Below are 53,955 nucleotides of genomic sequence, written 5' to 3' on the forward strand. Positions count from 1 at the left end.
ACTTGAAAATAGCAGACAGAGTTGCTTATTGGCAGGTGTAGCGATTTTATTAAAAAGATTTTAAACAGGTTCTAAGAAATTACTAATTTAAAAATACCAATCAATCATCGTTTTTTTGTCACAAATGACAGCTTCAACATTCATTGATTGAACAATATATTCTATATTTTCTTCTTTAGCTAATAATAAGGTTGTAAAGGAATCGTATATACTCATAAACGCATACTCATTGTCTTCTCCAGTAATAATTAACTCATTATTGCTAATGTCCCAAATATCTAATGGAGTAGTATTATTTACCTGTAATAATCCGTTTGTATCAAGAAGTGGTTCAGAGAAATATAGATTTTTTGCACCTTTAGAACCGAGGAGTTTAAGTAATTTGTGTAATAAAAATATAGACGTATAATCTTCTGTTGGATAATAAAGATTTTTTTTAAAGTTTGAATGTAGCTTTTCAGCTAAATCCTCTCTTTTATATTCTTCTGAAAAGGCACTAATGGAAGTCAAAATGGCCATTGCTAGGTCTGCGTATGAATGTAATCCACTACAAGACATCATTTCCTTCCAAGAAACGGATTTCCCATTGTGAATGATTTCTTCAGCGCTAGGATAGATGTGCTCATATGGTCTTTTTCTCACAGACTTTTCCCATCCTAAAGGCATTTGGACAAATGGATGTAGCAATATAGCTGCAGATTTAAAATTACTTGGTAGTTGTTCTAAAATTGGTGATTTGTCATCTAGCCAAATGTAATCCAACAAAATATAACCTCCTCTTAGACTTTGAAATGTACGGATTCCCGTATTATGTTTTTTTGTATTGATTGTATCAAATATAAAGCGAAGTATGAAATATGTCCCAACATAAAAGTAAGAATAAATAAAATGAAGTTTTCATAAATAGTAAAAGGGTGCTTATGTCATCAGTATAGCTAAAAAATGTTGTTACATATGAGAAGAGCGTGTTAATAAAATATGAGGTGGTTAAATGGGAAATGAGCAAGTGAAGTCTGTAAAGGAAGAAAAAAAGTTATGTCTTTGTATGATTGTCAAAAATGAGTCTAGAATTATGGAAAGATGTTTAAATGCAACAAAATCAATTGTAGATTATGTTTCTATTTGTGATACTGGATCGACGGATAATACGCCTGAAATTATTGAAAATTGGTGTAAGGAAAATGAGATACCTGGGACGGTTCATCATGAGCCGTTTAAAAACTTTGGTTATAACAGAAGTTTAGCTGTTTCATTAGCGCAAAAAACATATCCAGAAGCAGATTATTTATTAATATTAGATGCGGATATGATTTTAGAGGTTGATCCGAATTTCGATAAAACGAGCTTAACGGAAGATCATTATCTTACATTGCAATATGATGTTCATATTAAATATTGGCTTACACGTCTTTTGAAAGCTTCTTTACCATGGAAATCTGTCGGTGTTACTCATGAGTATTGGGATATAGATCGCTCAAAAGTTGGAGCGAATTACAATACGAAGGTAGATCGGTTAGAGACTCTTGTCGTGAATGATCCCGGAGATGGCGGGAGTAAAGCTGATAAATTTGAAAGAGATGAGAGGTTGTTGTTACAAGGAATAAACGACCCAGAAACAACGCCAGATTTGCATATAAGATATTTATTTTATTTAGCTCAGACTTATTTTCATTTAAGTCAATTTGAAGATTCGATTAAATGGTATAAAAAACGAGTGGAAGCAGGGGGGTGGGTTGAAGAGGTATTCTATTCGTTATTGCGAATAGGATTTTGTTATGAGCAGTTAGCAAATCGTTCAGCAAATAAACAAAATGAAGTGACAGATGCTGATGAAATAGAAAATGTTAAAGGGCAAGAAGAGAAATATTTAGCATTAGCTGTTTTTTATTTTCAAAAAGCGTGGGAATATAGACCAACTCGGGCTGAACCATTATACCAACTTGCAAGGTTGTATCGATTACGATCTCAAAACAATATTGCTTTGATGTATGCTCGGCAAGGAAAGGAAATTCCTTTTCCAAAGGATGATCTTTTATTTGTAGATTATCATGTGTATGATTACTTATTTGACTATGAAATTTCTATTAGTGCTTTCTATATACCGCATAAAAAACATTTAGGGGCCGTGTCGCAAAAGTATTTGGAATCGATTAAAGAAAAGATTCCATTTCATATAGCAAATGTAGTAGAGAATAATGCGAAATTTTATTAAATACATTTTCGGTTAAAGGAGTAGTGGAGTAATCATGAAATTAATGCGATGGGCGATTGAACTAGGAGAATCGGTGCATGGAAATACGTATGAAGAATTGATGCCACTACTAGACTATTATTATGATCGTGATCATTTAAAAGCGTATTGTATCGCAAATCTTCTTTTAAACATGGATGTATTAGATGAACATCGTGAAAGAATCGAATTAAGAAGATGCATCGCTGCTTATTATGCTGGATTATATAAAGTAGCAAGAAAACATGCAAATGAGTTAGTACTTAAACATCCGGATGTAGATTTATATAAAAATAATTTAAAATTAATGGAAGCTTATTTGAATAAAGAATATGATTATTGTCTTTTTATATGCCCAAAGACATATGGTAGTTTCATAGATGTTGCGCGAGCTTTAAAGTGGCGGTTGGAGCAGGAGGGAAATACAGTAATTATATCAGAAACAATACTGGAAAATGTAAAGAATACAGTTGTTTTTGGAGCACATACATACGCATATAACCCGAACCTTCTTCCGAAAGATGCAATTGTTTATAATTTAGAACAGCTATACGAAGGAAGTCCATATGCGCACCCCCTTTATTTAATATTATTAAAAGATAGAGTGATTTGGGATTATAGTAAACAAAATATAGAATGGCTTAAACAAAAAGGGGTAGGAAAAGAAATAAAACATGTAGAAATGAACTACGCTCCAACTTTGGAAATAAAAAAAGATGCGTTTGAAGATGAGATTATTGAAGATATTGATATTCTGTTTATAGGTGCTCTTAATCCGAGGCGACAAGCTATTTTTGATCATCTAAAAGCGATTGCCCCGAATTTAAATATAGTTTTTAAAAATAATGCGTGGGGAATTGTTAGAAATGAATTGATTGCTAGAGCTAAAATTATATTAAATATTCATTTTTATTTATCAGGAATTCTTGAAACACCTCGCGTGTCTTATGCAGTCGCAAATAAGAAATTTATTATTTCCGAAAATAGTAATCCAGAAGATGAGGTAGAGTGGCCAGGAATTGTGTTTACTCCGTACGAAAAAATAATTGAAAACGTAATGAAATATATAGAATTACCAGAAGAACGGAAAAGATTAGCGGAAAAAGCATATAATCATTTTGAAGCAAATGAAAGTTTAGGTACATTGAGCATGAGAGATGAAACGAAGTAATTGTGCGAAACTCATACGAAAGTATGAGTTCTTTTTTGTTTATCATACTATTTTATGAAACAAGTTAACTCTTTATATTGTGTTTTGTATAGAAATTTCTGATAATATATAAGTAGAACTTGAAAACAAAGGGGAGAAAGAATCATGAAACTAGTCGTTATTAACGGTACACCAAGAAAATTTGGTAGAACTCGCGTGGTGGCAAAATATATTGCGGATCAATTTGAAGGGGAATTATATGATTTAGCAATTGAGGAGTTACCTTTATACAATGGAGAAGAGTCACAACGTGATTTAGAGGCAGTAAAAAAATTGAAAACGTTAGTGAAAGCTGCGGATGGGGTTGTATTATGTACACCAGAATATCATAATGCGATGAGCGGTGCGCTGAAAAACTCTTTAGATTACTTAAGTAGTAGTGAATTTATTCATAAACCAGTTGCGTTGTTAGCGGTTGCTGGTGGCGGTAAAGGTGGAATAAATGCATTAAACAGCATGCGAACGGTCGCTAGAGGTGTTTATGCAAATGCCATTCCAAAACAAGTTGTGCTTGATGGATTACATGTGCAAGATGGTGAACTTGGGGAAGATGCCAAACCATTAATTCATGATGTAGTTAAAGAATTAAAAGCATATATGAGCGTATATAAAGAGGTGAAAAAGCAACTAGGAGTGGAGTGATATGTCCTCACTTTATCATGATTCTCGCTTGTATTACATTCTAGGGGCCAATAGTCTATCTGCTATTGGTTCCGGAATTGTTATGATAACGATTCCGTGGCTGTTAATTAAAGAGAGTGGAGGAGAGACAACGTTTGGTTATGTTTCTATCATTGCAACCCTCATTATGTTTTTATTAACACCATTCATTGGGCAAAGTATTGATCGTTTTTCAAGAAAATCTTTATTGTTATGTAACGAAGGAATCGGAATTGCCGTAATTGGAATAATGGTTATATGGGGATTTGCGGGGCAACCTTATCATTCTATTCACTATATTCTTATTTATATAGCCGGATCATTCTACTATTTATTATTTTATCCTACAATATTTGCGTTCAACCAAGAGATATTTCAAGCGGAACATTATAAAAGTTTAAGTGGAACGATGGAAATACAAGGACAGTTAACACAAGTTATTTCTGGAGCGGCCGCGAGCTTCTTAATTGAAATTGTATCTTTGAAGTGGATTTTGTTAGTAGACATGTTAACTTTTGCTGGAGCATTTTTTCTTTTCTTATGTATACCGTACGTAAAGAAAAAAGAAGTGAAAAGAAAAATAACATTTAAGAAGCAATTGTTTGAAGGAATTCACTTTATGAAAAAACGTCCTAAGCTCTTTTGGTTCTTACTGGCTACTTATATGCCGTTTATAGGTGTCATGATGGCAAATTATTTAATACCAGTTTATATTTCGGATATACTCAAAGCCAATGCCTCTGTATACGCAATAGAGGGCACGATGTACGGTGTCGGAGCGGTTGTTGCAGGAATCTGTATTCCACTCATAATGAAATATGTCAAAACAGAAGTTTCAATCGTTATGACGATGTTCATTTATGTAATTTCAATTACCGCAATGAGTATTGAACCTTCCGTAATTTTCTTATATGGACTTGCAATTTTTCATGCAGTTGGAAATGCGGGTACAAGAGTGGCGAGAAATGTATTGATGATGGAGGAAACTCCAAATGAAGTAATGGGACGTGTAGACAGCTTATTTCGCCTAATTGGTACTGGAATACGAATTTTATTATTAATGTTGTTTACAGCGGGTGTATCTAAAGTCGGAGTCATGCTGCCGTTTTACGTATTAAGCTGCATATTGATCTTCTCATTAGGAATCGCTATTTATTATGTACTATCCCAACGTAAAGTAGCGGCGCATGTTTCTAATAAATCAATGGTTTGAAAAAACACTTCTGCCTCCCTTTCTTTTTCTATATAATAACAAGAAAGGGAGTGAATACTTATTTATGAACAAATGGATCTTTCTTATGATTTTATTATTACCGCCACTATACATCATTTATATGACGTTTCGAATGAACAAAGTTGCTCGTGAAAAGTTGAGCTATCACTCTCCGTACGTTCTTATACTGGGTGCAAAGTTATTTGGGGATAGACCGTCTTTATCTCTTCAAAATCGTTTGGATGTAGCGTTGGAGTATTTATTTTCCCATCCTGAAGCGAAAGTAATTGTTTCAGGTGGTCAAGGAGAAGATGAAGATATACCGGAAGCTCATAGCATGAGAAATTATTTAATGGTACACGGTATAGATGAGAGTCGTATTTTAATAGAAGATCAATCTACAAATACGTATGAAAACTTAAAATTTAGTATGGATTTATATAATGTGAAACATGCGGTAGTTGTAAGTAATACATATCATTTATATCGAACGAAAATAATTGCAAAGCGTTTAGGTATGAAGATGGAGGCGCTAGCTGCTGAAACACCAATTCGTTCTAAGAGAAAAATGTATGTTCGCGAATATGCTGCTATTATGAAAACAATATTGTTCGACCGTTAGAGCTCAAATGCGAGCTCTTTTTTAATTTAAAAGCGTATCATTTGAAATGAATGCCATATTCCATCAAAATAAAGGAAACAACAGTAAAGGAGTTGTGTTTGTGATTCAATTTAATCATGTGTCAAAATCGTATGAAGATGGCACGAAAGCAGTGGATTCATTGCATTTAGAAATTAAAAAGGGAGAATTTTTCGTTCTCATCGGTCCGAGTGGTTGCGGGAAAACAACGACAATGAAGATGATTAATCGTTTAATCGAAACGACTGAAGGATCGATTTTAATCGATGGAAAAGATATTCAACAATATAATATAAACGAATTACGTTGGGATATAGGATATGTGTTGCAACAGATTGCATTGTTTCCTCATATGACAATCGCTGAAAATATTGCAGTTGTTCCTGAAATGAGGCAATGGAGCAAAAAGGAAATAAAAGCACGCGTCGATGACTTGTTACATATGGTTGGATTAGATCCGGATATATATCGAGATCGTATGCCTGATGAATTGTCAGGAGGACAAAAACAACGTGTCGGTGTCGTGCGAGCATTAGCCGCAAACCCGAAAATCGTTCTTATGGATGAACCATTTAGTGCGTTAGATCCATTAAGTAGGGAACAGCTTCAGAAGGATATTGTACAGTTGCAAAAAAAGATTCAAAAAACAATCGTGTTCGTAACACATGATATGCAAGAAGCATTATCACTTGGAGATCGCATTTGTATTATGAAAGATGGAAAAGTTGTTCAACTAGATACACCAGAAGGAATTATACATAATCCGAAAAATGAATTTGTAGAGGAGTTCATTGGAAATCGTGGACGAACTTGGTATGAGGAGAAAAGTGTAGCAGATGTATTGCCGCTTGATCAAAGTGTGCAATTAGAAGGGCAGGCACTATCATTACATTCTTCTTTACAAGAAGCGTTAGTTCGTGTGCGTGATGAGGAGATCGTTCCAGTTGAAGAAAACGGTCAATATATTGGAGCGTTAACAAGTCGTCATATCGTCAATTACATTGTTGAACAAATGAAGGAGAGAGGCTAAACAGTGACTAATTTTATACAAACGTTCCAAGAACGAAAAATAGAATTACTAACTGCATTAAGTGAGCACTTACAAATATCGCTTATTTCATTATTTTTTGCAGTAATTATAGCGGTGCCACTTGGCATTTTATTAACAAGAAAAGAACGAATGGCTGAATTTATAATAGGAACTTCTGCAGTAATGCAGACAGTGCCGTCACTTGCATTACTCGGACTATTAATTCCGTTAGTAGGAATCGGAAAACTTCCAGCGATTATTGCATTAGTTGTGTATGCACTATTACCTATTTTACGAAATACATATACAGGAATAAGGGAATTAGATGAATCACTAATAGAAGCCGCGAGAGCTATGGGGATGAATAGTTGGAGAAGGCTGTGGAAGGTAGAGCTTCCGCTTGCATTGCCTATCATTATGGCCGGTATTCGTACAGCGATGGTATTAATTGTTGGAACGGCTACATTAGCAGCTCTCATTGGTGCTGGTGGGCTCGGTAAGTTTATATTATTAGGCATAGATCGAAATGATCATGCACTTATCATTTTAGGGGCCGTACCAGCCGCGTTACTCGCTTTATTCTTTGATATAGTACTTCGCATACTTGAACGACCGAAACGCTCTTCTAAGCATGTTATATTGACGATATGTATAGTAGTAGTAATGATTGCTTCTCCATTTCTTTGGAGTACAGAAAAGAAAGATATTGTTATTGCGGGCAAACTTGGATCAGAACCTGAAATTTTAATTCAAATGTATAAGCAGCTTATTGAACAAGATACCGATTTAAACGTACAATTAAAACCAGGTCTTGGAAAAACAGCATTTGTATTTGAAGCGTTGAAATCCGGGGAAGTAGATATATACCCAGAATTTTCAGGAACAGCTTTATCTACTTTCGTGAAAGAAGAACCAAAGAGCACAAATCGTGATGAAGTATATGATCAGGCTCGCATTGGAATGGAAAAGAAATATAATATGGTTATGTTGAAGCCAATGGAGTATAACAATACATATGCACTAGCCATGCCGAAAAAAATAGCAGATCAAAAGAATATAAATACAATTTCTGATTTAGGGAATGTTGCGCAGGAAGCCAAAGTAGGGTTTACATTGGAATTTGCTGATCGTGAAGATGGTTATAAAGGAATGCAAAAATTATATAACTATAAGTTCTCGAATGTTAAAACGATGGAGCCGAAGCTGCGTTATAGCGCAATTCAATCTGGAGATGTTAACGTAATTGATGCATATTCAACAGATAGTGAATTGGAGCAATACGGACTGAAAGTGCTAAAAGATGATAAAGGGTTATTCCCACCTTATCAAGGAGCACCATTATTAAGAAAAGAAACGTTACAGAAATATCCTGAACTTGAAAAGGTATTAAATAAATTATCTGGAAAGATTACAGATGGAGAAATGCGAAAAATGAATTATGAAGTTAACGTAAATGGTAAAAGTAGTGAAGAAGTCGCAAAACAATTTTTAGAAAAAGAGAATTTACTTCGTTAAATTTACAAGAAATATACAAATTTATATGTTTGAAATGACCGTTCATTACAAAATGAGCGGTTTTTTTGTGCATACTTATACATTTTTTCAAAAAAGTATTCCATTTTTGTTCATTTTCTTTTAGAATAAGTAATGTTTTCCTGAAAAAATATAAGAGAAACGTCTATTAGAGAAAAAGGTGACTTTAATAGTTGAACGAACATAACACCTAGAATGACAGATGGGGTGGTACAAATAGAAAAGAAGTTAGGATTTTTTCCGTTAATCGCATTAGTAGTTGGAACAATGGTTGGTGGCGGTGTTTTTAGTTTACCGCATGATTTAGCAGTAGGAGCAAACAGTGGTGCAATAATAATTGGCTGGTGTATTACAGCGATGGGAATGATTCCACTTGCGCTCGTATATCAAACGTTAGCAAGACAAAAACCGGAACTTGAAGGTGGAATTTATAGTTATGCACGTGCTGGTTTCGGTGAATATATTGGATTTAATAGTGCTTGGGGATATTGGCTAGCAGGAATCTTAGGTAATGTCGCAACAATTATGTTACTGTTTAGTACATTAGGTTATTTCTTTCCAATTTTCAAAGGAGGAAATAATGTTGCATCTATCGTTGGGGCATCACTTTTATTATGGACACTTCATTTTCTAATTTTATTTGGAATCCGTGAAGCTTCTATTATGAATGTTATCGCAACAATAGGGAAGTTAGTTCCAATCGTTTTATTTATTGTTGTAATGGTAACAGCCTTTCGCTGGGACACATTTACACATGATTTTTGGGGAGAAGGAACCTTCTCACTTTCCGCTATACTTGGTCAAGTGAAAAATACAATGCTTGTAACACTTTGGGTTTTCATTGGAGTTGAAGGAGCGGTTGTATTATCCGGAAGAGCGAAGAATAGCCGAGATGTTGGTAAGGCAACAGTAATGGGACTTATTTTAGTAATGTCCATATATATTTTAATTTCTGTTCTGTCAATGGGAGCGATGACAAGAAGCGAACTTTCTGTGCTAGAAACTCCGTCAATGGGACATGTATTAGAGCATGTTGTTGGTCCATGGGGTGCAGTTGCGATTAACATTGGGTTAGTTGCTTCACTTGTCGGTACATTAATTGGCTGGTTTTTACTTGTTTCTGAAATTTCTCATGTAGCCGGAAAAGATGGCGTATTTCCGAAAGTCTTTACGAAAACAAATAAAAAGCAAACACCGCACATGGCATTATGGATTTCAAATGGTGTTGCCCAAATTATATTTATCATCGTTCTGTTTTCAGAATCAACATATCAAATTATGTATTTCATTGCATCAACATCAATTTTATTACCATATTTATTATCAGCGTTATTCCAATTTAAATTAGTCATTACAAACGAGCTAAAAGACGCTAAATTAAAAAATGGAGCGTTAGCTTTAATTGCTTCTATGTACTCTGTATGGCTTCTTTATGCAGCTGGTTTAAAGAATTTACTACTCGTTTCAATTGTGTATGGAATTGGAATTATTGTTTACACGTTTGCAAGAAAAGAACAAGGGAACCGTTGCTTTGCAGGTGCAGAGAAATATGTGATGTGGGCAATTATTATTGCGGCTATCACATCACTGTATATGTTATTAACTGGAAATATAAAAATGTAAAAAGTCCTTTTCATTTAAAGGGCTTTTTTCTTTGTTTAGAGAATATTTACTACATAAGATATTCAGGAGGGATGAGAATGGAAGAAAAAGAACAGCTGTCTAGAATAATTGATTTAGCTAGTGAGTTAAGGAAAGTATTAGTGCAAGAATCTTTTTTTAATCATCATCCTGAGCTGAGAGGAGTCATTGAGAATTTAGCAAGTTCTGTTGAAAATTTGGCGGAATTGCAAAAAAGTAAAGATGAAAATGCTGAAGATCGATTACGTTACGTACTTGCTAAAATGAAAATTGCTCATAATGCAATTTTACAAGAGAAAAAAGCATTTCCTTCTCATTAATATACGTTTTAATTTTGAACCTGGCGGATAACGTCAGGTTTTTTATTTCTAGTTTTTCGTTTCTTTCATACACTAAGAATAGTATGAAAAAAGAAGGTGACTAAGGTGAAATTACATAAAGCTCTTCAGCCAAGTTTTATAAAACGAATGTACTATATGAGATTTTTAGGGAAATTTACAAAAGCTGAAAAAGAGAAGAGTGGAGAGAATTTCTTTGTACAATGCTTATCGCCAATACCATTCACTTTACAGGAACAATTTGCAAATGAACCCTATGTATTTGAAGGATTATGTAGTAATAAAAAGAATGAAAAAATCTTTTTGGAATTAAAGAAGAGGAAATTAGAAAAGCAATTAGTGATGTTTCGTCTTTATTATGAAAGAGGAAATGTATACGTGGAGTTAATATGTACAGAAGAACCGAAAGAAATAGCAAGCAGCTATAAAATGATTCCGGCACCTAAAGTTACAAATAATAAAAAAAGAGAATCTTTAGAACGAAAACTTAGCAACGGTTATTTATCATTTCTTATGCCAAAATTTCCGAAAGACTTTGAGCCTCCCGAATTATTGTGGCACGATGGAAGACTGTATGGAAACATATCCTTAAAGTCATCAATTAGCTCAATCGCATATTTTGAACAGAAACGTGAATGTAAATATATAAACTGCAGTGACTGGACGAAGTATGTAGAAATAGCGGTAGAAGATCAATTATATTTTGTAAGTGATCATGTGTATGAGCAATTAAAAAAACGAATGCATGAAGAAGGTAAGCTAGTTGAAGTAGAGGATATAAAAGTGCAAAAAGATGAATGGGAATGGGATGAGCGTGAATCGTCCTTTTTACAGTATGTACAAAGTATGGTGCATAATAAAGGGCTATATTTGGATGCAACGGATATATATAATTTCCATATAAGTGTAAAAACAAATATGTTAACGATTCTTGGTGGTATACCGGGCGTTGGGAAATCACGTTTTGTGCAAACTTATGCAGAAGCATTAGGATTACAGTATGGGGAAGAATTGGTTTGGATTCCAATTTCACCATCGTATCAAGAACCACATGATTTACTTGGTTACCTTCATCCAAATGGTACTTTTATTGAAAGTGAAACGAAGTTAGTTAGGACGTTAATGAAGGCGAAAGAAAATCCCAATCAACTGTATATAATCGTTTTTGATGAAATGAACATGTCACATATTGAGCATTGGTTTACTCCATTTTTATCTGTTATTCAACTTGAAACAAAAAATCGTATTTTAAACTTGTATGAGGGTGTTCAGGACATTGAGAATTCAATTCCATCAACAATTGAAATTGGAGAAAATATTATATTTGTAGGTACTGTGAATTTTGATGAAACAACGAAAGAGCTCTCCGATCGATTATTAGACCGAACGAACTTAATAACGTTACAAAAAATTCCGTTTTGTGAGATGGGCATGGAACTGGGGAAAGTCGTATTACACCCACCTTTGAAAGTAACAGCGGGAGAATTTCGGATAAATTGGATGAGAAATAAAGCGATGATTGAAGTGTTTTCTGAAGAAGAATTAGAGCTATTAGATAAGTTGCATGTCGTATTGTCATCACATGATGCGTCTAAGGGAATTTCTTTCCGATGTGCAAACGCAATTGCGACTTATTTGCAAAATATACCGTTCCAAAATAACCATACCTATATGATCAGTAGAGAAGAAGGGTTTGATTTACAAATAAAGCAGCGTGTATTGACGAAAATCAGAGGGACCGAAATGATGGTTGGTTCTTTACTTTCTGAAGAAGCAAAAAGGGGAGCGACCTTAGTACCTCTTTTGCAATCTGCACTTGCAAACAGAGTATCTACATTTGAACACTCTTTAGCATATATACGAGAAAAACGTAGGGAACTGGAGTTGTATGGATATGCAAAATGAAGGGCGTTACGAAACAAAAATCGTTGATACGAATGAAACGCTCCCTTTTGTATTAAAGTTAATCATTGGAAATGAGGGGAAAGGAGATTATATTTTATTAAATCGTCTTTGTACATCTACTACAGCATTAGTTCAATGCATTTATAAAGTACAAGAATTAAAACCGATTAGATTGCAGTACAATTATGAAATCCCAATGAATATTACTTTTATATGGAATAAAGTATATGAGGGACAGAAAAATATAAAAGAGGCTCAATATGAAATAAATGAAAAAAAACAAAGAGTATTAATATATGAACATGGGAAAACAGAATTCTTTTATCCATGGCGCTGTGGTTTATACCATTTTGAAGTGCGTATAGAAGATACAACGTATTATGGTGCTTTTCAAATCGTACCGAAAAATTTTTTTGATGATCAATTTGAAATGATTCAAGACTATGTGAAGTCAATTTTAAATGAGTTGATTTTGGATAGAGGTTATTATAAAAAGACTTTCTCTGCACTTAGCGATATTGAGGATTCTTCTTATTTAGTTTTGCTTAGAAAGTTACCCCAAAAAATGAAGATGATAAAGCAAATCTTTAAGAAAATAGAATCAAGCTCAAAATTTATAAATGCATATAAATGGGAAGGAAAAGAGAGAAAGCCAACAAGAAAAGGAACCATAGTGGCAGAAAGAAAACCTTATGCAAAACATTATAATCGTAAGTTTATGGAACAAAAAAATAGTAAGGAAAATGCATTTCTTAAATATAAATCGATGCAATTTTATCATTATTTAATTGAAGCTAAAAGTTTTTTACGTCAAACAATTGAAATATTAGAAAGAGAAAAAAAGAAAAAATCAGAAGAGTTTCAAGCCGTAAAAACGATTATACAAACAATTGAGCGTAATGGATCAGTAACCGATAGAGAGAAGCAAAAATATAAAAATATACATTTACTAAAAGAAGCCGATTTACGAAAGAGCTCAATGAAAATACAAGAATATAAAATATTGGCGCACATTGTTCATGAAAATGTACAATACTTTCAAATGTTAATGCACTCCTCGTTTTGGAGGGAAGTTACTGAAACAAGTAACATGAACTTACATGATTTACCGATACCACATCAACAATTACTACATCATTTAGAAGTACTCCCGCAATATACGGATCAATCTCCATCGTTATTATTTGTTTATAAGCCAACGTTTTTAGTGTATGAATATTACGCTTTTTTTATCGTTATTTCAATTTTAGAGCAAATTGGTTTTGAGGCTAGAAATTCCATTCGTGAACAAATACAAGAACATTTTTATGTAGATGGATTACAAGATGGAACGACAGTAGTTTTACAACGAGATGATTTAAAGGTACATGTCGCATTTAATGACTTAATTGAAACACATCCTCTTATTGCATTAAGTAAAGGGAGTAATTTTTACAATGGTGAGGATACGAAGAAGCCAGATATTCGTTTAGACTGTTATGTAAAAGAAGATGGGAAATACGTATATAAATCTTCTATTATTATTGAAGTGAAGTATAGTCCAATGTACAATATTTTTCAGCACGTCGGAAATACGAAAGCAACTGAGCAAATGTATAAGTATTGGTCTATAAAGTATGTAGAAGAACAGGATGGAAAGCGAGTCTATTATCGAAGGTCAATTTATGAAGTCATTTGTGTATATCCAGGAAGCCATATGCATAGTAAAAAAATTGAGTCTGGATGCGGTGTTTTCTTGCAGTTATATCCATATAAGACGAAACAAGGGGAAGAGAAATTAGCTGGAAAACATGGGATGGTACAAATTTTTGAAAAGTGGTTAAAAAGCATTGAGAAGTAAAAGAAATCCTTTTTCATAAAGGATTTTTTTAGATTAAGAAGAATTATATGCTGTATGGAAAGAAACATATTGTAAGTTAGATTTGAAAAGTGATACAAATGTGTTATTAAAAGGAATGTGAGCGCGGGATAAAAGTCGATTAAATTGGAATCTAATTCATTTTGCAGAATATAATAAGTAATAAATATTTTTAGTTGCATACGAAGATTTGTTCTTATATGATAGATAGTGAAAGCGTTATCAAAAACAGAGCGACGATGGGAAAGGCGGTTAAATATGTTCCAGCGTGTTCAAACAAAGGAAGAGCATTTTGGGTTCGAGCAACTATGGGGAGATTTTTGTGAAGAAAGAAACTTAATGTTCGTAGAACGTAATTTAAATCCATCACGATTTTTATTAATAGAAGATGAACATCCTATTGGTACAGTAGAATGTATTAAGTATACGGTACCTGAACAATCAAATTCTGAGTTTTTCTATCCGTTTTCTAAAAATGATTTAGTAAAAGATTTGAAGAATGTGTATGAAATAGGCAAGTTAAGTATTTCGAAAACGTCTCGTGGGAGAGGACATTTCAAAAGGCTAACAGCTATTTTATTTATACATGCGTTAGAAACAAAAGCTGAATGGTACATTGCAGCAGTAACAAAAAGAATGTATATGTATTTACTTACACTCGGTTTTCCAATTGAACCGATAGATAATCCATTTCAGTTTCATGATACTTTACAAGGTGTACCAGTAAGAATTCATGCTCGAAAAGGGGTTACGCATTTGTATTCTTTAAAAGAATTTCGCGATGTGATTCAAGGGAATGCTCATGCACAGGCATTAATTGCAGAATACAGTAAAAATATTATGTTAACGAAATAAAACGAAGTGAATATGTATAATAAAGAGAAAAATATTTTTATAAGATATAACTCTTCATTAAAAAAGACCCTTATTATTTTAATAAGGGTCTAAAAATTATAATCCAAATATACTAAAAATCATTTTGCGGCGCTTTGGTTTCTTTTCTCGTTCGTATGTTGGTTTTGAATCAGGAGTAATATAAATGGGTTCTTCTTTCGTTAGGGCAGCTTCTAATTTTTGAATTCGTTCTAACATTTCCTCCATTTCACGACGGTGTTGTAAAAGTTGGTACGTGACGACATCATTTGCCTTATCTTGCATTTGTTCTTCCATTCGATCGAGTCTTCTCGTCATAGTGTTTAATTGATCAGCTAATTGTTCAAAATCATTCGATGATATGTTTTGAACAATTGTATTGACTTGAGTTTTTAATTCTTCAACCTCATTTGAGGAAGTCTTTTGAGTAGGTTGAGGATTTTGAGACTGCTCTATTTGAAATAGATGGTGTTCTAACATTTGATCGACATCATCTTGTGTGAAAATAAAGTGGCCATATTTGTTTTTTTCTATCGTAAGATTTAATTGTTGCGCGATCCGGACAACAGCCTTTGGGCTAACACCTAATTTTTTTGCGATAAATGGTGTTTTATATTCCAAAATAATCCCTCCTATATATATCCTGTTGAATGATTTCGAGCTATGAAGTAAGTTCCCTTCTAGTGCGACAAAAGAAGTGTGGAATCGGCAAAGAAAGTGTTTTTTCACGAAATTGAGTTGAGAAGAATAGTTCGTTTAAATAAAAATGTTTTATCGTAACATTTAGAATAATTTGACGATTGTAAATGAATTAGATTATCATAATGATAAATATCTTTTTTATGTATGCATATAATATATAAAAAGGTGGTTGCTAATGTAGAATTTTGTTAGAGTATTAGAATGCTTACTTCACTTGAATAAAATTAAGTAGGAGGTGGCTTCCTTGCTTACAATGTAAGTAAGGAAAAGTATTTGGACATATATAGTATAAGTATAGTGATTGTTTTAATTGCCTTAACGGCATTTTTCGTTGCAGCAGAATTTGCAATTGTTAAAGTGAGAAGTTCACGAATTGACTATTTAATTGCAGAAGGAAATAATCGTGCAACATCGGTCAAAACAGTCATTACAAACTTAGACGAATATTTATCTGCTTGTCAGTTAGGAATTACTGTTACAGCTTTAGGAATTGGGTGGTTTGGTAAACCTGCGTTAAAGCAAATGTTTGATACGCTTTTTGCAAATTGGAATATCTCTACTCAACTAGCAGACATTTTTGCTGTAACTTTAGTATTTTTGTTAATTACTTTTTTACATGTTGTAATAGGGGAATTGGCCCCAAAAACATTTGCAATTCAAAAATCTGAACAAGTGAGTTTGCTTGTTTCTAAGCCGTTAATTTTCTTTTATCGTATTGCATTCCCATTCATTTGGCTATTAAATGGTTCAGCTCGAATCATTACGAAGCTGCTAGGGCTGAAACCGCCGAAGGGGCATGATGAGGTTCATTCAGAAGAAGAATTACGGTTGTTAGTTTCAGAAAGTTATAAAAATGGTGAGATTAATCAATCTGAATATAAATATGTAAATAAAATTTTTGAATTTGATGATCGGATTGCAAAAGAAATAATGGTACCTCGAACTGAAATGAATATTATAAGTAAAGAAATGCCCGCTGAAGAAGCTTTGCAAAAAATGTCTCGCGAAAAATATACAAGGTATCCAGTTGTTGATGGCGACAAAGACCACGTAATAGGTTTTGTGAATTTTAAAGATATTTTTACTGAGTTTGTACAACATAAAGCTGTTAATAAGAAGACAGTAGAGCAATATATGAGACCAATTATTTTAGTTATCGATTCTATTCCAATTCATGATTTGTTTTTAAAAATGCAAAAAGAAAGAACACATATTGCTATATTGATAGATGAATATGGTGGGACATCTGGACTTGTTACTGTTGAAGATATTTTGGAAGAAATTGTTGGAGATATTCAGGATGAGTTTGATACGGATGAGCAGCCAGAAATTCAAAAGGTTAGTGAAACGAAGACGATACTAGAGGGAAAAGTACTTGTTAGTGAAGTGAATACGTTATTTGGTTTAGGGATTGATGATGATGGTGTTGATACAATCGGTGGTTGGATTTTAACGAAGAATATAGAGATTGCTGAAGAGGATTCCATTGAAATTGAAAATTATAAGTTTTGTGTGAAAGAATTAGATGGACATTATATAAAAAGATTAGAAGTTACAAAGATAGTAGAATCGATTGTTATTTTAGAAGATGAAAAACAAATTCCGTTACAAGAGCAAATTAGCTCGTAAACTCTGCTATATAGCAGAGTTTTTTTGAGCATAATGTTTTTTGAGGGATAAGGGCTATGATACAATGACATAAGTTGAACCTTTCACTAGGTGAAGTATTGTTGTATACATATATTTGGAAGGAGAAGAAGTATGAAAAAACATTTATATATAAACGGAAATTGGAAATCTGTAAACACGTATAAACCATTATACGCACCATATTCTGAAGAAACATTAGCGGAAATTGCACAAGGAACGGAAGAAGATGTAAAAGAGGCTGTTACTGCTGCAAAAAATGCAATGATAAAAATGAATAAATTATCTGCATATGATCGTGCGACTATTTTAGAGAAAGTTGCACAAAAAATGGATGAAAGAAGAGAAGAATTTGCAGAGATTATTGCAAAAGAAGCTGCAAAACCAATACGTGCTGCAAGGGGAGAAGTAGATCGTACTGTTCAAACGTACAAATTTGCAGCTGAAGAAGCGAAGCGTATATATGGTGAGACATTGCCATTAGACGCCGCACCTGGTGCGGATGGGCGTATTGCATATACAATCCGAAAGCCGATTGGGGTTATAGGGGCTATTACACCATTTAATTTCCCGTTAAATTTAGTAGCGCATAAAGTTGGACCAGCAATTGCTGCTGGAAATACAGTTGTATTAAAGCCAGCTGATCAAACGCCATTATCATCTTATGCATTAGTTGAGTTATTTGAAGAGGCAGGATTGCCAAATGGAGCTTTAAATATCATTTCTGGCCCTGGCGCCACGGTTGGTGAGGCAATCGTCAAAAATGATTACGTTGCTTCTATTACTTTTACCGGAAGTCCAAAAGTTGGAATCGGAATAAAACAAAAGGCTGGGCTAAAACGAGTTACGTTAGAACTAGGTTCAAATGCTGCTGTTATTATTGATGAAGATGTAGAGTTAACAGATGAAATAATTGAACGTGTAAAATGGGGAGCATTTGTTAATAATGGGCAAGTTTGTATTTCCGTACAACGTGTTTTTGTACATGAAACGAAAATGCATGAATTTCTCTCGAAGCTAAAGAAAGCGATGGAATCAGTTGTTGTTGGTGATCCACTGCTTGAGGAAACGGATGTATCAGCTTTAATTTCAAAAAAAGATGTAGAGCGAATTGATATGTGGGTTCAAGAAGCAATCAAGGAAGGAGCAACTGTTTTATGCGGTGGTAAGAAGCGGGATGCAAGAATTTTTGAACCGACTGTATTAACAAATGTTCCAGATCATGTATCTGTGCAGTGCCAAGAAGTATTCGGTCCACTCATGACAGTAAATACATTTAAAGAATTTGATGAAGCGATTGAGCAAGTAAATAATTCGCGTTACGGCTTACAGGCAGGAGTATTTACAAATAATTTATTTAAAGCAATGCGTGCAATTGATGAGCTAGAGGTTGGTGGTGTCATGATTAATGATATTCCAACGTTCAGAGTAGATCATATGCCTTATGGTGGTGTGAAAGAAAGTGGCACGGGGCGCGAAGGAATTAAATATGCAATAGAAGAAATGACAGAAATGAAATTAGTATGTATTAAAAAATAAAATAGAAAACTTAAAATTTGCGCTAAAAAACGAGTAGGGAATGTTTACGATTCCATACTCGTTTTTTTACGCTTTTAGTAACTATTTAATTAAGTGTAACTTTTACTTCATTTCTTGTTTGAAAATAGTATCTTCTACATAAATTTGTTCTTTATCTACAGCAGTAGCATGAGTTAATACTAAACCGATTGGTGTTTCTGTATCTTTATTTTGAACAATTGTAAAAGGAACATTTTTTTCGTTTGCTAATTTAATGTATTTTGATAAATGTGGGTAAGCAATGCTACCATTTAGGAGGAGTTGTAATGATTGAGAAGAGCGCATGCTACCTGCCACTTCAGAGTATACATTACTTTGCATTACTTGACCGATCGTTAAAGCGATTTCTACACGCTCACGTAATGTAGTTAAATACATATTACGTTCTTCTGGTTTGTTTTGCTTTTGGCCGTAAATGCCTTCTTGGAGATAATCTTCCACATTTTTATTTACCATATTTTTCACACCTTTCATTTTCTATTGTACGCAAGAATTAAAAATGATGCAAAAAAAAGTCGTTTTGACTACGGAAATAATGAAAATATGTGAAGGAAAAAGGGAATTTGCATACAATTAGTTAAATAAGAAAGAAAAAATAATTTTATCAACAGAAATTAACAAAATGTGACAAAAATCTATTAACGAATCGTATTTTTTGTGTTAATATTCAAAATATAAAGGGTATTCGTCGTATGGAAATGGAGGGAATGGAGGTTTTTCCAATCGATAAGGATATTAAAGAAATATTTTGTTCACACTTGAAAAACAATAGGCACCAATTCGTAGAGAACTGGAAAAACAAAATGATAATTTCCGAAAAAGATCCATTTAAACTAGAAGTAGTTCAAAATGGAGAGGATTTACTAGAGTTAATTATCGAACTTACTATGGAAGATAAAGATATAAATTATCTTCAACCGTTATGCGAGAAAATTGCTATTGAACGTGCTGGAGCAGATGCGAATATTGGAGATTTTGTTTATAACGCAAACGTGGGAAGAAATGAACTTTTCGAAGCGATGTGTGAATTAGATGTTAGCGCTCGTGAATTGAAACCAATTATGGCAAAAATACATACTTGTTTTGACAAATTAATTTATTATACTGTTTTAAAATACTCGGAAATTATATCGAAGAATTTAGAGGAAAAACAGCAATATATTAACGAAACACATAAAGAAAGACTGACGATTTTAGGACAAATGTCAGCTAGTTTTGTACATGAATTTCGTAATCCGCTTACTTCCATTATGGGGTTTGTCAAATTATTAAAGGCAGATCATCCGAGTTTATCGTATTTAGATATTATTTCGCATGAATTAGATCAATTAAATTTTCGTATTTCGCAATTTTTACTCGTATCGAAAAAAGAAATGTGGAATGAATCGGAACGGTTTTGGCTTAATGACTTGTTTCAAGACATTATACAATTCTTATATCCGAGTTTGGTCAATGCGAATGTTTTGATTGAAAAGAATTTACCGTATCCAATTCCGCTTGTTGGTTATCGAAGTGAAGTGAGACAAGTATTTTTAAACATATTAATGAATTCAATTGATGCTCTTGAATCAATGAAAGAAGAACGAAAAATTATCATTGATGTATTTGAAGAAGATCAAGCTATTCGAATTGTGATAAAAAATAATGGACCAATGATTCCAGCTGAAAATGTAGAAACGATTTTTGAACCATTTGTAACTACTAAAAAGTTAGGAACTGGTATTGGATTATTTGTATGTAAACAAATTGTGGAAAAACATAATGGATCCATTATGTGTCGATCAGATAACGATTGGACAGAATTTCAAATTGCATTTCAAAAATAAACAGTCTACACCAAATGAATGGTGTAGACTGTTTTAATTTGTAAGTATAACGGCTTCTAATTTAGGATCTTTAGTTGAATAACCTACTATTGAAATTGTATAAATAACATTTGGTTCAACATTGAATTTCGGTATAGTCAATAAAACGTTTTTATTATCTGCGAGTGAAATTTCAATATCTGCTGTACCAGGGCTAACTTGTAAAAAATCTGTTATTTGTTTAAAGAGTACATTTTCAAATAAATGATCTCCATCTTTTAAATCTACATTTACAACAGGGGTATCTGGAGAGAAATGTGCAAAGCGTATTTTAGCTTGACCAGCTGGTAAATGTGTATTATCAAGTATAGGTTGTAATTGTAGGTGATTATCACTATTTATTGCAGCAAGAGTATAAGTATGATTTCCCATTATTGGTACCAATGCTGAAAAGATTGGAGTTTCATTTCCGACAGGGACAATATCTATACGGTATTTACCTTGCACTAATGATAAATAAGGGCTGAATTGCTTAAATGAAATACTTTTAATAACCTTTTGTCCGTTTACTAAAATATCAACCGCTGATATATTTGGATCGGCATGAAAAATTCTTATATGTGACGGTAAAGCAGCTTCTTGTGAATCCCTTTTCTCATGCGCCTGTACAAGTTTTGAAAGTGCATCGCAATATTTCATATATAATTCTATATATTTTTTAGGATTACGAAACTGATAGTAACGTGCGAGCTGTTCGTATTGCGTAACTTCTTGTCCATATTTTTCAATTTCAGATTGAGACATGAACATTCCTCCTTTGTCATCATTAAAACTATATGAGAAGCAAGAAAGCGGTTATGCGAAAAAAATAATTTTATAAAGGGAATATTAAAAATTGACAACTAATATGTCGTCATAAAGAGCTGCTGGTGCTTACGAGTATTTGGCAGAGTAAAGCAGTACATATGACTGCACGAAAGTAAAATAAATGCCAAATTGAAACTGCATTTCAATTAACATATTGAGTACATGTCCAGCAATCGCTAGAAAACTAGAGTTTTTTTTAATTATAGGCAAATACACATACAAAGTGATAATTGTCCTACATAAATTATAAAGGAAAGGTAGTTTGAATCTGAGGAAAGGGGTGCCACTTCGGGATAGGGATATCCCGATAGTAATTGTGAATGAAGTTATGAAAAGGTTTTGTCTTATAGGCTGTAGGATGAATTTGTAAACATGATTTTTCTATTTATTTTAGCAATTGACAGTATTAACCCATAAGAGAGCGTCATGACGAACTGATTAGTGTGGTTAATCGGTTCTTTTTTTATAGTTTAAAAATGAAAAGTTTACATATTAAATATGAATCTGAATTGGTTAGTAAGGTGGGGTGTCGAAATTTGTTTTAAAATATGCAATTTAAAGTAGGATATTAGGAAGGAGTTTAACGGGAGTTCCGTCGAAGTGTACAGAATGTCGGCATTTAAGGGCAGCTGGCATTATGCTATAAAACCATTTGGTGATGTAGTCATTTCATATAAAAGGGAGGGTTATTTGGGCGTATAGAAAAGGATTGGTCTTCGCTTTGAGTTCTGAATTTTCTGTTTTATAAATATTTTTAAGCACTCATTTGTATATTTTATAATAGTTTTTTGATAAATTCACTGCTTTTGCAGAGGATTCTTTTTTATGAAAGAAACGTCAATTTTCTTCATATATATATACAAATTGGAGAAATGGGGGAGCGCTATGCGCGATTACTTAATTAAACCACTTGTTGGTCAGCCGTATCCAATGATTTCACATGGAAAAGGTGTTTATTTGTATGATCAAAATGGTAATAAATATTTTGATGGTTCGTCAGGAGCAATTACGGCAGGTATTGGGCATGGCGTAAAGGAGATTGCAGACGTTATTAAAAAGCAAGCTGAGGAGATTGCTTTTGTTTATAGATCACAGTTTACGAGTGAACCAGCTGAAAAATTAGCAAAGAAGTTAAGTGATTTAAGTATAGGAGATTTGAACTGGAGTTTCTTTGTAAATAGTGGTACGGAAGCAAATGAAACAGCTATGAAAATTGCAATTCAGCATTTTCAAGAGCGAGGTATTCAAGGGAAACATAAAATATTATCAAGATGGATGAGTTATCACGGTATTACGATGGGTGCGTTATCGATGTCTGGTCACCCACTACGTAGACAACGTTTCGTATCTATTTTGGAAGATTATCCGACTATACCAGCTCCATATTGTTTCAGATGCCCTGTTCAAAAGGTATATCCAACTTGTCAGCTGGCATGTGCGACTGAACTAGAAAGATCAATTGAAAGAATTGGTGCAGAGCATATTGCTGCTTTTATTGCTGAGCCGATTATCGGAGCAGCTGGAGGTGCGGTTGTTCCGCCGAAAGACTATTATAAAGTCATTAAAGATATTTGCGACCATTACGATATTTTATTTATTGCGGATGAAGTGATGACTGGGCTTGGTCGTACTGGAGCATGGTTTGCAATGGAGCATTGGGGTGTAGAACCGGATATCATGACACTTGGTAAAGGGTTAGGAGCGGGATATACACCGATGGCAGCGACAGTTGTAAGTGATCGTGTTATGGAACCAATATTACGTGGGTCACGTTCAGTAATGAGCGGTCATACGTTAAGTGCCAATCCATTGTCTGCAGCAACGGCTTTAGCTGTTATTGAATATATGGAGAAACATAATCTCCCTGAAAAAACAGCAGAAAAGGGAGAGTATTTAATAAAAGGCTTACAGAAAGTTCAGCAACAATCGACAATCATTGCTGATGTGCGCGGAAAAGGGTTGCTAATCGGAGTAGAATTGCAACCGTTTACAAAAGCGTCGGAGCTTATTTCAGTTGCAGCTAAAAATGGCCTACTTTTATACCAAGCAGTTTCAGGGCAAGCAGGAAAAGAAGATAGTGCACTGCTTGTAGCACCGCCAATGACAACTACATATTCCGAGTTAGATGAATTACTTTCAATTTTCTCTAAAAGTGTGGAAGAGATGATGCAAAAAGGAGGGCATAGTATCGCATGACAACTATTACAAATACATTCGGTAAATTAAAAGAAATTGAGGAAGTAATTTCTTTGTTCCATGATGATATGACATTAATGTTTGGGGGATTTGGAGGGATTGGATCCCCTCCATCTTTAATACAGGCAATTTTAGAAAAAGGCGTTACAAATTTAAATTTGATTGGAAATGACACTGGATTCCCTGATGTAGGTATCGGTCGTCTTGTTACAAATGAAAGAGTTAAATCACTAATTACTTCTCATATTGGCTCCAACCCAAATGCAGGAAGGCAACTAAACGAGGGAAGATTACAAATTGAGTTTTCTCCGCAGGGAACATTAGCAGAGCGCATTCGCGCTGGTGGCGTTGGTCTTGGTGGTGTTTTAGTTGATGTTGGTGTTGATACGATTGTGGAAGAGGGAAAACGAACAGTTGAAATGAATGGTAAGACCTACTTAGTTGAAACAGCATTAACTGCTGAAGTTTCAATTGTATATGCGAAAAAGGCAGATCCGTTTGGTAACCTTGTATTTGACAAAAGTGCACGAAATATGAATCCTCACGTAGCGATGGCTGGGGATATAACAATTGTAGAAGCAGAAGAAATAGTCCCGCTTGGAAGTTTAGATCCAGAGGAAATTGTCGTTCCAGGTGTTTTCGTAAATTATATTGTACCGTCGGAAGGAGTGAACTGGAAATGGGTATGGGCGTAGAAGTGAGGGATAAGATTGCTAGGCGAGCGGCGAAAGAAATACAAAATGGCATGATTGTAAATTTAGGTATTGGCATACCATCGCTTGTACCAAATCATTTGCCTAACGATATAAATGTTATGTTTCATGCGGAAAATGGAATCGTCGGTATGGGACCAACGCCAAGTAAAGGGAATGAAGACGAAAATTTGTGTAACGCGGCAGGTTTACCAACTTCTCTTATAACAGGAGCGAGTTATTTCGATAGTTGTACAGCGTTTGGTATGATTCGAAAAGGTTTGCTAGACATAACGATTCTTGGTTCATTACAAGTAAGTGAAAACGGTGATTTAGCAAACTGGATTGTACCTGGAAAACGTGTTCCAGGTATTGGTGGAGCAATGGATTTAGCACAAAAAGCGAAGCGGGTCGTTGTTGTGATGAATCATGTTGATAAGTACGGAAGTGCAAAAATTATTTCAGAGTGTACATTGCCATTAACTTCAAAGAAATGTGTAGATTTAATTATTACTGATATGGCGGTCATGGAGGTAACTCCGAGTGGACTTATATTACAAGAATTAATGAGCCCATACACAGTAGAAGATATAAAACGACATACAGAAGCTGATTTTCAAATTAGTTCTAACTTACTAGTAATTGAATGAAGGGAGATGTAATATATGGAGCAATTAAAAAAGCAAGTTTGTGATTATATTGAGAGCCATGAAGAGGAAAGTGTGAAATTTTTAAAACGATTAATTCAAGAAAAGAGCGTATCTGGTGATGAAAGCGGTGCGCAGGCGATTGTGATTGAAAAATTACGTGAATTAGGTTTAGACCTCGATATATGGGAGCCTTCTTTTTCTAAAATGAAAGATCATCCTTATTTTGTATCACCCCGTACAAGTTTTTCAGATAGCCCAAATATTGTAGCAACTTTAAAAGGAAGTGGCGACGGGAAATCTATGATATTAAATGGGCATATTGATGTAGTTCCAGAAGGGGATGTGAATCAGTGGGAACATCATCCTTATAGCGGTGAGAAAATAGGAAATCGTATATATGGCCGTGGAACGACGGATATGAAAGGTGGAAATGTCGCACTCATGCTTGCAATGGAAGCGATTATTGAATCTAGCATTGAATTAAAAGGAGACATCTATTTTCAAAGTGTAATAGAAGAGGAAAGTGGCGGAGCAGGGACATTAGCAACTATATTACGAGGATATAAGGCAGATGGTGTCATTATTCCAGAGCCTACTAATATGAAGTTTTTCCCGAAACAACAAGGTTCCATGTGGTTTCGTTTACGTGTAAAAGGGAAAGCTGCACACGGTGGAACACGTTATGAAGGGGTTAGTGCAATTGAAAAAAGTATGTTTGTTATAGAACATGTAAGAAAGCTAGAGGAGAAAAGAAATAGTCGAATTACAGATCCGTTATTTAAAGGGATTCCGATTCCAATTCCAATTAACATTGGGAAAATTGAAGGAGGGAGTTGGCCAAGTTCTGTTCCAGATGAATTAATTTTAGAAGGAAGATGCGGTGTTGCGCCGAATGAGACTATAGAGGCGGCAAAAGAAGAGTTTGAGAATTGGATTGTTGAATTAAATGATGTGGACAATTGGTTTGTTGAAAATCCAGTAGAAGTAGAGTGGTTTGGAGCGAGATGGGTTCCTGGTGAATTAGAAGAGAATCATGAACTCATTACAACACTTCATCACAACTTTGTTGAAATCGAAGGGAACGAACCAATTATTGAAGCATCTCCGTGGGGGACTGATGGAGGTTTATTTACACAAATTGCAAACGTACCAACAATAGTATTTGGTCCAGGAGAGACGAAAGTAGCACACTATCCAAACGAATATATAGAAGTTGATAAAATGATAGCTGCCGCAAAAATTATTGCATGTACATTACTAGATTGGTGTGAGGTGAGAAAATGAAATACTATGAATCTTTTAGAGAACAGACGAATTGTTATACAGTAGAAGGCGTTTTAGATTATTTTAATAAGCGTATTCGGGTAGATCACTATACAGGAAATGTTGAAAGTATTATACAGACAATTGACGAACTAGCAGAGGAACATTCTTTCACTAAATGTATTATTAAAGGAAAGGGAGAGCATGTTTCAACATGGCTCTCTTTCGGTTTTTTGTTGGAAGCAACGATACCTCATTATTTTCAAGGACACGATGCATACTTTTTTGTGAAATATAATAATGATGAAAGACGAAATAGTATGCATTGGACTGAGGAAGATACTATATTAAGCGGTGTAAAAGGAAAAGAAATAAAAGAAAAAGTAGTTCCAGAGAAATTTTTGCTGAGAAAAGCGACTGAAGAAGATGCAGAAGAATTAGCAACTGTATTCGGAAAAGTATTTGAAGTGTATCCGACACCTTTAAATGAAGCGAGTTATGTATTACAGACGATGAAAGAAGACGATACAATTTACTACGTATATGAATATGAGGGGAAAATTATTAGTACAGCATCTGCAGAAATGAATATAAAAGAAGGGAATGCAGAATTAACGAATTGTGCTACTTTACCTGAATATCGTAAACATGGATTTATGAAAAGTTTACTAATTAAATTAGAGGAAGAGCTTCGAGAAAGATCTATTTTCTGCTCCTATACAATTGCTCGATCGCTTTCTTTCGGAATGAATGCTGCATTTCATCAATTAGGTTATACGTATACAGGAAGACTGGCGAATAATTGCTACATTTTCGATAAGTTGGAAGATATGAATATTTGGGTGAAAGATCTATCTAGCTATTCGAAAGCAGTAAAACTTCCGCCTCAAAATTCGGCTGTAAAGCAAAACAGTTAGGTGGAGCTGGGTGTTCGAAAAGCTGTACTAATTAGAGTTTCGAGTTATCTAATGAAAAAATAAAATTGGTCAAAATTATAGAACGGAATCGTCATGCTTACAATCGCACATAGGTGTGCCTAAAATTCGGCATGTAATTGCTGGATTTTCGGCAAGAGGGGGGATGACATTGCTAGCAGTTTCGACACAAGAAGTCATTGAAGCGATTTTGGGCAGTATTGATGAGGCTATACACGCTGTAGATGAGAATGGAATTACAATATTTTACAATTCTGTAGCTGCAAAACACGATGGATCGAAGATTGAAAAAGTGTTAGGGAAACATCTGTTAGAAGCGTTCCCGTCTTTATCAAGGGAAACGAGTACATTGATGAAAGTACTAGATACAAAAAAACCTATCGTACATCAAGCACAGCATTATCAAAATTTAAATGGTGAAGATGTTTGTACAGTAAATACGACGTTACCTATTTTTATAGATGGGAATATTGCTGGGGCTGTTGAAATTGCAAAGGATTACTCTACAATTCAAAAACTTACTGACACAATTGTTGACTTACAGTCGAAAATAAAGCGATCATCTAGAAAAAAAGTGATTAAAAAGCATGCTGCATTTGAGACGATAGTGACAAATGATACGCGGTTTAAACAGACGAAAGAGTTAGCACAAAAAGTAGCACCAACAGACGCAAATGTTTTAATATATGGTGAAACAGGAACAGGAAAAGAACTGTTCGTACAAGCAATTCATGAAGCTTCTAAAAGAAAAAACAAGCCATTTATTGCACAAAACTGTGCAGCTTTACCAGAGTCGCTATTAGAAAGTTTATTGTTTGGAACGACAAAAGGAAGCTATACAGGAGCGATTGAAAGAGCTGGGCTATTTGAACTTGTTGATGGTGGTACATTATTTTTAGATGAACTGAATTCAATGCCTCTTGATTTGCAGGCAAAAATGTTACGAGTGTTAGAAGATGGAGTCATTAGAAGAATTGGTGATAATAAGACGAGAAAAGTAGATGTTCGTGTTATTACCGCAATGAACCAGCCTCCAGAAATATGTTTACGAGAGAATAAAATTCGCACTGATTTATATTATCGCTTAAACGTATTTTCATTATATATCCCACCGCTTCGTGAAAGAACTGAGGATGTACTATTATTAGCATCTTATTTTTTGAAAGAATATAATAAAAGTTATAAAAAAGGTGTACTTCAAATTGATGAGGAAGCGAAAGATAGACTGCAAGCTTATCAGTGGCCTGGAAATGTCCGAGAGTTAAAACATACGATTGAACATGCTGTTATTATTGCAGAAGGGAATACATTAACAGCCAATTGTTTACCACGTACATTTCGGAAAGAGAATTTTTCGAAGAAGAAGGGTATAATGCCACTTAGAGAAGCACTTCATCAAACAGAAAAAGAATTAATAGATCAAGCGTTGATTGAAACGGAAGGGAATATATTACAAGCCGCAAAAATGTTAGGTATCCCTCGTCAAACGCTTCAATATAAACTGAGCAAGTACGACAAAACCGCCGAATAATCGGCGGTTTTTGTGTGTTTGCACGAATAAAAGAGCGTTTACATATATAAAAAGTAATGAATATGATGTTAAGTATTGATTTCATACAACGCTTAAAAATATTTTTTCGCTTATGTAATAGGATTCTCCGCACATTTACTTATCAACAATGTAAAGTTGGCATAACTATTGCTTATATAAAGGATGAGCGTATAAAAAGGGGGAATAGCAATGTTACATGATGTATACAAACCAAATCGTCACTGGAAGGATATCGAATTATGGAAAGATGTTACTGAAGAGCAATGGAATGATTGGGTTTGGCAATTAACGAATACGATCAAAACGTTAGATGACTTAAGAAAAGTAATTAACTTAACACCTGAAGAAGAAGAGGGCGTTAAAATTTCAACGAAAACGATCCCGTTAAACATTACACCGTACTATGCTTGGCTAATGAATCCTGATGATCCACGCTGTCCGATTCGGATGCAATCAGTACCGATTTCGGAAGAGTTATATAAAACAAAATATGATTTAGAAGATCCGCTTCACGAAGATGAAGATTCACCAGTTCCAGGGCTAACACATCGTTATCCGGACCGTGTACTATTCTTAGTAACAAATCAATGTTCTATGTATTGTCGTTACTGTACACGCCGTCGTTTTAGTGGACAAATTGGAATGGGTGTACCGAAGAAACAATTAGATGATGCGATTGCTTATATTAGTGAAACACCACAAGTACGAGATGTATTAATCTCCGGTGGTGATGGACTTCTAATTAACGATAAAATTTTAGAATATGTATTAAAAAATTTACGAGAGATTCCGCATGTTGAGATTATTCGTATCGGAACGAGAGCACCAGTAGTATTCCCACAACGTATTACAGAAAATTTATGTAACATTATTAAAAAATACCATCCAGTATGGTTAAATACACATTTCAATACATCTATTGAAATTACTGAAGAATCGAAAAAGGCATGTGAAATGTTAGCGAATGCTGGTGTTCCAGTCGGAAACCAAGCAGTAATTTTAGCTGGTATTAACGACAGCGTTCCAATTATGAAAAAACTTATGCATGACTTAGTAAAAATCCGTGTACGTCCATATTACATTTATCAATGTGATTTATCTGAAGGTATCGGTCACTTCCGTGCACCAGTATCTAAAGGTCTTGAAATTATTGAAGGTTTACGTGGACACACATCTGGTTATGCTGTTCCGACATTCGTTGTTGATGCGCCAGGTGGAGGCGGTAAAATTGCACTTCAACCAAACTATTTAATCTCACAAAGTGCAGATAAAGTTGTACTTCGTAACTTTGAAGGTGTTATTACGACGTATCCAGAGCCAGAGAGCTATATTCCAGGAAGAGCGGAAGGATACTTTAAAGAGATTTATCCGAACTACGAAGAAAAACGTTCAGATGTTGGTATCGCAGGTCTTATGAGCGATAAGAAATTTAACCTCGTTCCAGACGACTTACAGCGTATGAACCGTCGTAAAGACTATGAAGATAATGATACTCATGCATCTTTAAAAGATAAACGTGATAAACGTGATCAATTAAAAGATAAAAAATATCAAGCACAAATGGCTAAATTAGAAGAAAACGACAAAAAAACTGAGGGTGATGCAGTATGAATTGTATGTGGTGTGACAGTACAGAAGCGAAAGAAAGCTTGAATACTGTATATTGGGAATTACCAGATGGTACGAAAGCCATTGAAATCCAAAAGACACCATGTATTTCTTGTTCCTCGTGCGGGATGGACTATCAATCAGACCATACAGTAAAAGAAATTGAAGATCAATTATTTTTAATTTACACGAAAGATTTACCAAAACAACTAACGTATGAAGAATTAATGGGAAGACCGCGTCTATTAAAAAGAAATTATTTCGACTTTTAACCAGCTTTTATGCTGGTTTTTTTCTTTTTTGCCTTGTATAATGTACCCAAGTTAGAAAGGTAGGGAATATTTTTGAAAAAGACATTTTACCATTATATGATGAAGCATCGTGCAGCTTTATTTAGAAATGAAATTTCAGATTTAGCAGAGGCGATGTATGATGATTTAAGTTTTCCGAAGCAATCTGAAGACTATGATGAAATTAGTTCATACTTAGAGTTGAGCGGAATGCTAGAAAGTATGTCTATATTTGATGAAGCCTGGGATTTATACATACAAGATAGATAAAAACTATTTGAAAACATACAGAATACATTACTTTGTTTAAAGTGAAGTATTCTGTATGTTTTTTATTATGAAATTTGTTGATTTAAAGCTAGTCTAGTTACTAGCTTTCTTTTGAGTGTAACGTAAATTTTATAAGATTATAATTTTTATTGAAAAAATTTATGAATATAAGCTTCTGTGATAAGCGTTTTTATGTAGGTTGCATATACTGATATCAAAATCACGACGTCAAAAAAAGGAGAGATAGAGATGGCAAGAAAAAAACAACCTAAATACAACGTAGGGGACATAGTCGTGATTACGCTATATGGAACCGTTGGGAAAATCACAAATATGAAGGTTTTAGATGGAGTTTATGTATACGAAGTCAATAATCACGATGGATTTTACGTAGAGCAAACATTGCAGCACGTTACAGAGCAAGATATGAAAAAGGGCGATACGGAGTGGATTGAATTAAATTATAATTTCACGTTTGGTGATCTTGTGCAAGTAACTGGATATGATAAAGATGTTTTCCGTATTGTTGGTTTTCGTACAGAAGTATGGAGATATAAGAATGACGCATGGGAAGATACAATTTATGAATTGTCACGGATTACGGATGGTGAATGGTTAGAAGCGGATGAGTCAGATTTAACGTTACTTGCGAATGCTCAAACGGCAAATGCAATTTTGAAGAAACTGAAACAAGATAAAGCAGGTATGAATAAATTAGATTTAGGTAAGTTAAAGTCAATTAACAACTCGAAAAAAGTGAGTGTTAAGACGAATCGTCAAGAAATCATTGATGGGTTACTTGATATTTATAACGATTATCAATTATTGTTCGATACATTTAAAGATGAAGAATATAAAATTGTAATGGATGTTGTTCATAATTATTTAGTTAAATTGACAGAGAAAAAATAGTTAACTAGAAAGAGAGAATAAATTGAACAACAACATATGCAGTATAAGGTATGCCTACAACTATTAAAAAAATAAAAAGCCACTTTATAAGAGAGTCTGCCCATTGATCTTCATGCATGAACTCTTCTTTTGTTTGTCCTACTTCATATTGATTTTCCATTATTGTTTCCCCCTTTGAATAGCTTGTACTACAATCGTATGCATCTCGTCCAAAGCTTATGACCTATAAAAAAATAAAATCTATTTTTCTAATCTCATATACATAATTTTGAGATTTTTTCATAAAACAGAAATAAAGGAGTGATGCTCATGAAGGAAATTGAAGTCGTGATTGATACGGAAGAGATTGCGGAGTTTTTTTATGAGCAACTAATTGAAAGAGGGTACGTCCCAAAACGAGAAGAAATTGAAGATCTCGCAGATATTACATTTGAGTATTTATTAGAGAAATGTATGATTGATGAAGTTTTTGATGAAGAGGATGAATGAAAGTAACGACGGGCATAACTCGTCGTTTTTTACTCTTTACAAACCTGTCACAAATATAGTCAATAATTATTGGTATAATGAAAAGGAAATTTTACTCAAGAGGTGAAGGAATGTTCAAAAAAATTATTGATTCTTTATTAGGAAAGAAAAAATATCGTTCGTATTCAAGTAGTGATTATCGTCGTAGAGGGCGCTCGTATTCAAGTAGCGATTATAAACGACGTTCATCTGGTTATGGACATCAACATTATAAAAGAAAACGTAAAAGCCGTAGCTTCTTTTCAAGTAGCTGATGAAATGGCGTCGTGTACTAGCTTTATTTGATAGACCACTGCGAAAAAATACAATTGTTGCAGAACGTTATAAAATTGAATCAGTAATTGGAATGGGCAGTTATGGGGTTACATATGTCGTTAATGATTTACAAATAAATAGATATAAAGTCTTAAAACAATTAAGACAAAGTAAACAAAGATATGAGTCTGGTAGAAAATCATTTGAACAAGAGAAAATGATTTTACAAACATTGAATCATCATGCAATTCCTAGTCTATATGATCATTTCATATGGGAGAAAAAGAGCTTCTTTGTAATGGAGTACATGCCTGGTAAAAATTTTGAAGATTATATTTTCATAGATGGGTATGTATATACAGAACGTGAAGTTTTTGAGATTTTATATAAAATATTAGAAATTGTATCGGTGTTTCATAGTGAAGGCATTATTCATCGAGATTTACGCATTCCAAACATACTAATGAAAGAAAATCAAATTAGTATTATTGATTTTGGATTGGCTAAATGGAAAGGTGAGGATGATGAGCGAGCTACAACTTACGAAGGTGAACAAGCTTTGATGCGAGAAGTTCACTTTCGTAGTGACTTTTATGCGCTCGGTCATTTCTCATTATTTTTATTATATGCAGGATATGAATCTAATGAAAAAAAGGAAAAACCATGGTACGAAGAATTAACTTTGGAAAATTATAATCGCGAAATGCTTATGCGAATGTTACAAATAAAAACGCCGTACTATGAGAATGTACAAGATTTAAAACAAGATGTAGCTTCTGCTTTAGAGAGGATGGAGACTCCATGTTTCAAAAGTTTTTAGCAAGCGTTGGTATTGGAAGTGCAAAGGTAGATACTGTTCTTGAAAAAGATGAGTATATTGTTGGGGAAGAAATAGTTGGAAAGGTTCATATAACTGGAGGTTCAGTTAGCCAACAAATTGAAAGCATTTACTTAACATTATCGACGTCGTATGTACGAGAAGTGGATGATAAAAAAGTAACAGCAACATATGATTTAGAGCGAGTACGCTTAACAGAACCTTTTTCTGTAGAACCGAATGAAAAAGTTGAAATTCCATTTTCTTTTCCAATGCCAATTGAAGCACCACTTACACTTGGTATGAAAACGGTTTGGATTCATACAGGTCTTGATATTAAACGTAGTATAGACCCAAGTGACCGCGACTACGTTCAAGTGTTACCCAATGCATTATTAAGTAGTGTTTTAAATAGTGTAAATGAATTAGGGTTTAAAGCACGTCATATAGAATGTGAAGAATTACCGCATCGATTACGTAAGCAAGTTCCATTCGCACAAGAATTTGAGTTTATTCCGGTTTCTGGAGAGCATTATGGGAAATTAGATGAATTAGAATTATTAATCTTGCCACGTGCATACGACCGACTAGAAATTATTATGGAAGTAGATAGAAAATCCCGTGGTTTAGCTGGATTATTCGCTGAGGCGCTTGATCTTGATGAGAAGGTGATTCGTTTTACCGTAACAAGAGAAGATATCCCTGAAATGAAGCAAAAAATTAATAATTATATTTTTTAATAAACTATGCATAAAAAAGAAATGGAGAGGAAAACTAAAACAACCGCTCCATTTTTTTGCATAGTGAGGTTATGTATGTGAAACGATATCGACATTTATACTTGCTAAGTTTTACGTTACTCATTTGTTTTGTCGTATTATCACTTTCGTATCATACCGCTTGTATTGAGAATTTTGACAATATAGTCGCACATTTTATTCAAAGCTTTCGAAACGATTATTTGACGACCTATTTTACTTGGGTGTCTTTTATCGGTTCCAAAAGAATATATTTTCCATTACTCATTATTCTTGTAATGTATTTTCTCGTTAGAAAAAAGTTGCTTAGTGCGTTACTTCTAACAATTAATTACTACGGATCTCGTTATTTAAACAGTATGCTTAAACTATGGTACGAACGAGCAAGACCTGATGTCACGCAGCTTGTTACTGCAACTGGATATAGTTTTCCGAGCGGTCATACGATGAATGCTACTGCTTTTTTAGGATTTATTGCATACGTCACAATTACTGAAGATCGTATTTCATTGCATAAAAAATTATTAATTATTCTTATAGCAAGCTTTGTTGTATTATCTATTTCAGTTAGCCGAATATATCTTGGCGTGCACTATCCATCTGACGTATTAGCAGGATGGGCAGCTGGCGGTAGCTGGCTCGTTTTATGTGTTATATTTCATAAAACGTTCATAAAAAAAGAACCTATGTCATAATAGGTTCTTTTTTCATTGGCTCAACATGAATGTGTGCATGGTAAATTCCGAACTTTTTGCGAAGCATAGCCTCGATATTGTCAGTAATACAGTGACTTTCTCCAACATCCATACGAGCATCTACCTCAATTGTAATATCAACGTACGTTTGATTCCCGTACATACGTGCTCGAATATCTACAATGTTTTCCACACCGCCAATATGTTCAATAGCATCAGCGTATTCCTCCATTTTATCAGGATCAATTCCATCTGTTAGCATATGAGAAGATTCTACGAAAATCTCCCATGCAGTTTTACAAATAATAAGACCAACAATTAAAGCGGCAATAGGGTCTAAAATAGGCATTTGGAACTGAGAACCGACAATACCTACTACAGTACCAATACTTACGAGTGCATCTGATAAATTATCCTTTGCAGCGGCTTCTAATGATTTACTTTTTGTTCGTGCTGCAATTTTTTTCGTATACAAATACACGCAGTACATAACGACAGCAGAAAATAGAGCAACCCATGCAGCGAGTACATTAGGTGCTGCTTGTTTCGGATTTAAGAAAGATTGAATGGCACTAATAACAACTTCTAATCCGACTGTTGCCATAATGAAGGACGCAACAAGTGATGCGATTTGTTCGGCCCGCGAATGCCCATACGGATGATCTGGGTCACGAGGTTTACGAGATATTTTTAGACCAATTAATATTGCTAAAGAAGCACCGATATCCGTTAAGTTATTTAAACCGTCAGCACGTAATGCACTAGAGAGGGTAATATAACTGATGATGATTTTCATAGAGGATAAAAATATGTAGGCCATAATGCTGACAATAGCACCTTTATCAGCTTCTTTATGAGAAAGAGTATCCATTGTAATCACTCACCTTTCTTTAAAGGAATTCTTTCTATAAATAGAGTATCAAACGAAAGTCGTGTGGGTCTATACAAACATTGTTGACGTTTTATAGCTTTTTAAGAAGGGGATAACAAAGTTTCGTGAAGGAAAAATATGTTGAAAAGTACAAAGTCAGGGTGTAAACCGAATTGGAGTTTATTTACTAAAGAGATAGGAGGGTAGATGGATGAAGAAACGAATACTTTTCTTACTATGTATTATTTTTATAATGACAAGGTGTAATTCATTAAACGATGAAAAACGTCAAAAGATAAGTATGAAAATAGATGAAAGCCCTCTGAAAAATATTTTCCAGAGGGCTTTTATTTTAGTATGCTTCTAAAAACTCAGTAACTTGCTCTTCAGTTTTTGCGTTAGCACTATGTAAGTGGCCTAACTTCTCACCATTTTGGTATACAAGTAAACTTGGAATACCCATTACTTGATATTCTTCAGCGATACTTGGAAACTCATCTTTATTAATAGAATACCATTCAAATTTATTGAACTCTTCCATTACATCTCCGATAAAGTTGTCCATACGTACGCAATCTGGGCACCATGTAGTAAAGAACTTAACAACTACAGGCTCCTCGCTTGCGATGATGTCTTTGAATTCTTGTTCTGTTTTAATTTCTTTCATAAGTAAAACTCCTTTCAATATCACACGAATTTATATGCAAAATTCGTATTTGCAAACATGTTGCAAACTTATTATTTGTTTTTTAGTTTTGTAGTTCGTTCACACTTATAAAATTGTATGTAACATGACTGCGCTACTAAGTGTGAAAATAACGAAACCTCACTTTTCTTTATAAGCTTTTTCCAGGATTGTGTCAAACTTTTGAATTTTATACAGAAATTAAAGAAGCCCACACTTTGATTGAGTATGGGCAGAGGGACTAAAATTAATCGCTTATTAATTTCGAATAGATATTTAAATCGATAAGCTTTCCAGCTGATTTTTCGCTCTTTCTCAGAGTACCTTCAAAAGTAAAGTTTAATTTTTCTAATACTTTTATGGAATTTACATTTGCAGGTTCAACTTTTGCTTCAACACGATTTAGTTTTAGATGTGTAAAAGCATAATCTAATAAAGAGGATATTGCTTCAGGTGCATATCCTTTACCCCAAAATGTTTTTGAAATATCATAGCCAATCTCAGTCTTTGAGTTTTCAAAATCTAAGGAATTATAGCCACATGAACCGATAATGTGATTAGATTCTTTTTCAATAATAGTAAAACGTATAGCTTTATTGTTTTGAGCGAGTTCGTTAAGGAATTGAATCATATCTTTTGCCTCGTTCTCATCAGTGAAATTACTTATATTCATGAATTTAGTGACATCAGGATCAGACCATATTTTAAACATACTTAGTGAATCAGATGCTTTCATTTTCCTTAAATATAATCTCTGTGAGTGTAGTTCTGTAATCAATACTTTTACCTCCGTTATGTTGTAATGATAGGTAGATTAAAAATATTGATATCTGCGCATAATTCAGTCCCTTCTAGATTAATTAACTTTTATTATACAAGAAAATTACTACATTGAACAAAGGCGTTAATTGGAGGTAACGAAATGACAAACTCATCAATTGAATATTGCGTTCAGTGTGATTAAGAAAGTGGTGTATAAAGATGGGACGAGATGAGAGTTACTTCCAAACTAAAAAAGAGTAGATAATTTAAAAACATTTTACATTCATTTAACCATCTACTTACTAGTCAATCTGATGCTTTTTTTACTTTTTAAGTAGTGAATTAGCTATTTTTTATTTTAATTACAAAAATTGAATAAGGTTAGAAATTATATGGTTGTAATGGGAATTAAGGGATATGAATAAAAAAATTTATCCCGCATTAACGGGCAGTAAGATCCTCACCTCAAAATTCAGCGGAAGCAAAGAAGTTAGGTGGAGTCGGGCTGCCCGTAAAAGCCCGATTGGTGAGGGCTGATTAAAGTTTCACTTTATTAGGGATTTGCCTTAAACATTTATTACAGTCAAGAATATTTATAATAATATGAACTAAAAAAGGTCCAATTTTTGTAATGTTGGAGGGGATTATTGTGGACATAACTCAAAGCGTATCAAGAATAGTGGTTAATGGGAAAGACCTTTCTTTCACTTCAGTTCAAACCTCTGCATGGAATCATGGACCTGTAAATGATTTAATCGTTACGACGAATCAGAGAGTGAATGAGCTTTATCAATTCATGTGGTCACAAGTACCGGTTACGATTTCGGTATATTTCCTTCAAGGAGCGGATTTACTTAGGTTCGTTAGGGTTGCGGGAATTAATGAGCGTGTAACAGGAGAATATGTATATCATTTCATTTGGTAATAAGAAGGAGTCAAAGTAGTCTAGCAGCTACTTTTTTATTTTGTCATTTGAATATAAGCGAGCGGACTAGCTTTATAGTATCCACTGAAATAAAGAATCATAATATAATTTGTAATAACTTATACGGGAAGGGAGCTGAAAATCATGTTTTATTCATATTTTAATTCTGAAACTGGTATGCGACCAGCGTATGGTACATCTATAACGTATAGTGGAGCACAAAGTACAGTCCAAGCTATTCAACAAGCATTGCAAATGCAACAACAATTGCAAATGCAGCAGCAAGGTGTACAACCGTATTATTCTTCCATAGAGTATTTTTACCCAGTACATCATGTTACACCGTACGGAAGTTCTTTTCTTACTATTCCATATGGAACTGTATACAACTTATAACTAATAAGGAATGAAGTGGTGTATATAAATAAGGGTGCAGGTTAATAGCGCCCTTATGAATAATAAAAATAGCTAGTCCAAACCTTATAAATCAATCTTACATAATATGTAGTAATAAGTTTGAAAGGGGAATTAGTATGTCTTGTTATTACTACTGTAAGTATTGTAAGGAGTATAAAAAGAAGCATCATGATTGTTGTAAGAACACTAGTAAGTGCCATGATAACAAGGACAATCTTGTTAGAGCATCCGCATTTAGAGCTAGAAATACAGTAAATCAAAATGTTCCTGCTAATACTTTTGTGAAAGTGTTATTTCAAAATGAACAATTTGATTTAGCGAATGAGTATAATCCAGCAACATCTATTTTTATGCCGAAGACTAAAGGAGTATATTCTATTATTGGAACGATTGGTTTCTTTCCAAATGATCTAACTTTAAATTATAGAGCGCGTGTAGAAATTCGTGTGAATGGAAACGCAGCGATAGCTATAGATAATGACTTTTTTGGTCCAATAAGTTTTGGAAATGTAGTAAGTGTTTCGACGATTGTTCAATTGAATGCAGGGGATGAAGTTGAGATTTATGCACAAAGTAGTATAGATGGAGTTTTAAGTCCTTTAGAAGATGGTGCACATTTTGAAGCAGCTAGATTTCCTTCTCCAATTAAATAAAGTCATTAAACAATGAATTTACAGAAGCTTAAAGGTAAACCCTCACCGAAATGGTGAGGTTTTTTTACTCTATTAAAAATAGTAACAGGTCGTCCAAGCTATTCTAATCTATATAGCATACTATGTAAAAATAAGTGTAAAGGGGGACTAACTATGTCTTATTATTACTGTAAGTATTGTAAAGATTACAAAAAGGAAAGTCATGATTGTTATAGGAAAAGTAGTAAATGTGATAGGAAGTATGTAAAGGTGAAGTGTTGTGATGATAAGAAAGAGGAGCTTGTAAGGGCATCGGCATTTAGAGCTGTGAATACAGTTAATCAACCTGTTCTAGCAAATACTCCTGTTAAAGTATTATTTCAAAATGAACAATTTGATCTAGCGAATGAATATAATCCAGTAACATCCATTTTCACTCCGAAAACTAGAGGGGTATATAATGTATTAGGAAATATAACATTTTCTCCAAATGATTTTAATGTGAATTACAGAGCTAGAGTAGAAATTCGTGTAAATGGAAATCCAGCAATAGCGATAGATAATGATTTCTTTGGAACAGGAGTATTTTTTAATAATGATGTTTCAGTAACTACTATTCTTCAATTAGAAGCAGGAGATTTAGTTGAAGTTTTTGCAGAAAGTAGTATTGCGGGCGTAATTATACAAAATGTTAATGGTTTAAATACGGTTCACTTTGAAGCAGCAAGATTTCCTTCTCCAATTAAATAAAACAGATCATTAAATATTTTTTAGTAGGTTTAGTTAATCCCCTTACCAAATGGTGGGGGATTATTATTGTTTTTCTAAAATATATAAGTAAATAGGTAAAGTATAGTTTAATTTTCAGAGGCTTCAACCTTCTTCAGGTATTGAACAAAATAATATGTAAATAAGTAACATGCTTCTGAAAACTCATTGTTAGTAAGTTTACTAGTTTTCTTATAGAACAAGAAAGACGGAATACATAAAAAATCGTATCATTACGTTTTTTTTACTATATAGAAATTACATATTGAACATAGATTTGTGTAGGCAATGCTAATACACTGAAAAGAATAACATAAAGGCGAGTACACTATATAAAAACAAAATCAATCCTAAGATGAGTAGTATTGGATGCAGCTTGAACATATTTGACCTCCTTGTGTATATAAAGAATTTTAATATATTGTTGGTCAATTTAGAAGGGGGACGGTTACATAAAAAAAGAGCATACATAAAAAGTACGCTCTAAAGAAAGATAGGTTTTATGAGTGGATAATCTCCATACGATAATATATGTTCTTTTAATAAAAACGTGTAAAAAATCAATGAATTATCAATGGAATATCATAAAATGTGTAATTTTAGTTTAGGAATGCATCTATTTTCTTTCTCAGTTATTTTAGGTAACAAATTTGTGAAAATCGTACATTATGCGGACTAACAACGGGATAGCGATCGTACTTCAGTCACATATTTCTTAAAGTCTGGATATTGCGTGATAGTTTGACATCTAGGGGTGCATAGTTGATTAATTATAGACACATTTGTAATTACTTCGTTACAAGGACCGAAAAATGTAACTTTTAGTTTTGAATTTGGTGGGATTTTGAACCCGATAGGTTTTTTTTCCATGAAATCAGCTCCTAATATTGAGTATTATAAGTTAAAGGATGTAGAGTCGTATTAGTATAATATGAAACTTCAGTGGATTTGCTTATAATAAAGAATTTCATAGTAGTAAAATTGCTTAAAGATGTAAAGGGGAAATTGAGAATGCGAAATAAAACGTGTAATTAATATAATCAATAAATACGCAAATGGTTAATATAACTAATGCATTTTTTTATTTTCTACATATTATGTTAGTAAGAATTGTATAAGGAGGTAGTATAAAATAGTGGAAGAAAATGTACAAGCTCAGCTTTCGCCACCGTGGATCACATATTTTAATGAATTAAAAAATTCAATAGGTGCTGATCCAACTGTTACAGTTGGGCCGCTTATTCCTGTTGGTGGTAATTATATTATTTTAGTGCATGCGTTAAGTAATGAAAAAGCGAGAGCATTAGCAACGCTTTTAAAATCTTTTGTACAATTTGGGAATGTAAGTGTGACAGTTATTGTAACGAATAATGAGAATGAAATTGTAAATCCATTTCCTTGTCCACTAGATGCATTTGAAATAGCTCATTTATTTCAAGTAGCACTAGAAAATAATCCTTATTTTGAACAAGTTGTGGTACAGCCTCAGTTCCCTGGCGGACCGAATGTTGTCTTTCCGGTTTTCGCCGCGGAAGTCATTCAGTTTTTCAATGACGATATTTCTAACTTATGTCAAACGTTTACAGGTGTTGCTGCCAATGTATTTCGTGATGTAATGAATGATGAGGTTTGTGATAGCCCAATATTATTTTCTACAAGTTGTGTTATGAACAGTGAAAATACACAATTACAAAATAAAGATTTAACATCAAAATTGTTTTATTAGACTATAAAAAGACATTTTCATGAATAGAAAATGTCTTTTTTATGCACCAATAGTGTGCAGATTGGACAATTGTAGGTTAGTAGGAATAATCTTCTATTAATTAAAAATTTTCTGAATCTCAAATTTCATGGAAAGATAGTAATTTTGACTTAAGAATATATAGAAAATGAGGAATGATTTATATTAGCTGAAAGGGAATTGATATTGGAAGTTTTAATTTAATAATGTAGGGGGATTTTTTCTAATATCCGTAAAAATGATTGATACCTTGATTGATAGGACGAGATTACATAACAAATGAATAGTAGGGTATATTTCAAATATGAGAATGTTTTATATGGTATATATATTAAAGTTAATAGAAATATTTCTGAAAGAGAATATATTTTTTAAAACAGTAACGATTCTTTTTATTTATATTATAGATAGCTAGTTTTAGAGAGATAAGGCTTACAATAAAACAAGCTATGAATAAGACATTAAAAAGGAGCTGGAATGTATGGGTTATATTGTAGATATTTCAAAATGGAATGGAACTATCAATTGGGATATTGCAGCATCTCAGCTAGATTTAGTGATTGCTAGAGTTCAAGATGGCTCTAATACGGTGGATTTTATGTATCAAAATTATGTTAGTGAAATGAAAAAGTATAGTATCCCATTCGGTAATTATGCTTTTTGCCGTTTTATATCTATTGCTGATGCAAAAAAAGAGGCACAAGATTTTTGGAATCGTGGTGATCAATCAGCTAAGTTTTGGGTGGCGGACGTAGAAGTTCAAACGATGGCAGATATGCAAGGCGGGACACAGGCATTTATTGATGAATTACGCCGTTTAGGTGCGGAAAAAGTAGGATTATATGTAGGGCATCACATGTATTTATCATTTGGAGCACGTAATATTGAAGCTGATTTCGTATGGATCCCTCGTTATGGAGGGAATAAGCCAGCATATCCATGTGATATTTGGCAATATACGGATTCAGGGAATGTTCCTGGGATTGGGAAATGTGATCTGAATCGATTAGTAGGAAATAAGTCACTTTCTTGGTTTATAGATTCGAACAAAGCAAATCAATCTAACATAGTGTATAAACAGCAACCGAATGGCATTGGTATTGCAGTTTCGAAATATCCTGATGGATACGGAATAAATTTATATGAGAATCCCATGAATCCTCAATTTACAGGTGCACTCACTCAGAAAATTCCATATTTAATCTTAACAGGTTATTGGGGAGGCGGTGAGCAAGATATGATTTGTTTAGGGAACGATAAGCAGTGGGCATATTTAAAACATTTTAAGGTGAAATGGTTTTATGCAACTTCGAAATATCCTGTCGGCTACAGAGTAAATTATTATGAAGAGCCTGAATGTATGAATTATAAAGGAAATATAGATGGATCGACATCTTTTCGAGTGTGGCGTAGAGTGGGAAATGCGGTAGATATCGGGCAGAATAGTTGGATACCTGAAGAACATGTAAGTATTAAGTAACTATAGCAGCCGTATTGTTTTTGAGGTGTATGTAAAGAGTCTTCTTACTATACATAATAGTAAGAAGACTCTTTATGTTTAAAAATGGAAATGCATGATACATAGTCAACTCATATGAAATGAATTACATGCAGAAAACACACTGTTTTCACAATGCCTGTGTATAGTTAATTTGCATAATGATAAAAGTGAGGTATTTGAATTGAAAAAGAAAAAAATATTTATTGGAACAGTTATTTCATGCGTGATGCTAGCATTATCTGCATGTGGTTCTTCAGACAACGTAGTAACATCAAAAGTAGGAAATGTTACAGAGAAAGAATTAAGTAAAGAATTAAGACAACAATATGGAGAAAGTACTTTATATCAAATGATGTTAAGTAAGGCATTGTTAGATAAATATAAAGTTTCGAATGAGGAAGCAAAAAAGAAAGTAGAAGAAGCAAAAGATAAAATGGGTGAGAACTTTAAATCAACTTTAGAACAACTTGGATTGAAAAATGAAGATGAATTAAAAGAAAAAATGAAGCCAGAAATTGCATTTGAGAAAGCGATTAAAGCAACAGTCACAGAAAAAGATGTGAAAGATAACTATAAACCAGAAATGAAAGTAAGTCACATTTTAGTGAAAGATGAAAAGACAGCTAAAGAAGTAAAGGAGAAAGTAAATAATGGTGAAGATTTTGCTGCCTTAGCAAAACAGTATTCAGAAGATACTGGTTCAAAGGAACAGGGCGGGGAAATATCTGGTTTTGCTCCTGGACAAACAGTGAAAGAATTTGAGGAAGCTGCGTATAAATTAGATGCAGGCCAAGTAAGTGATCCAGTTAAAACAACTTACGGTTACCATATTATTAAAGTGACGGATAAAAAAGTATTGAAGCCATTTGATGAAGTAAAGGAAAAAATTCGTAAAGATTTAGAACAACAAAGACTACAAGATACGACAGGTAAATGGAAACAACAAGTAGTCAATGATTTATTGAAAGATGCTGATATTAAAGTGAATAATAAAGAATTTAAAGATACATTTAAATTTCTAGAAAAGAAATAATGATTGTAATCATAATTAGAAAAGGGAACTCATATAGAGTTCCCTTTTCTAATTAGTGTGTGAGTTATAAATAGATAGTAAGACAATACAATATTACATTTAAATATTAAGAATTACAATGGAAAATAATGGATGATAATTAAAGGTGCTATACTATTTCAACGAAAGTGGATATTATACGGTTTTCATTATGCAAGTTTGTTACATATATTTATTCTTTAATAATGGATATCGAACATAATTTAAAAAATAATACATATAATGTTTTTGAATAAATATTTAATATGGATAATTAGTAAAAAGCTGAGCATTCGAATGGAAAGGATGTTCTTTTTGGTGTGAAAATTTTAGGATAAATAATGAATCGTATTAAACGCGTCATTTACCATATCAATAAATTAAGGTGGGGAGAATATATGAAAGTAATCTTTCAAGGAGAGGGCGGCGCGAAAATTTTTGAGTCATATGATGAAAATGTAAGTGATTTATTAGCTATATTAAAAGAAACGAAAGGGATTAAAATCGGAATTGTTGAGTATAAAGTGTTAAAGTACGAACTCAATTATTTTCGTCATCCGAAAAAAGCGGATACAGAGAGAGAGTTACATATAATAGTACAACCTAAGTATATGTAATGAAATAGAATAATAAAAATCACTGATTCAGTTTTGTAAAGTTTCATAGAGTATGTAAGAAAAGAGAGTGTTGTAAATGCTCTCTTTTCTTATGCTTTGTGAGTTCGTTCATCATAGTATATGTGTTCAGTTATAGATGGTTAATAAACGAAAAAATTTAAAACTTTTTTGTTTAGGCAGGGATTTTATATTTGAGTAAATAAATATACTATGAAGTATTTTTTATACGAATATTGGAGGAGTATAAAATGAGTTTAGCAAGTTACATAGGCTGTAATGTAGAAATTCCGTTAACGGAGCCCGATTCTAATGATGTAATTGTTTTTGGACCATGTTTTGCAGATGAAAGTATGCTTGAAATTGTACAAGAGTATCAATTCTAAAAAAATTATATATATGAGGTTTCAACTAGTTGGGGAATTGAACTTGTCGAGTGGCAAAACGTAAAGGAAAAAAAGAAGCGAAAGAAAAACTTTTAGCTTTATGCAAGATTATGGAAGGTTATTTGGAAGATGGAGACTATTTCGAATTATTCAGTTGTTGGGTTGGTGATGAAGATAAGGAACGAGTAGGGGAATTGAAATTAAAAATAAATCATTTTAATATAGATGAATTATGTATTCCAGAAAGAACATTAGTTAGAATAGAAAAATAAACATTGAAATATTTTTTAAGAAAAGGCGATTTCACTTTGTGTGAAGTCGCCTTTTAGTTGTTATATGCATTTTACATAAGAAATGAGAAGTTTATTTGATAAAGGAAAAAGTATGGAGATAAATAAAATTATGTTTTTTGTTAAAAAATAATAAGTATGGCTCTTCTCAAAAGAACGTAAGTTCGTGTATAATAAGAACGAATGTTCTTTTGAGAGGTAACCTAATTATAGTTTAGAAGTAAATCCGAGTTTAGTGCGTATTAAAAATAACTAAGGGATAGTATGGCTAAATAAATGTATAAATGATCAAGGAGATAAAAATGAACGATGTAAAGATACAAAAAGAAGAAAGAGAGTGGGTTCCGTTTACAGTAATATCCGAACAACTTTTAAATATGAGAAAGATTATTGGAGAGAAATTAAAAGTACAAAAACCGCTTTTAACAAACGAAGCAAAAGAGAGAATTTCTGATAAATTATTAACGTCATTACTGTCTGAGAAAGAAATATTGGTAACATATTTTGAAGATGGTTACATACTAACAAACTACATGACTGTTGTACATATCAATCCGGTAAAACAAATTGTAATTTGTACAGACGCCTTTTATAAAACTTACGTATTTAACGCTATGGATATTATTGAAATAACGTAAAAGAAGCTGAATATTAAATGGCAGCTTCTTTTATTTCTGATTTATGAGACAAATAATACAAGAAAAAGCAGCTAGCTTCGTGCTAGCTGCTGAGCCCCAGGGAAAGGGAGAAAAAGATAGGGTACTCCAAAATCAACAAGAGCTGTCAAACAGCCTGATTATAGTATAGACAAATTAAAATTTTCTATACAAAAAGTTGAACATAAGATTAGGCTGTACCCACTTGGTTTTGATCTGCAAGGTCAGAATCAAATGTATTGGTCGCGCTAACACCGCTAAAAGTATTAACAACAAAACCAACGTTTGATGCGCCAGAGCCATTATAAGCTTTCGTATTTTCTTTTGGAGAAACGTTGTAGAAATCACCTAAGTTAAATGAACCATTACTATTTTGTACAACTAAATTCCCTACAACTGATGGCATAATTTTCACCTGCTTTATAATAAGTTGTTAACATTACTATATGGAGTTATAGTCCAGATGGTTCATATAATAAAAATTGTGGAATAGTAAAACGTTTGGAGCATGGATTTCAATAAAAGTGTGTTAAAATTAATATAATAAAGTTGAGTAATTTTTAAAAAAAATTTGTATAATTGATATATACGAAAATAAAGGAGGCAAAATGTAATGAAAGATATTATGAAAAAAGTTGATTTAACAGATGCCAAATCAAGTAATCTTGTTGCACTAATTTATAGTAATGAAGTTATATTAGTTGAAGACGCATTTTGTCCAAATGAAATAAAATTAAAGTTTAATGAAATTGCAATTTTATCTGCAATTAAAACAGCTCATATTGCGAAAGTGTCTATTAGGAAAGAACTTGAAGCGCTTTTTCATGATACGGGTGTTATATTAGTGAAACAAAATGTTGATTATGGTAGTAGCCAATCTATTACCATGCATTTTGAGCAATTTAAAAAATTGCAATATGAGATTGAATATTTAAATAAAAGTATGTAATAAGGCAGCTAAATAAAGGTTCTATCATAAAGGTGGAATGTGTTGTGTTGAAAAAGTGGTTTGAAAATTATTTGGGTGAATCGCATTGTAAACATAAATATATTTTTATTAAGATGCAGGATAATGAGGATTTTAAAAAAGTACATTAGGTGTAGTTTATATTTACCAGTGTGAGAAATGTGGAAAAGAGAAGTTGAAATGTAAAAACGATAATGAAATAAACAATGAATTTTTAGATATATAGCAAAAAGTAACCATGATGGTTACTTTTTTTATTTATGTATGCAATATCAAAACCATTACTAAAGTATGAGTTGAGTTGATACTATAGTAAATGGCTGAATAAAAATGAAGAGAGTAAGATATAGGGAAGGAGGATGAGAGAAATGCAGAGAAAAGAAACTGGTAAATCTGTAATTATTACAGGTGTGACACAAGGGTTAGGACGTGCGATGGTTGACCGATTTCATGAATTAGGGTGGAACATATATGGTTGTGGACGTTCAAAAGATAAAATTGAAGAACTAAAAAAACAGTACAGTAAAATACATGATTTTCAAGTAATTGATGTTTCAGATTCTCAGCAAGTTAACAACTGGGCAAATTATATACTTAATAGACATACGGCTCCCGATATGATAATAAATAATGCATCGATTGTAAATCAAAATGCACAACTTTGGAAAATTACGGCTCAAGAATTCGAAAATGTAATGAATGTAAACGTGAATGGTGTAGTAAATGTAATAAGAGCGTTTGTTCCCACAATGGTAGCTAGGAAAGAAGGAATTATCATTAATATGAGTTCTAGTTGGGGGAGAGAAGGTGAAGCTGAGCTTGCGCCATATTGTGCCTCGAAATTTGCAATTGAAGGTATCACTAAATCTATGGCATTGGAATTACCTCATGGCATGGCTGTAGTTGCTTTAGATCCTGGAGGGAGTATTAGTACTCCAATGCTGAAGTCATGTGCGCCACAATATATAAATGAATCACCTACACCTGAAACTTGGTCACATAAAGCAACTCAATATATATTGAATATAACAATAGATAAAAATGGAGATTCATTGACATGCCCAGCATGCATATAAAAAGCACCTTTAAGGTGCTTTTTATATTAGTAGCACATTATATCATTCACAAAATTACATTTGAAAAATAAAATAAAAGATTAAGGGTGGAATTTATTTATTCCGCTATTTGCCGATCAGTAAGACCCCCACCTCAAAATTCAGCGAAAGCAAAGAATTTAGGCGGGGGATGAAGAAAACCCCACTGATTAAAGTTTCACTTTATTTTGAAGGGTTTAGAAAATATTTAAATAGGTGATAAAAATGAATCCAAGCGGTTTAAAAGTTACAGGGGCATGGTTTCAAGTAGGAGGGAACCTTACAGCTGCAATTGGAACGACAAGAGGATTTATTGGAGAAGAGAAAGTTGAATCGGATCTTGTTATTGTAGGAAGCTCATTACAAGCCCTCGGGTATATATTACAAATCATTGCGAGCAATTATGATGATGGGGAAGAAAAAAGAGAAAATCAAAATATAGGCTTAGAGAATCAAAGTAAATTACTTGATCAAATAGGAATTGAGCTATTAGCATTAGGGAATATATCAAATGTAATAGGAACATATTTTAATATAAATGAACAATCGAAAGAAAATGATTATCTTATTATTACAGGGAACAGTTTACAATCGATCGGTGCTTTTTTAGGAATAGAAGCAGCTTTGATGGATATAAATGTACTACAGAAAATTATTATATTAGGTAACTCCATGCAAAGTTTAGGTGCTGGATTACAAGCGTATCAAGGTGTTTCAAATGTATTGAAAGATGAGAGAGAAAATGAAGATAGTATTTTTGATAAGAAGGATGAGAGAATAATTGCACTCATTGGTATTTGGATACAAGCGATAGGAACGTTAATTTCTGCAATTGGAGTAACTGCAATAGAGGAAGAAAATAGGCTAGAAAACAATGAAAAGGTTGAAATACTTATATAAATAGAAGGAGATACATGAATTTTATAGGTACGTTAAGATTAAAATAGTAGTAGGTTTTTTTGCCTATAGATAGAATATATAAAGTAAGAGATGTTATATATACTTAATGAAAATTTATGTAACAACAACATCATAATGTTTCTTTACGTATGTTTTGAAAAGGGATATATAAAATACAAAATAAGGAGTTTTCAAGGGATGATGTATTTATTAGCAATTTTTCTTCCACCTGTTGCTGTACTATTTTGTGGAAAACCAATTCAGGCAATAATAAATTTCATATTAACATTAATATTTTGGGTTCCAGGAGTTATACATGCAATTCTTGTAGTGCATGATAAAAAAGCTGATCGGCGTTTGAAAAAACAAATTCAAACATATGATGAAATTAATAAGAGGAATCGAAGATAATTCATCTGTGAAATGTTTTTAAAAGAAAGGAGGATTAACCTCCTTTTTTTAGTGGGTGTTAAGTTTAAATTTTTGTGTGGCGGAAAGAATTTTTAATATAAGTTTTATGATAATAACTTTTAGATTGTGCATGTAATAGGCCAGTATAAATACTTTCTGGTACATTAAAGAAATCGTACATACCGTTCTTTAATTGGATTCGCAAAATCATAGAAAAAGGATTATAGCCAACAGCAACTATATTTTTTGAAATCACGGGAGATAGCTTCATCATTACGCAACTCCTCACTTTTCATTTTTAATAATTTCTTGTATATGTTGAGGTTGTGATGTTGAAATCCTTATAATTTAAGAGGTATTATACTTATATGCAATATATTAAATGTTTGTTATACGTAATTATAAGGAAGTTCACACGAAGTACATATCGTTGTGCTATTTTTATTTCACCTTTGATTTATAAATAAGAAAATATTGACCATTTGAAAAAAAGGTATATTATTTATACGAGGTATTAAAAATTCACTTTTTACATTCTATGCTTAAAGGGGCAGCGTTATTAGGAAAAATAGAAGTGAAAATAGTTTGTATAAGAAGTATTCTAAAATTTATAATCTGTGAATTGGGAAAATATTGAATGCTCCAGGTCAATATACTTTCTTAATCAAATGCATTTTAGAAAGTGACCTCAATATTTTTAAGTAAATCAACGGGAGAATTGAAAGGCAGGAGAAAGTAACATGTCAGAAAATTATCGTTCTCGAGAGGAACGACGACAAGTTAAAAAGAAAAAACAACCAGCTTCTAAAACACAAAAACCAAAAGGTAAAACATCATTCTTTCGCAAGTTTTTAATTACTTGTTTATTACTTGGTATTGTTGGTTTAGTGGCGGGGGTTGCTACCTTTTTCGTAATGATTAAGGATGCACCAAAACTTGAGAAAGCAAAACTTGTTAATCCGTTATCCTCAAAAATTTATGATAAAAACGGGGATTTGGTATATGAATATGGAAAAGAAAAAAGGACGAATGTTACGTATGAGCAAATACCTAAATTAGTAGAAAATGCATTTTTAGCAACAGAAGATTCACGTTTTTATGAGCATAGCGGAGTAGATTTTAAAGGTACTGCGCGTGCTGTTCTAGTAAGTCTTAAGGGAGATTACGGTTCTCAAGGTGGAAGTACGATAACACAGCAAGTTATTAAAAACTACTTCTTATCAATGGACAAAACACCAAAGCGTAAGGCGCAAGAAATATATTTAGCTTATAAGCTAGAACAACAGTATTCAAAACATGAAATATTAGAGATGTACTTAAATAAAATTAACTTAGGAAACCGTTCATATGGGATCGCAACAGCAGCACAAAACTACTATGGTAAAGAATTGAAGGACTTAACATTACCAGAAGTTGCGATGCTGGCAGGTTTACCGAAAGCACCGAATAACTATGATCCAACGAAAAAAGAAAATGTTCAAAAAGCAACAGAAAGAAGAAATGTTGTTCTAAACTTAATGAATCGACATGGATATATAACAAAACAGGAAATGGAAGAAGCATCAAAAGTTGACGTAGAAAAGGGACTCAAGCCTGCAACTCAACTACAAACAATGCCATACCCTGTATTTATGGATGCAGTTGTGAAAGAAGTAGAAAAAGAATTGCCAGATGCTAATATTGGTTCTGATGGTTTAGAAATTTATACAACGTTAGATCCGAAAGCGCAGAAACTTGCTGATAATATTTTAAATAATAATATCATTGATTATCCGAACGATAAATTCCAAGGTGCATTTACATTTATGGATACGAAAACAGGAGAAGTTCGTGCTATAGGTAGTGGCCGTGGAGAAAATAAAGCTGTATTTAAAGGGCATAATATGGCAATTGAATTAGATCGTGCAGCTGGTTCAACGATGAAGCCGATTTTCGACTACGCTCCTGCAATTGAATATTTAAAATGGGCTACGTACCATCAAATTGATGACTCTCCATTTAAGTATTCAACGGGACAAGAAGTACGAAATTCAGATAGAAGTCATATGGGCCCTATTACAATGCGTGTAGCATTAGAAAAGTCACGAAATATCCCAGCAATTAAGACTGCGAAAGAAGTTGGAATTAATAAATCAAAAGACTTCTCTGAGAAATTAGGCATTACATTTAATACGGCACCGACTGAATCAACAGCGATTGGTACAAATGAAGTATCACCAACTGAAATAGCGGGCGCTTATGCGGCATTTGGTAATGATGGTAAATATACGAAACCGCATTTTGTTAAGAAAGTCGTTTATCCAGATGGTAAGTCACAAAGTTTTGGACAAAAACCAAAACAAGTTATGACAGATTCTACAGCATATATGATTACAGATATGCTTCGTTCTGTAGTTACATCAGGTACTGGTACATCTGCAAATATAGCATCTTTAGATGTAGCTGGTAAAACGGGTACGACAAACTACTCATCAAAACAATTAGCTCAATATAAAATTCCAGAAAGTGCAACTCGTGATAGTTGGTTTGCTGGATATACACCGCAATATACGATGGCAGTATGGACAGGGTATATGAAAGATGGTAAAGACGAGTATATTAGTAGTAAAAATACGAAAATTGCACAGTTGATCTTTAAAGAAATGATGAGTGAAATGGCTACAGATAAATCACGCTTTAAAATGCCAAGTAGCGTTATTCAAGAAGGTAGTGAGCTACGTATAAAAGGTGAAAAACGTGATTCATCGCCAAATACTAGCGTACCGGATACAACGGAGCAACCAAAACAAGATCAACAGCAAAAAACTGAAGAAGAGAAAAAGCAAGAAGAATTAAAGAAACAAGAAGAACTGAAAAAACAAGAAGAGCAAAAGAAACAAGAGGAACTTAAGAAGCAAGAAGAACAAAAGAAACTAGAAGAGCAAAAGAAACAAGAAGAAGAAAAGAAACAAAATGAACAAAATAACGGAAATGGTCAAGGAACGACACCTCCAGCGAATAACGGAGGAGGTCAAGGAACGACACCTCCAGCAAATAACGGAGGAGGTCAAGGAACGACACCTCCAGCGAATAACGGAGGAGGTCAAGGAACGACACCTCCAGCGAATAACGGAGGAGGCCAAGGAACGACACCTCCAGCAAATAACGGAGGAGGCCAAGGAACGACACCTCCAGCGAATAATAATGGAGGTCAAGGAACTCCAACCCCACCTGCAACAGTACAACCAAATAATGGTGGAAATGCAGGAGAGGTTCCTGCCAATAATGGACAATAAGAAAAATTTATAGAAAAGTTTTCAAAAGAGCACTTAAGATTTGTAGGAATTTACAATCTTAAGTGCTTTTTTTATTTTGCTACAGAAAATGTAATGTTAAGGGCTGGATAGAAGAAAAAGAGTGAATTAACGTAAAGAGAGGAAAGTCTATTTGCAAAAGATGGTATGTGTTGGTTATCCCGCAAAGTGACTAACTGTGATGAATCATATAAAGTATTAAATAAGTAAAAATTATATTCAAATCTTTAATAAATATCTTTCTTTAATGGTTACTTTAGTTGGGGGAATAATTTAAAAAGTCGAATTTCTTATTTAGGAAATTCGACTTTTTATGTTGAAAATGGAGTGAGGTTAATCTTTATTGCAATGTAGGGGGAATACAGTGATGGCTATTAAATGTTAAACGTGCCATAAAAATTTTGAAAATAAATTGATGGGAAATGATAAAAGACTTGAGCCTGAGGTGGTGGAGCGTAGCTAGGGTGATAAAAGGTAGTGCTACTTGGATGGGCACCATGATGCCAAAATGAAGGGGTAGCTTGACCTGGTGATTGGTATTGTTGCCAAATTGCTGGAAGTTCAATGCCGACATCGGAACTTGCTGTATGAACGGCGGGGGCATGTATTTCGGGTATGGAAGGAACCGCGACAGTTACTCTTGATGATAATACCCACATAAAATAATCACTCCTAAGTTGTGATAATAAATTAGTATATTCTTTTCACACGTATAAAGGTACATATATAGGACTTTCGTTTAAAACATGCGTACAAAGTCTTAAGAACCTGTTTAGAATCTATGGTATAATCTGTACAAAAAAGGATATTTTCTATGATACATAATTATACAAGTAA

Annotated in this window: 56 protein-coding genes and 3 pseudogenes; 47 read left to right on the plus strand and 12 right to left on the minus strand. The window is 33.4% G+C overall.

Going from position 1 to position 53,955, the window contains the following annotated elements; genetic code table 11:
• Positions 1-87: 87 nt before the first annotated feature.
• A complete protein-coding gene (locus ACQRBL_RS10870; RefSeq protein WP_043924654.1) occupies positions 88-852 on the minus strand; it encodes a DUF2711 family protein in 765 nt (254 codons plus the stop codon).
• Positions 853-991: 139 nt separating this feature from the next.
• On the opposite strand from ACQRBL_RS10870, the gene ACQRBL_RS10875 reads away from it, so the two are divergent.
• The 12 genes from ACQRBL_RS10875 (at position 992) to ACQRBL_RS10930 (ending at position 15,113) form a co-directional block, all read left to right on the plus strand.
• The gene (locus tag ACQRBL_RS10875; RefSeq protein ID WP_023521843.1) at positions 992-2,212 is read left to right on the plus strand and encodes a tetratricopeptide repeat-containing glycosyltransferase; all 1,221 of its coding nucleotides are present in this window, start codon (positions 992-994) and stop codon (positions 2,210-2,212) included.
• A gap of 34 nt (positions 2,213-2,246) precedes the next feature.
• Positions 2,247-3,401: a hypothetical protein gene (locus ACQRBL_RS10880; protein WP_023521844.1), complete on the plus strand. Its 1,155-nt coding sequence runs from the start codon at positions 2,247-2,249 to the stop codon at positions 3,399-3,401.
• 144 nt (positions 3,402-3,545) lie between these two features.
• Positions 3,546-4,082 (plus strand): NADPH-dependent FMN reductase, encoded by a 537-nt coding sequence (locus tag ACQRBL_RS10885; protein ID WP_000780355.1) that lies wholly within the window; start codon positions 3,546-3,548, stop codon positions 4,080-4,082.
• A gap of 1 nt (position 4,083) precedes the next feature.
• Positions 4,084-5,313 (plus strand): MFS transporter, encoded by a 1,230-nt coding sequence (locus tag ACQRBL_RS10890; RefSeq protein WP_023521845.1) that lies wholly within the window; start codon positions 4,084-4,086, stop codon positions 5,311-5,313.
• A gap of 64 nt (positions 5,314-5,377) precedes the next feature.
• The gene (locus tag ACQRBL_RS10895; protein ID WP_001045718.1) at positions 5,378-5,935 is read left to right on the plus strand and encodes a YdcF family protein; all 558 of its coding nucleotides are present in this window, start codon (positions 5,378-5,380) and stop codon (positions 5,933-5,935) included.
• 100 nt (positions 5,936-6,035) lie between these two features.
• Positions 6,036-6,983: an ABC transporter ATP-binding protein gene (locus tag ACQRBL_RS10900; RefSeq protein WP_000614073.1), complete on the plus strand. Its 948-nt coding sequence runs from the start codon at positions 6,036-6,038 to the stop codon at positions 6,981-6,983.
• Between the two features lie 3 nt (positions 6,984-6,986).
• Positions 6,987-8,498 (plus strand): ABC transporter permease/substrate-binding protein, encoded by a 1,512-nt coding sequence (locus ACQRBL_RS10905; protein ID WP_411996217.1) that lies wholly within the window; start codon positions 6,987-6,989, stop codon positions 8,496-8,498.
• A 213-nt stretch (positions 8,499-8,711) separates the two neighbouring features.
• Entirely contained in the window at positions 8,712-10,139 is a 1,428-nt protein-coding gene (locus ACQRBL_RS10910) for a basic amino acid/polyamine antiporter (protein ID WP_098250541.1), read from the plus strand.
• 77 nt (positions 10,140-10,216) lie between these two features.
• Entirely contained in the window at positions 10,217-10,477 is a 261-nt protein-coding gene (locus ACQRBL_RS10915) for a hypothetical protein (RefSeq protein WP_000391447.1), read from the plus strand.
• 105 nt (positions 10,478-10,582) lie between these two features.
• Positions 10,583-12,400 (plus strand): AAA family ATPase, encoded by a 1,818-nt coding sequence (locus ACQRBL_RS10920; RefSeq protein WP_411996216.1) that lies wholly within the window; start codon positions 10,583-10,585, stop codon positions 12,398-12,400.
• Positions 12,390-14,240, plus strand: coding sequence for a hypothetical protein (locus ACQRBL_RS10925; RefSeq protein ID WP_001178725.1), 1,851 nt, complete (start codon positions 12,390-12,392; stop codon positions 14,238-14,240). Before ACQRBL_RS10920 ends, ACQRBL_RS10925 begins: the two co-directional genes overlap by 11 nt.
• 276 nt (positions 14,241-14,516) lie before the next feature.
• Entirely contained in the window at positions 14,517-15,113 is a 597-nt protein-coding gene (locus tag ACQRBL_RS10930; RefSeq protein WP_000487795.1) for a hypothetical protein, read from the plus strand.
• Positions 15,114-15,209: 96 nt separating this feature from the next.
• Here ACQRBL_RS10930 and racA read toward each other — a convergent pair whose 3' ends face one another.
• A complete protein-coding gene (racA, locus tag ACQRBL_RS10935; RefSeq protein ID WP_000456014.1) occupies positions 15,210-15,752 on the minus strand; it encodes a chromosome-anchoring protein RacA in 543 nt (180 codons plus the stop codon).
• Between the two features lie 354 nt (positions 15,753-16,106).
• Between racA and ACQRBL_RS10940 the strand changes: the two genes are divergently transcribed.
• A complete protein-coding gene (locus ACQRBL_RS10940; protein ID WP_015055122.1) occupies positions 16,107-17,462 on the plus strand; it encodes a hemolysin family protein in 1,356 nt (451 codons plus the stop codon).
• Positions 17,463-17,594: 132 nt separating this feature from the next.
• On the plus strand, positions 17,595-19,019 hold the full coding sequence (locus tag ACQRBL_RS10945; protein WP_000716480.1) for an aldehyde dehydrogenase family protein: 1,425 nt from the start codon (positions 17,595-17,597) through the stop codon (positions 19,017-19,019).
• A 102-nt stretch (positions 19,020-19,121) separates the two neighbouring features.
• Here ACQRBL_RS10945 and ACQRBL_RS10950 read toward each other — a convergent pair whose 3' ends face one another.
• Positions 19,122-19,514: a YueI family protein gene (locus tag ACQRBL_RS10950; protein WP_000247562.1), complete on the minus strand. Its 393-nt coding sequence runs from the start codon at positions 19,512-19,514 to the stop codon at positions 19,122-19,124.
• Positions 19,515-19,750: 236 nt separating this feature from the next.
• Between ACQRBL_RS10950 and ACQRBL_RS10955 the strand changes: the two genes are divergently transcribed.
• Positions 19,751-20,884, plus strand: a complete 1,134-nt coding sequence (locus ACQRBL_RS10955; protein WP_000425086.1) for a BA2291 family sporulation histidine kinase — start codon at positions 19,751-19,753, stop codon at positions 20,882-20,884.
• Positions 20,885-20,917: 33 nt separating this feature from the next.
• Here the strand turns inward: ACQRBL_RS10955 and ACQRBL_RS10960 are convergent, their stop codons facing one another.
• The gene (locus tag ACQRBL_RS10960) at positions 20,918-21,667 is read right to left on the minus strand and encodes a DUF4397 domain-containing protein (RefSeq protein ID WP_000083276.1); all 750 of its coding nucleotides are present in this window, start codon (positions 21,665-21,667) and stop codon (positions 20,918-20,920) included.
• A gap of 948 nt (positions 21,668-22,615) precedes the next feature.
• Here ACQRBL_RS10960 and ACQRBL_RS10965 point away from each other — a divergent pair.
• The 10 genes from ACQRBL_RS10965 to ACQRBL_RS11010 all read left to right on the plus strand — a co-directional run bounded on the left by ACQRBL_RS10965 (position 22,616) and on the right by ACQRBL_RS11010 (position 32,098).
• Complete coding sequence (locus ACQRBL_RS10965; protein WP_023521850.1) at positions 22,616-23,926, plus strand: aspartate aminotransferase family protein; 1,311 nt, start codon at positions 22,616-22,618, stop codon at positions 23,924-23,926.
• A complete protein-coding gene (atoD, locus tag ACQRBL_RS10970; RefSeq protein WP_000208107.1) occupies positions 23,923-24,621 on the plus strand; it encodes an acetate CoA-transferase subunit alpha in 699 nt (232 codons plus the stop codon). Before ACQRBL_RS10965 ends, atoD begins: the two co-directional genes overlap by 4 nt.
• Positions 24,606-25,268, plus strand: a complete 663-nt coding sequence (locus tag ACQRBL_RS10975; protein ID WP_000525294.1) for a CoA transferase subunit B — start codon at positions 24,606-24,608, stop codon at positions 25,266-25,268. Before atoD ends, ACQRBL_RS10975 begins: the two co-directional genes overlap by 16 nt.
• 15 nt (positions 25,269-25,283) lie before the next feature.
• Positions 25,284-26,552: a peptidase gene (locus ACQRBL_RS10980; RefSeq protein ID WP_000436692.1), complete on the plus strand. Its 1,269-nt coding sequence runs from the start codon at positions 25,284-25,286 to the stop codon at positions 26,550-26,552.
• A complete protein-coding gene (gene ablB, locus ACQRBL_RS10985; protein ID WP_000878589.1) occupies positions 26,549-27,448 on the plus strand; it encodes a putative beta-lysine N-acetyltransferase in 900 nt (299 codons plus the stop codon). The genes ACQRBL_RS10980 and ablB overlap by 4 nt, the downstream gene beginning before the upstream one ends.
• 163 nt (positions 27,449-27,611) lie before the next feature.
• Complete coding sequence (rocR, locus tag ACQRBL_RS10990; RefSeq protein ID WP_023521852.1) at positions 27,612-28,997, plus strand: arginine utilization transcriptional regulator RocR; 1,386 nt, start codon at positions 27,612-27,614, stop codon at positions 28,995-28,997.
• Between the two features lie 210 nt (positions 28,998-29,207).
• Positions 29,208-30,629 (plus strand): lysine 2,3-aminomutase, encoded by a 1,422-nt coding sequence (gene ablA, locus ACQRBL_RS10995; RefSeq protein ID WP_000902145.1) that lies wholly within the window; start codon positions 29,208-29,210, stop codon positions 30,627-30,629.
• Entirely contained in the window at positions 30,626-30,898 is a 273-nt protein-coding gene (locus ACQRBL_RS11000; RefSeq protein WP_000995766.1) for a YokU family protein, read from the plus strand. Before ablA ends, ACQRBL_RS11000 begins: the two co-directional genes overlap by 4 nt.
• Before the next feature lie 72 nt (positions 30,899-30,970).
• On the plus strand, positions 30,971-31,186 hold the full coding sequence (locus ACQRBL_RS11005; RefSeq protein ID WP_000750717.1) for a YozE family protein: 216 nt from the start codon (positions 30,971-30,973) through the stop codon (positions 31,184-31,186).
• 249 nt (positions 31,187-31,435) lie between these two features.
• Positions 31,436-32,098 (plus strand): hypothetical protein, encoded by a 663-nt coding sequence (locus ACQRBL_RS11010; protein WP_000101498.1) that lies wholly within the window; start codon positions 31,436-31,438, stop codon positions 32,096-32,098.
• 4 nt (positions 32,099-32,102) lie between these two features.
• Here ACQRBL_RS11010 and ACQRBL_RS11015 read toward each other — a convergent pair whose 3' ends face one another.
• Positions 32,103-32,258: a DUF3930 family protein gene (locus tag ACQRBL_RS11015; RefSeq protein WP_000431486.1), complete on the minus strand. Its 156-nt coding sequence runs from the start codon at positions 32,256-32,258 to the stop codon at positions 32,103-32,105.
• A 149-nt stretch (positions 32,259-32,407) separates the two neighbouring features.
• Here ACQRBL_RS11015 and ACQRBL_RS11020 point away from each other — a divergent pair, with 149 nt between their 5' ends.
• The 5 genes from ACQRBL_RS11020 to ACQRBL_RS11040 all read left to right on the plus strand — a co-directional run bounded on the left by ACQRBL_RS11020 (position 32,408) and on the right by ACQRBL_RS11040 (position 35,151).
• Positions 32,408-32,587: a YozD family protein gene (locus ACQRBL_RS11020; protein WP_000658451.1), complete on the plus strand. Its 180-nt coding sequence runs from the start codon at positions 32,408-32,410 to the stop codon at positions 32,585-32,587.
• Between the two features lie 110 nt (positions 32,588-32,697).
• Positions 32,698-32,880, plus strand: a complete 183-nt coding sequence (locus tag ACQRBL_RS11025; protein ID WP_000473371.1) for a hypothetical protein — start codon at positions 32,698-32,700, stop codon at positions 32,878-32,880.
• The gene (locus ACQRBL_RS11030) at positions 32,880-33,701 is read left to right on the plus strand and encodes a serine/threonine protein kinase (protein WP_000872060.1); all 822 of its coding nucleotides are present in this window, start codon (positions 32,880-32,882) and stop codon (positions 33,699-33,701) included. The genes ACQRBL_RS11025 and ACQRBL_RS11030 overlap by 1 nt, the downstream gene beginning before the upstream one ends.
• Positions 33,683-34,438, plus strand: coding sequence for a sporulation protein (locus ACQRBL_RS11035; RefSeq protein WP_000486630.1), 756 nt, complete (start codon positions 33,683-33,685; stop codon positions 34,436-34,438). Before ACQRBL_RS11030 ends, ACQRBL_RS11035 begins: the two co-directional genes overlap by 19 nt.
• Positions 34,439-34,515: 77 nt before the next feature.
• Positions 34,516-35,151 (plus strand): phosphatase PAP2 family protein, encoded by a 636-nt coding sequence (locus ACQRBL_RS11040; protein WP_000833369.1) that lies wholly within the window; start codon positions 34,516-34,518, stop codon positions 35,149-35,151.
• Here the strand turns inward: ACQRBL_RS11040 and ACQRBL_RS11045 are convergent.
• The 3 genes from ACQRBL_RS11045 to ACQRBL_RS11055 form a co-directional block, all read right to left on the minus strand.
• A complete protein-coding gene (locus ACQRBL_RS11045) occupies positions 35,141-36,022 on the minus strand; it encodes a cation diffusion facilitator family transporter (protein WP_000380385.1) in 882 nt (293 codons plus the stop codon). The two genes, ACQRBL_RS11040 and ACQRBL_RS11045, sit on opposite strands and share 11 nt — an antisense overlap.
• Before the next feature lie 352 nt (positions 36,023-36,374).
• Positions 36,375-36,689: a thioredoxin family protein gene (locus tag ACQRBL_RS11050; protein ID WP_000658787.1), complete on the minus strand. Its 315-nt coding sequence runs from the start codon at positions 36,687-36,689 to the stop codon at positions 36,375-36,377.
• 265 nt (positions 36,690-36,954) lie between these two features.
• Positions 36,955-37,485, minus strand: a complete 531-nt coding sequence (locus ACQRBL_RS11055) for a GNAT family N-acetyltransferase (protein WP_023521854.1) — start codon at positions 37,483-37,485, stop codon at positions 36,955-36,957.
• Positions 37,486-37,688: 203 nt separating this feature from the next.
• On the opposite strand from ACQRBL_RS11055, the pseudogene ACQRBL_RS11060 reads away from it, so the two are divergent.
• The 5 genes and pseudogenes from ACQRBL_RS11060 to ACQRBL_RS11080 all read left to right on the plus strand — a co-directional run.
• Positions 37,689-37,798 (plus strand): annotated as a pseudogene (locus ACQRBL_RS11060) (2TM domain-containing protein); the annotation flags it as partial.
• 320 nt (positions 37,799-38,118) lie between these two features.
• Positions 38,119-38,394, plus strand: a complete 276-nt coding sequence (locus ACQRBL_RS11065; RefSeq protein WP_000355695.1) for a hypothetical protein — start codon at positions 38,119-38,121, stop codon at positions 38,392-38,394.
• A 144-nt stretch (positions 38,395-38,538) separates the two neighbouring features.
• Positions 38,539-38,790, plus strand: a complete 252-nt coding sequence (locus ACQRBL_RS11070) for a DUF3947 family protein (protein ID WP_000500094.1) — start codon at positions 38,539-38,541, stop codon at positions 38,788-38,790.
• Between the two features lie 137 nt (positions 38,791-38,927).
• Positions 38,928-39,464 (plus strand): C1q-like domain-containing protein, encoded by a 537-nt coding sequence (locus tag ACQRBL_RS11075; RefSeq protein ID WP_023521857.1) that lies wholly within the window; start codon positions 38,928-38,930, stop codon positions 39,462-39,464.
• A gap of 153 nt (positions 39,465-39,617) precedes the next feature.
• The gene (locus tag ACQRBL_RS11080) at positions 39,618-40,193 is read left to right on the plus strand and encodes a hypothetical protein (protein ID WP_053564576.1); all 576 of its coding nucleotides are present in this window, start codon (positions 39,618-39,620) and stop codon (positions 40,191-40,193) included.
• Between the two features lie 693 nt (positions 40,194-40,886).
• On the opposite strand, the gene ACQRBL_RS11085 is transcribed toward ACQRBL_RS11080, so the two are convergent.
• Entirely contained in the window at positions 40,887-41,081 is a 195-nt protein-coding gene (locus ACQRBL_RS11085) for a hypothetical protein (RefSeq protein WP_411996215.1), read from the minus strand.
• 265 nt (positions 41,082-41,346) lie between these two features.
• On the opposite strand from ACQRBL_RS11085, the gene ACQRBL_RS11090 reads away from it, so the two are divergent.
• The 6 genes and pseudogenes from ACQRBL_RS11090 (at position 41,347) to ACQRBL_RS11115 (ending at position 46,435) form a co-directional block, all read left to right on the plus strand.
• Positions 41,347-41,937, plus strand: a complete 591-nt coding sequence (locus ACQRBL_RS11090; RefSeq protein WP_411996214.1) for a hypothetical protein — start codon at positions 41,347-41,349, stop codon at positions 41,935-41,937.
• A gap of 499 nt (positions 41,938-42,436) precedes the next feature.
• Positions 42,437-43,435, plus strand: coding sequence for a glycoside hydrolase family 25 protein (locus ACQRBL_RS11095; protein ID WP_023521859.1), 999 nt, complete (start codon positions 42,437-42,439; stop codon positions 43,433-43,435).
• A gap of 202 nt (positions 43,436-43,637) precedes the next feature.
• Positions 43,638-44,489 (plus strand): peptidylprolyl isomerase PrsA, encoded by an 852-nt coding sequence (locus tag ACQRBL_RS11100; protein WP_411996213.1) that lies wholly within the window; start codon positions 43,638-43,640, stop codon positions 44,487-44,489.
• Between the two features lie 416 nt (positions 44,490-44,905).
• The gene (locus ACQRBL_RS11105; RefSeq protein ID WP_000864277.1) at positions 44,906-45,124 is read left to right on the plus strand and encodes a hypothetical protein; all 219 of its coding nucleotides are present in this window, start codon (positions 44,906-44,908) and stop codon (positions 45,122-45,124) included.
• A 248-nt stretch (positions 45,125-45,372) separates the two neighbouring features.
• Positions 45,373-45,779, plus strand: a pseudogene (locus ACQRBL_RS11110) (hypothetical protein).
• A 320-nt stretch (positions 45,780-46,099) separates the two neighbouring features.
• Complete coding sequence (locus ACQRBL_RS11115; RefSeq protein ID WP_002093988.1) at positions 46,100-46,435, plus strand: YolD-like family protein; 336 nt, start codon at positions 46,100-46,102, stop codon at positions 46,433-46,435.
• A 208-nt stretch (positions 46,436-46,643) separates the two neighbouring features.
• On the opposite strand, the gene gerPF is transcribed toward ACQRBL_RS11115, so the two are convergent.
• Positions 46,644-46,859: a spore germination protein GerPF gene (gerPF, locus tag ACQRBL_RS11120; protein ID WP_001141569.1), complete on the minus strand. Its 216-nt coding sequence runs from the start codon at positions 46,857-46,859 to the stop codon at positions 46,644-46,646.
• 207 nt (positions 46,860-47,066) lie between these two features.
• On the opposite strand from gerPF, the gene ACQRBL_RS11125 reads away from it, so the two are divergent.
• The 5 genes and pseudogenes from ACQRBL_RS11125 to ACQRBL_RS11145 all read left to right on the plus strand — a co-directional run bounded on the left by ACQRBL_RS11125 (position 47,067) and on the right by ACQRBL_RS11145 (position 49,825).
• Positions 47,067-47,402, plus strand: a complete 336-nt coding sequence (locus ACQRBL_RS11125) for a hypothetical protein (protein ID WP_000651909.1) — start codon at positions 47,067-47,069, stop codon at positions 47,400-47,402.
• A gap of 44 nt (positions 47,403-47,446) precedes the next feature.
• A pseudogene (locus tag ACQRBL_RS11130) lies at positions 47,447-47,646 on the plus strand (hypothetical protein).
• 142 nt (positions 47,647-47,788) lie between these two features.
• Positions 47,789-48,496 (plus strand): SDR family oxidoreductase, encoded by a 708-nt coding sequence (locus ACQRBL_RS11135; RefSeq protein WP_411996212.1) that lies wholly within the window; start codon positions 47,789-47,791, stop codon positions 48,494-48,496.
• Positions 48,497-48,739: 243 nt separating this feature from the next.
• A complete protein-coding gene (locus tag ACQRBL_RS11140) occupies positions 48,740-49,414 on the plus strand; it encodes a DUF6944 family repetitive protein (RefSeq protein WP_001069868.1) in 675 nt (224 codons plus the stop codon).
• Between the two features lie 198 nt (positions 49,415-49,612).
• Positions 49,613-49,825, plus strand: a complete 213-nt coding sequence (locus tag ACQRBL_RS11145) for a YqaE/Pmp3 family membrane protein (RefSeq protein WP_411996211.1) — start codon at positions 49,613-49,615, stop codon at positions 49,823-49,825.
• A 64-nt stretch (positions 49,826-49,889) separates the two neighbouring features.
• Here the strand turns inward: ACQRBL_RS11145 and ACQRBL_RS11150 are convergent, their stop codons facing one another.
• On the minus strand, positions 49,890-50,099 hold the full coding sequence (locus ACQRBL_RS11150; RefSeq protein ID WP_000977080.1) for a KTSC domain-containing protein: 210 nt from the start codon (positions 50,097-50,099) through the stop codon (positions 49,890-49,892).
• A gap of 466 nt (positions 50,100-50,565) precedes the next feature.
• Between ACQRBL_RS11150 and ACQRBL_RS11155 the strand changes: the two genes are divergently transcribed.
• Complete coding sequence (locus ACQRBL_RS11155; protein WP_411996210.1) at positions 50,566-53,100, plus strand: transglycosylase domain-containing protein; 2,535 nt, start codon at positions 50,566-50,568, stop codon at positions 53,098-53,100.
• Between the two features lie 392 nt (positions 53,101-53,492).
• Here ACQRBL_RS11155 and ACQRBL_RS11160 read toward each other — a convergent pair whose 3' ends face one another.
• Positions 53,493-53,777 (minus strand): hypothetical protein, encoded by a 285-nt coding sequence (locus ACQRBL_RS11160; RefSeq protein ID WP_063547175.1) that lies wholly within the window; start codon positions 53,775-53,777, stop codon positions 53,493-53,495.
• Positions 53,778-53,955: the final 178 nt, after the last annotated feature.

This window comes from Bacillus sp. AF62, from assembly GCF_050312695.1.
Classification (GTDB): Bacteria; Bacillota; Bacilli; order Bacillales; family Bacillaceae_G; genus Bacillus_A; species Bacillus_A cereus.

Excerpts from the sequence above, each read along its gene's own strand:
- ACQRBL_RS11030 (WP_000872060.1), top strand. The coding sequence starts at position 32,880 with ATGAAATGGCGTCGTGTACTAGCTTTATTTGATAGACCACTGCGAAAA.
- ACQRBL_RS10885 (WP_000780355.1), top strand. The coding sequence starts at position 3,546 with ATGAAACTAGTCGTTATTAACGGTACACCAAGAAAATTTGGTAGAACT.
- ablA (WP_000902145.1), top strand. The coding sequence starts at position 29,208 with ATGTTACATGATGTATACAAACCAAATCGTCACTGGAAGGATATCGAA.
- ACQRBL_RS10950 (WP_000247562.1), bottom strand. The coding sequence starts at position 19,514 with ATGGTAAATAAAAATGTGGAAGATTATCTCCAAGAAGGCATTTACGGC.
- ACQRBL_RS11160 (WP_063547175.1), bottom strand. The coding sequence starts at position 53,777 with ATGTGGGTATTATCATCAAGAGTAACTGTCGCGGTTCCTTCCATACCC.
- ACQRBL_RS11155 (WP_411996210.1), top strand. The coding sequence starts at position 50,566 with ATGTCAGAAAATTATCGTTCTCGAGAGGAACGACGACAAGTTAAAAAG.
- ACQRBL_RS11140 (WP_001069868.1), top strand. The coding sequence starts at position 48,740 with ATGAATCCAAGCGGTTTAAAAGTTACAGGGGCATGGTTTCAAGTAGGA.
- ACQRBL_RS10890 (WP_023521845.1), top strand. The coding sequence starts at position 4,084 with ATGTCCTCACTTTATCATGATTCTCGCTTGTATTACATTCTAGGGGCC.
- ACQRBL_RS11025 (WP_000473371.1), top strand. The coding sequence starts at position 32,698 with ATGTTCAAAAAAATTATTGATTCTTTATTAGGAAAGAAAAAATATCGT.
- ACQRBL_RS11010 (WP_000101498.1), top strand. The coding sequence starts at position 31,436 with ATGGCAAGAAAAAAACAACCTAAATACAACGTAGGGGACATAGTCGTG.
- rocR (WP_023521852.1), top strand. The coding sequence starts at position 27,612 with ATGACATTGCTAGCAGTTTCGACACAAGAAGTCATTGAAGCGATTTTG.
- ACQRBL_RS10945 (WP_000716480.1), top strand. The coding sequence starts at position 17,595 with ATGAAAAAACATTTATATATAAACGGAAATTGGAAATCTGTAAACACG.
- ACQRBL_RS10880 (WP_023521844.1), top strand. The coding sequence starts at position 2,247 with ATGAAATTAATGCGATGGGCGATTGAACTAGGAGAATCGGTGCATGGA.
- ACQRBL_RS11080 (WP_053564576.1), top strand. The coding sequence starts at position 39,618 with ATGTCTTATTATTACTGTAAGTATTGTAAAGATTACAAAAAGGAAAGT.
- ACQRBL_RS10955 (WP_000425086.1), top strand. The coding sequence starts at position 19,751 with ATGGAAATGGAGGGAATGGAGGTTTTTCCAATCGATAAGGATATTAAA.
- ACQRBL_RS11020 (WP_000658451.1), top strand. The coding sequence starts at position 32,408 with ATGAAGGAAATTGAAGTCGTGATTGATACGGAAGAGATTGCGGAGTTT.
- ACQRBL_RS11075 (WP_023521857.1), top strand. The coding sequence starts at position 38,928 with ATGTCTTGTTATTACTACTGTAAGTATTGTAAGGAGTATAAAAAGAAG.
- ACQRBL_RS10980 (WP_000436692.1), top strand. The coding sequence starts at position 25,284 with ATGGAGCAATTAAAAAAGCAAGTTTGTGATTATATTGAGAGCCATGAA.
- ACQRBL_RS10930 (WP_000487795.1), top strand. The coding sequence starts at position 14,517 with ATGTTCCAGCGTGTTCAAACAAAGGAAGAGCATTTTGGGTTCGAGCAA.
- ACQRBL_RS11035 (WP_000486630.1), top strand. The coding sequence starts at position 33,683 with ATGTTTCAAAAGTTTTTAGCAAGCGTTGGTATTGGAAGTGCAAAGGTA.
- ACQRBL_RS10895 (WP_001045718.1), top strand. The coding sequence starts at position 5,378 with ATGAACAAATGGATCTTTCTTATGATTTTATTATTACCGCCACTATAC.
- ablB (WP_000878589.1), top strand. The coding sequence starts at position 26,549 with ATGAAATACTATGAATCTTTTAGAGAACAGACGAATTGTTATACAGTA.
- ACQRBL_RS11115 (WP_002093988.1), top strand. The coding sequence starts at position 46,100 with ATGAACGATGTAAAGATACAAAAAGAAGAAAGAGAGTGGGTTCCGTTT.
- ACQRBL_RS10915 (WP_000391447.1), top strand. The coding sequence starts at position 10,217 with ATGGAAGAAAAAGAACAGCTGTCTAGAATAATTGATTTAGCTAGTGAG.
- ACQRBL_RS11070 (WP_000500094.1), top strand. The coding sequence starts at position 38,539 with ATGTTTTATTCATATTTTAATTCTGAAACTGGTATGCGACCAGCGTAT.
- ACQRBL_RS10925 (WP_001178725.1), top strand. The coding sequence starts at position 12,390 with ATGCAAAATGAAGGGCGTTACGAAACAAAAATCGTTGATACGAATGAA.
- ACQRBL_RS10960 (WP_000083276.1), bottom strand. The coding sequence starts at position 21,667 with ATGTCTCAATCTGAAATTGAAAAATATGGACAAGAAGTTACGCAATAC.
- ACQRBL_RS10875 (WP_023521843.1), top strand. The coding sequence starts at position 992 with ATGGGAAATGAGCAAGTGAAGTCTGTAAAGGAAGAAAAAAAGTTATGT.
- ACQRBL_RS11150 (WP_000977080.1), bottom strand. The coding sequence starts at position 50,099 with ATGATGAAGCTATCTCCCGTGATTTCAAAAAATATAGTTGCTGTTGGC.
- ACQRBL_RS11045 (WP_000380385.1), bottom strand. The coding sequence starts at position 36,022 with ATGGATACTCTTTCTCATAAAGAAGCTGATAAAGGTGCTATTGTCAGC.
- gerPF (WP_001141569.1), bottom strand. The coding sequence starts at position 46,859 with ATGCCATCAGTTGTAGGGAATTTAGTTGTACAAAATAGTAATGGTTCA.
- ACQRBL_RS11095 (WP_023521859.1), top strand. The coding sequence starts at position 42,437 with ATGGGTTATATTGTAGATATTTCAAAATGGAATGGAACTATCAATTGG.
- ACQRBL_RS11105 (WP_000864277.1), top strand. The coding sequence starts at position 44,906 with ATGAAAGTAATCTTTCAAGGAGAGGGCGGCGCGAAAATTTTTGAGTCA.
- atoD (WP_000208107.1), top strand. The coding sequence starts at position 23,923 with ATGACAACTATTACAAATACATTCGGTAAATTAAAAGAAATTGAGGAA.
- ACQRBL_RS11125 (WP_000651909.1), top strand. The coding sequence starts at position 47,067 with ATGAAAGATATTATGAAAAAAGTTGATTTAACAGATGCCAAATCAAGT.
- ACQRBL_RS11050 (WP_000658787.1), bottom strand. The coding sequence starts at position 36,689 with ATGAAAGAAATTAAAACAGAACAAGAATTCAAAGACATCATCGCAAGC.
- ACQRBL_RS11085 (WP_411996215.1), bottom strand. The coding sequence starts at position 41,081 with ATGGAAAAAAAACCTATCGGGTTCAAAATCCCACCAAATTCAAAACTA.
- ACQRBL_RS11000 (WP_000995766.1), top strand. The coding sequence starts at position 30,626 with ATGAATTGTATGTGGTGTGACAGTACAGAAGCGAAAGAAAGCTTGAAT.
- ACQRBL_RS10975 (WP_000525294.1), top strand. The coding sequence starts at position 24,606 with ATGGGTATGGGCGTAGAAGTGAGGGATAAGATTGCTAGGCGAGCGGCG.
- ACQRBL_RS11135 (WP_411996212.1), top strand. The coding sequence starts at position 47,789 with ATGCAGAGAAAAGAAACTGGTAAATCTGTAATTATTACAGGTGTGACA.
- ACQRBL_RS10910 (WP_098250541.1), top strand. The coding sequence starts at position 8,712 with ATGACAGATGGGGTGGTACAAATAGAAAAGAAGTTAGGATTTTTTCCG.
- ACQRBL_RS11015 (WP_000431486.1), bottom strand. The coding sequence starts at position 32,258 with ATGGAAAATCAATATGAAGTAGGACAAACAAAAGAAGAGTTCATGCAT.
- ACQRBL_RS11145 (WP_411996211.1), top strand. The coding sequence starts at position 49,613 with ATGATGTATTTATTAGCAATTTTTCTTCCACCTGTTGCTGTACTATTT.
- ACQRBL_RS10965 (WP_023521850.1), top strand. The coding sequence starts at position 22,616 with ATGCGCGATTACTTAATTAAACCACTTGTTGGTCAGCCGTATCCAATG.